This window comes from Flavobacterium jejuense (genome assembly GCF_006491595.2).
In the GTDB taxonomy this organism is placed as follows: Bacteria; Bacteroidota; Bacteroidia; order Flavobacteriales; family Flavobacteriaceae; genus Flavobacterium; species Flavobacterium jejuense.
The window spans coordinates 229059-286729 of the sequence record NZ_VEVQ02000005.1 but is presented as its reverse complement, the minus strand read 5'-3'; the positions used below and the strand labels follow the sequence as shown (position 1 = coordinate 286729).

Annotated in this window: 21 protein-coding genes and 1 pseudogene (2 of these 22 cut by a window edge); 10 read left to right on the top strand and 12 right to left on the bottom strand. The window is 29.3% G+C overall.

Annotation, left to right across the window (positions count from 1 at the left end):
• From FIA58_RS21730 to FIA58_RS09620, 10 genes and pseudogenes are all read right to left on the bottom strand, one after another.
• Window positions 1-962 carry the 5' portion of a helix-turn-helix domain-containing protein gene (locus FIA58_RS21730; RefSeq protein WP_140962277.1) on the bottom strand. It extends 199 nt beyond the left edge of the window, so only the first 962 of its 1161 coding nucleotides appear in the window; it begins with the start codon at window positions 960-962; its stop codon lies off the left edge, out of view.
• Window positions 963-1241: 279 nt separating this feature from the next.
• Entirely contained in the window at window positions 1242-1748 is a 507-nt protein-coding gene (locus FIA58_RS09665; protein ID WP_394352421.1) for a choice-of-anchor tandem repeat GloVer-containing protein, read from the bottom strand.
• A gap of 332 nt (window positions 1749-2080) precedes the next feature.
• Window positions 2081-3118 carry a serine hydrolase domain-containing protein gene (locus tag FIA58_RS09660; protein WP_140962275.1) on the bottom strand — a complete coding sequence of 346 codons (1038 nt, stop codon included), beginning with the start codon at window positions 3116-3118 and terminating at the stop codon, window positions 2081-2083.
• Window positions 3119-3224: 106 nt separating this feature from the next.
• Window positions 3225-3863 carry a hypothetical protein gene (locus FIA58_RS09655; RefSeq protein WP_140962274.1) on the bottom strand — a complete coding sequence of 213 codons (639 nt, stop codon included), beginning with the start codon at window positions 3861-3863 and terminating at the stop codon, window positions 3225-3227.
• Window position 3864: 1 nt separating this feature from the next.
• Window positions 3865-4374, bottom strand: coding sequence for an RNA polymerase sigma factor (locus tag FIA58_RS09650; protein WP_140962273.1), 510 nt, complete (start codon window positions 4372-4374; stop codon window positions 3865-3867).
• Between the two features lie 604 nt (window positions 4375-4978).
• Window positions 4979-5284, bottom strand: a pseudogene (locus FIA58_RS09640) (DUF1398 family protein).
• A gap of 174 nt (window positions 5285-5458) precedes the next feature.
• Complete coding sequence (locus tag FIA58_RS09635; RefSeq protein ID WP_140962271.1) at window positions 5459-5806, bottom strand: VOC family protein; 348 nt, start codon at window positions 5804-5806, stop codon at window positions 5459-5461.
• A gap of 121 nt (window positions 5807-5927) precedes the next feature.
• A complete protein-coding gene (locus FIA58_RS09630; protein ID WP_140962270.1) occupies window positions 5928-8213 on the bottom strand; it encodes a GH92 family glycosyl hydrolase in 2286 nt (761 codons plus the stop codon).
• Window position 8214: 1 nt separating this feature from the next.
• Window positions 8215-10497: a GH92 family glycosyl hydrolase gene (locus tag FIA58_RS09625; RefSeq protein WP_140962269.1), complete on the bottom strand. Its 2283-nt coding sequence runs from the start codon at window positions 10495-10497 to the stop codon at window positions 8215-8217.
• A 220-nt stretch (window positions 10498-10717) separates the two neighbouring features.
• On the bottom strand, window positions 10718-11317 hold the full coding sequence (locus FIA58_RS09620; protein ID WP_140962268.1) for a nitroreductase family protein: 600 nt from the start codon (window positions 11315-11317) through the stop codon (window positions 10718-10720).
• Window positions 11318-11437: 120 nt separating this feature from the next.
• On the opposite strand from FIA58_RS09620, the gene FIA58_RS09615 reads away from it, so the two are divergent.
• On the top strand, window positions 11438-11782 hold the full coding sequence (locus FIA58_RS09615; protein WP_140962267.1) for a winged helix-turn-helix transcriptional regulator: 345 nt from the start codon (window positions 11438-11440) through the stop codon (window positions 11780-11782).
• Between the two features lie 2 nt (window positions 11783-11784).
• Here FIA58_RS09615 and FIA58_RS09610 read toward each other — a convergent pair whose 3' ends face one another.
• Both FIA58_RS09610 and FIA58_RS09605 read right to left on the bottom strand, forming a co-directional pair.
• Window positions 11785-12012 (bottom strand): c-type cytochrome, encoded by a 228-nt coding sequence (locus tag FIA58_RS09610; protein ID WP_140962352.1) that lies wholly within the window; start codon window positions 12010-12012, stop codon window positions 11785-11787.
• A 355-nt stretch (window positions 12013-12367) separates the two neighbouring features.
• A complete protein-coding gene (locus FIA58_RS09605) occupies window positions 12368-13042 on the bottom strand; it encodes a response regulator (RefSeq protein WP_140962266.1) in 675 nt (224 codons plus the stop codon).
• A 130-nt stretch (window positions 13043-13172) separates the two neighbouring features.
• Between FIA58_RS09605 and FIA58_RS09600 the strand changes: the two genes are divergently transcribed.
• The 9 genes from FIA58_RS09600 to FIA58_RS09560 all read left to right on the top strand — a co-directional run.
• On the top strand, window positions 13173-13481 hold the full coding sequence (locus FIA58_RS09600; protein ID WP_140962265.1) for a hypothetical protein: 309 nt from the start codon (window positions 13173-13175) through the stop codon (window positions 13479-13481).
• Window positions 13482-13582: 101 nt separating this feature from the next.
• Window positions 13583-15616 (top strand): tetratricopeptide repeat-containing sensor histidine kinase, encoded by a 2034-nt coding sequence (locus FIA58_RS09595; protein WP_208022789.1) that lies wholly within the window; start codon window positions 13583-13585, stop codon window positions 15614-15616.
• Between the two features lie 572 nt (window positions 15617-16188).
• On the top strand, window positions 16189-16698 hold the full coding sequence (locus tag FIA58_RS09590; RefSeq protein ID WP_140962263.1) for a UpxY family transcription antiterminator: 510 nt from the start codon (window positions 16189-16191) through the stop codon (window positions 16696-16698).
• A 253-nt stretch (window positions 16699-16951) separates the two neighbouring features.
• A complete protein-coding gene (locus FIA58_RS09585; RefSeq protein ID WP_140962262.1) occupies window positions 16952-23416 on the top strand; it encodes a non-ribosomal peptide synthetase in 6465 nt (2154 codons plus the stop codon).
• 76 nt (window positions 23417-23492) lie between these two features.
• Window positions 23493-24446 carry a TauD/TfdA family dioxygenase gene (locus FIA58_RS09580; RefSeq protein WP_140962261.1) on the top strand — a complete coding sequence of 318 codons (954 nt, stop codon included), beginning with the start codon at window positions 23493-23495 and terminating at the stop codon, window positions 24444-24446.
• A 187-nt stretch (window positions 24447-24633) separates the two neighbouring features.
• Entirely contained in the window at window positions 24634-32379 is a 7746-nt protein-coding gene (locus tag FIA58_RS09575) for a non-ribosomal peptide synthetase (RefSeq protein ID WP_140962260.1), read from the top strand.
• 7 nt (window positions 32380-32386) lie between these two features.
• On the top strand, window positions 32387-42766 hold the full coding sequence (locus tag FIA58_RS09570; RefSeq protein WP_140962259.1) for a non-ribosomal peptide synthetase/type I polyketide synthase: 10380 nt from the start codon (window positions 32387-32389) through the stop codon (window positions 42764-42766).
• Window positions 42767-42858: 92 nt separating this feature from the next.
• Window positions 42859-48987 (top strand): non-ribosomal peptide synthetase, encoded by a 6129-nt coding sequence (locus FIA58_RS09565; protein ID WP_140962258.1) that lies wholly within the window; start codon window positions 42859-42861, stop codon window positions 48985-48987.
• Between the two features lie 12 nt (window positions 48988-48999).
• Window positions 49000-57671, top strand: the 5' portion of a protein-coding gene (locus FIA58_RS09560) for a hybrid non-ribosomal peptide synthetase/type I polyketide synthase (protein WP_140962257.1). It continues 223 nt past the right edge of the window; the window shows 8672 of its 8895 coding nt (coding positions 1-8672); the start codon lies at window positions 49000-49002; its stop codon lies beyond the right edge, outside the window.

Sequence of the window (57671 nt, the reverse complement as noted above, 5' to 3'; positions counted from 1 at the left end):
CCTTTTTTATAATTTATTAAAACTGACAGTTCTTTAGGTTTTATATTAAAAGAGAATGCTAATTTTTCTAAAGTAAGATTAGAATCTAAAAAAGGTTCATTTTTTTCCATATATACTTCTAATTGCGAAAATATATTTGCATTCTTTTCTATGATTCTTATTGCTTCTAGAGGTTTTGTTTTTTGTAAAGAAGAGGGTATGCCAATAAATATTTCTGGATATTTTAAGGCTTTAATAACATACCATGAAGTAATTAGAAGTACAATTAATCCCATTAAAATCAATAGAATTTCATAAGATTTGTTCATGTTTAAAAAATCACTTATGTTTTTTAAAAGTGCAGCAAGTTGTTCAATGCTTAAGACAATAGTTAATTGAAAAAGCCATTTATAGATACTGATTTCATTATTCGAATAATTTTCAAAATAACTCTTTCTAAAATTAGATAACAATTTAAATATGACTACCAAATAGCAAATAATAGTTAGGTGTAATAAAATATAATTGAGTTTTATTTCCAGTAAAATTTTATAGTTTCCTATTAGATATATAAGTTCTGAAGGATCAGCCAAATAAAAATTAGGTAATAGAATAATGTTTCCTGTGATAAATGGTATTGCATGAAAAAGGTGTTTTGATTTTAAATAGAAATCACTATAACATATTGACTGTACATATAAGTAAAAAACAGGAAATTGCAAGTAGAATAATGAATTGCTAAAAACAATTAATTTATTATTACTTCCTAGAAAAATAGGAGTGAAATTTCCACTAATTTCAATGGTATTTAAAATTAGAAAAAAAGCAAATAGTTTATTGCTTATTCTGTTTTTTGAAGGAGAAGTTAATAGAAAATAGGTAAGTAATGAAAGTATAAAAAACGGTAAAATTCCTGTAATATAAATTTTAAAGGTGTCTAAATCCATAATTTCTAATATGTCATTTAAAATTTGATCGGTCACTATATCTTATGATTGTGATAATTACGCACAACGTCAGTTTGTCTAATAACCTCTTTTAAAATTTTATATATTCGGACACCTATCTTCAAAAAATATCAAATATTTAATTATCAGAGACTTGTTTTAGTTTTTTAGACAGTTTGACGTTGTGTGGCTTCACGAAGTGGTGAACTTCTTAACCGATTATTTTCTGTTAAAGATAAATATCTTACGGAAAATAAACGTGAATTAATCATAAATTTCGACATTTTGTGAAACCGTTGTTGTAGGTTCAGCTTTTTATTTTATCAGTATTTTTTCGTGCATTACATTTTTAGTATTATCATTATCGTAAACTTTTATAATATAAACCCTAGCTGAATAATTTGTCAAATCTATTACAGTTTGTTGATTTATAACTGATTGCTCCTTAATTATTTCTCCTAAGATGTTATACACTTGGATTTGCAATTGAGTTAGTAATGATGTTTCTAATTTAATTAAGCCATTGGAAGGGTTTGGATAAATAGTAATATTTTGACGAATGTTAACTTCTGTATTTCCTAAGTTTTCTAAAGAAAGTTTAAAAATTACACCTTGATTATTTTCCCCTCCACTAGATGTCATTCCATACAAAAGTGCCCCATCTGAAATCAAAGATCTACGTGGATAACTTCCGTGAGTATTTCCATCAAAATCAATTAGTTTTGAAAAGCTAGTTCCATCAGGTTTAACTTTAAAAATACTTCCAATATCGTTAATGCCACCTGTTCCTGTGGTTCCATACAAAAACGTTCCGTCCGTAATAAGTTAACCATAGGGATAATTCCCATTTGGAGAGTTTGAAAAATCTACAAGTTTGGAATATCCTGTCCCGTCTGGTAGTGCTTGTTGCACAACTAATAATTTCTATTTAAATGCCAATTTTATGATTTTAATAAAGATATAAATAACTGAATATTAATTACTTTTGATTTTTTAAAATTATTAAAAACTATGAATTACATACTTTTATTGGTTGTGCAACAGCTACCATTGTTGGTAGTAGTTTTTTATTTGTTTCTTACATTTTAACTGGGGAATAATCTTTTTTCATCTCTCCATTTACTAAAATGTTTTCAAAGTAGTGTATAATACCTCTATTTCTCTTGACCATTTTTAATTATCTTAATTATACGACTATATTCAACATCTGCTAAATTCCAATAATACAATTTAGGGTCAGTCGTATTTGTAAACTGAACAACTACAGCGTCTATGTCTTTGTGGTATTTTGCGATGCTTTGATATCCAGGAACCCATCCCTTATGCTCATACTCATATATAGAAGAATAAATTCTTTTTTCATCTCCATCAAATATGCTTCCATCATTTAATGCCCTTAAAAATATACCCACATCTTCTACTGTAGCCAGCATTCCAAAATCGTCAGTCTTTAAATCAAAAGGATGTCCAATGTGATAGCCACTCATAACATCATCTATATTAACATCATTAATTGATTGAAATGTATTTTTTAGATTTAGTCGGTTTAAAATTTCTTCCTGAATGAATTGGAAATTTGGATACTCCAAAACTTTATCCATTATTTCAGAAAGCAACAAATAATTGGTATTGCAATATTCATAACCCTTATCAGGCTCAAAATTAGCTGGTAAATCAAGAATCAATTCGAGATTTTCTTTATTACTTCCTTTTGGACTTGCCCAATAATCCTTTGTATCTGTGAAATTAGGAATACCACTCCTATGCTGAACCATCATTTTTATAGTGATTTTATCTGCATATTCAATTCGTCCTGAAAGTTCAGGGAGATAGTCGGCTAATGTTTTATCTAATGATAGTCGACCATCATTAGCCAGTTTTGCTATCGAAACTGCAGTATAGAGTTTATTAATACTTCCAATTTTAAACAATGCATGTGGATTGGCTGGTATTTTATTGTTTTTATCATGCCAACCTGCAGCATAAAATTCAGGTGGTTTGTCCGCTTTATCTACATAGATAATTATACCATCAAATCCATTTTCAACAGCTTCGTTTGCTTGCTCTTGTATTGTCTCTGGCAATGGTAATATCCACGCTTTGACAACAATCCACGGAACAAAAAACAATGAAATAAACGTTCCAGTTAGTAATACTATTCTAATTATTCGTTTAATTTTTTTCTTTGTCATGATATTTCAAATTGATAGTCTCTTTTAATTAGCCACAACGTTTAGTAGATGAATCGGAGCTTCCCTCAGGGTGCTATGATTTCATATACATTGTTGGCAATAGTTTTTACTCATTTTCTATTTGTTGTTGCATTTTTTCAATGCTTTCTATAGTTGGTTTTACATCTTTATTCAAAGCTCTTTTATTTATCCAAAAAGTAAATGCATAAAATAAAGCAAGACCTATTAATGTTATTATTTTAAAATTGGAGGTAAATGGTAATAAGCTTTCAGCAACATTATTATTCCAATTATAATCGATTGGATTTTCTAACCCTAGAATAAATATAAAATTCATAATAAACGGTGGAATAGCATACCAATACAAAGTAGAATCTAATAAACTTGATTGTTGTAACATCATTGTTTTCTGATTATTAAGTTGTTCAGATACTGTTAATGAAAAATCAGTTTTAGTATTCTGTAATTTTGATTTTCTAAATTTTACAATAACAAATACAAACCAAGCAATTGCCAAACCACAAGCTACTTTAGTAATAGGAAATGGGATTTCGAATAATAAATATCCAAAAAGAAGTATTCCAATTATTGAGGCAGAAATCTCTCTAATATCTCTACTTCTTATTTTTTTCTGGATACTATTTATTTTAGTATTCAATTCTTCAGTCAACTGTTTTGTTTCAATTGATATTTGTCCTGACTGAGAAGAATTATTCCAAATATCTTTTAATTCTTGTTCTAACATTTTAGTTGATTTTTGGAGTAATACATTCAAATAATTTTTTTCTAATACGCTTCATTTTAACTGCGATATGGTTTTCTGATAACCCTGTGATACCTGCAATTTCTTTATAGGACAAATCATCTAAATAAAGTACAATAAGAGAGGTGTCAGTTTCATTTAAAGCTGAAATACATTCTTTTAAATATTTGAATTTTTCTTGCTCAGAAATGTCAACTTCTTTTTCTATTGGTGTAAAATGAATAGATTCAAGCCTATCTGTCTTGCTATAATTTTTATCAAGTTTCATTTTTGAACGCAAACAAACATTAATAGAAATTTTATAAACCCAAGTATCAATAGAAGAATTACCTTTAAAGGAGTCGAGAGATTTCCAAATTTGATAAACTACTTCTTGAAACAGGTCTTGAGGTTCTATTGGAGGAATAGCATAAATATTACAAATCCTGAATATTTTATGCTTGTTCCTTTCAAGAATTTCCTCAAAATATTTATCCTTTTTCCGTTTGTGCATTCTGTTTTTTTAATTTGTTTTTAGATGAACTTATAAGCAAAAACTCAATAAAAAAACCACAGATTAGTATTAGGCTGATTTCTTTGTAAGACTCACCCAATACTTGGTAGCATATTATCAGAAGAGTAGCCCAAACAATACTACTTATGATTTGAATCCGTGTTAAAATTTGAATTAATTTCTTTGTGTTTTCCATTTTCTTAAAATTTAAATTATTGTTTTATTAGTGTCTCTATTATAGTTAGTGACAGGTTTTAAGAAAATATGACAGAAAAATTGTTTTTTGTTCTGGAGAGTTTTTTTTCAAATTACTGCCAACTTGTGTATAGGCCTACCTTTGTTAGACCTATACACCCAAAAATAGTTGGATGGGTCTGATAAAAATCATTTTTATCCTTACAAATGTAAACTATCCCATTCACTTCTACAATACGTATAAAAAGTGTTTTTAGAGGGAAAAGGTTGTTTTTACTTTTATGTTGTTGGTAAAATAAACAGAAAATAATTGTGTTTTTTATGGTTTTCCTTATTGTGTTGTTTTTTTATATAGTAGGTACTTTTTCAACTATTATTTCATTTTCAGAAATGTCATAATAGGTACAAGTCATTTTGTAAGATCTACAATCCATTTTTCAATATCTGTTTTGGCACAATGGTTGCAAAATTTAAAATAGTCCGTTTCTCCATTTTGATGGATGTTCAAATAGTGTTTAAAATTATCTTTGTCACTTGAGTTAGCTATCGTAATATCTTCATATTTCTATTGGGAACTTATTTGGAATCCATTTTTGCCAAAATAATTTGTATGACTGTCAGACACCCAAGTTTCAAATAATGTTACTCCAATTTCTGTAATTTCCTTAACGTATTTTGGAAATTCTACTCCTGATTTTACTTTCCTGTGAGCCAATTCGATTTGTTCTATTGTAAATATTGTTTATGCTGTTTTAATACCAATATAGTACCTCTTCTAGATTATTGCAAATGCTAAATAAATGCTACTCGTTACTGAAAGATTTTTGCGTTTGTAATTTATAATTTTACTTCTTTTTATAGTTGAATGTGCAATTTACATTTGTTAATCTTATTTGTCTGACCAAACAGCTAGTTCATTTCCTGCAGGGTCAACAAAATGAAATCTACGTCCGCCAGGGAAAGAAAAAATGTCCTTTGAAATTTTTCCTTTTGAGTTAATGATTTTATTTTTTATCAACTCAAGGTTTTTATGGTATAAAATAACTAAGGCACCATTTATAATTTCATCTTCCGATTTTTCAAATCCACCCTCAAGTCCACTTTCCGAAAAAGCTATATAATTAGATCCATAATCTATAAAAGTCCAGCTGAAAGTTGTGGTGTAAAATTCTTTTACTTCCTCTAGGTCTTTTGCTTTGAATTCAACGTAATTAATGTGATTGTCTTTTATTTTCATTTTTTCTGATTTAATTTAAAGTGCTATAATTAGTAACCATTTTTTGCTTCTTTCGGAAGTTGTGTAAATTTATAATAAAAGAGTATACTATAGTAAAAGTGCATTTACTACAAAACGGTTTCTATTTCTTATCACTCATTACAAAAACAATCTTCCCACCATTCATTATCTCATCATGCGTTATGAAATATCGTTTTAAAGGTTTGTTGTTTAGTACAATACGCTTTACATAGACATTTTTATCGCTTTGGTTTTGGGTTTCAATGGTAAAGGTTTTTCCATTTTCTAAATTGATTATCGCACTATTAACTAATGGACTCCCAATAGCATATTCCTCTGAAGCAGGAGCAACAGGGTAGAAGCCCATTGCACTAAAAAGGTACCACGCACTCATTTGTCCGCAATCGTCGTTACCACCTAAGCCATCAGGTGTGGGTTTATATTGCATCTTTAAAATCTGACGTACTTTTTCTTGGGTTTTCCAAGGTTGGTCTGCCCAATTGTACAAATACGCTACGTGATGTGCAGGTTCGTTGCCATGTACATAACCACCAATGATACCATCTCTGGTAATGTCTTCCGTTTCTGCAAAAAAAGCATCCGATAAATGCATATTGAACAAAGTATCTAATTTTTTAGCAAATTGTTTTTTGCCACCCATAATTTCCACTAATGCTGTTGGATTGTGCGGTACAAAGAAGCTGTAGTTCCAACTATTTCCTTCAATAAAACCTTGTCCGTGGGTGCTGTAGGCATCAAAATTAGGTTTGAATTCTCCATTGGCTAATTTGGGTTCCATAAAACCCGATGCTTTGTTGTAATTGTTTTTCCAATTTTCAGAGCGTTGTAGGAATTCGGTGTAAATGGCTTGTTGGTTGAGTTTCTTTGCCAATTGCGCTATTGCCCAATCATCATAAGCATATTCTAAGGTATTGGAAACTGAAATTCCACTATTCTCAGCAGGAATAAAGCCTTTGTCTATGTATTCCCCAATGCCTTCGTAGTTGCGTTTTCGAGCTGTAGTGACACAAGCTTCGAGTGCTTTTAAAGCATCTCCTTTATAAGTACCTTTGATAATAGCATCTGCAATAACGGAAACACTGTGATAGCCACTCATACACCAATTATCATTGGCATAATGACTCCAAATGGGTAACATGTGCAGACTGCTTTCGTTGTAATGTTCAACCATAGATTGTACCATGTCGGCATTTCTTTGGGTTTGCACCAAATTGAATAACGGATGTAAGGTTCTATAAGTATCCCAAAGTGAGAAAGTAGTGTAATTGGTAAACCCATTGGCTCGATGAATGTCTTGGTCCAAACCTTTGTAGTCTCCATTGCTATCTTGATACACAGTAGGCGTGATGAAGGCATGATACATTGCTGTATAGAAATTGATTTTATCATCTGGTGCCGCTTCGATTTGAATTTTGTTCAATTCTTTGTTCCAAGCTTCTTGGGTTTGTTTTTTTACCTTTTCAAAATCCCAATGCGGTATTTCTGTTACTAAATTTTGAATCGCATTTTTTTGGCTCACTGGTGACAAAGCAAACTTGATTTTTATTTTTTCGTTTTCTTCCGTTTTAAAATCGAAAAACATTCTTATTTTTTTACCTGCTATTTCAGGAAAGTTATCTTCTTGATTGAATTTTCTCCAAAAACCACGATAGACTTGTTTGTCGTCAAAGCTTTTCTGTCCGTAGTTTTTAAAAGGTTTGGAGAAACTCATGGCAAAGTACACCGTTCTGGTTCTTGCCCAACCATTGGTTTGTTTGTAACCTGTTATTAATGTATCATTTACCACACGAACATACGTCCATACATTTTTCTCGTCGTAGTTGTAAATCCCAGCCATTAAATCTAAAATAAGGTGTGCTTTGTCTGTTTTTGGAAACGTATATTGATGCATACCCACTCTTGTTGAAGCTGTTAGTTCGGCAGTAATGTTATAATCGTCTAGTTTTACTTTGTAATAGCCAGCTTGTGCTGTTTCGTTATCATGTGAAAAAGCAGATCGAAAGCCTTTTTTAGTGTTATCAGCAGTTCCTGGATTGAGTTGCAAGGTTCCTGTGGTGGGCATGATTAAAAAATCACCCAAATCAGAATGTCCCGTTCCACTAAAATGCGTGTGACTGAAGCCTACAATGGATTTGTCATCGTATTGATAGCCTGCACAATATTTATACACATCAGGATTGTATTTTCCTTTAACAGCATAAGGAATCGTATCCGTATCTGGACTCAACTGCACCATTCCAAATGGAGCTGTAGCACCAGGATAGACATGTCCCATGCGTTGTGTACCAATAATTGGTTTTACAAAAGGGACTAAGTTTTTAGAAGTTTGTTGGGCAAAAGAAGTAAGCGATAAAAAACTGATGATTGCTGCGACTACTAGTTTCATTTTATTGTTTTGTTGTTGATAGAGAGAAAGGAAAAGCTTCAGGAGTTGTTCCTCTAGTTGTATTTGGTGTCTTGTTCATTATAAAGTGAAAAGAACCTCCATTTAAGATATCTTCATGACTGATCCAATTGGTTTTGAATTCCTTTCCATTTCGTTTTATTTTTTGCACGTATTTGTTTTCTGTGCTGTTATTTGGTGCTTCAATGGTAAATGTTTTGCCATTTTCTAATTGAAGAGTAACTTTTTTGAATAGAGGTGTACCCAAAACATATTCATTAGTAGCAGGACAAACAGGGTAGAAGCCCAATGCAGAAAATACATACCAAGCTGAAGTTTGTCCGTTGTCTTCATCTCCACAATAGCCATCTGGAGTGGGTTTGTACATGCGTTCCATCACTTCTCTTATCCAATATTGTGTTTTCCAAGGTTGACCCGCATAATTATATAAGTAAATCATGTGTTGGATGGGTTGATTGCCGTGAGCGTATTGGCCCATATTAGCAATTTGCATTTCGCGAATTTCATGAATAGTGCTACCATAATAACTTGCATCAAATTTTGGAGCCATTGTAAAAACTGAATCTAACATGGTAACGAATTCTTTGTGTCCGCCCATTAACTGGGATAAGCCTTCAATATCGTGAAAAACGCTCCACGTGTAATGCCAACTGTTCCCTTCTGTAAAAGCATCTCCCCATTTTAAAGGATTGAAAGGTTTTTGAAAGCTACCATCTTTATTTTTGCCTCTCATTAATTTGGTTTCCGAATCAAAAAGATGTTTGTAGTTTAGACTTCTTTTTTCATACAAATCAATTTCTTCTTGAGGTCGGTTTAACAGTTTTGCTAAACGACTGATGGCAAAATCATCGTAAGCATATTCTAAGGTACGTGCTGCACTTTCGTTGATATCTACATCATAAGGTACATAGCCTAATTTGTTATAAAATGCTACTCCTTTTCTTCCTGTCGCTTGAGGACCTTCATTGTTGGCACCGTGAAGTAATGCATCATATAATGTATTGATATCATATCCTTTAATTCCTTTTACATACGCATCAGCAACCACAGAAGCAGAGTTGTTTCCAATCATGATGTCGCTATAGGAAGGACTACTCCATTCGGGCAACCAGCCACCTTCTTTGTAATCATTTAGTAAGCCTTCTTGCATTTCTTTGTTGATGGAAGGGTACATTAAATTTAAGAAAGGATATAAAGCTCGAAAAGTATCCCAAAAACCCGTTCCAGCAAAACGATAACCGGGCATGGTTTTTCCGCTGTACGGACTATAATGTACAATGTTACCAGAGGCATCAATTTCGTACATTTTCATTGGAAAAAATAACGTGCGATAAAGTGTAGAATAGAAAGTACGTATTTGATCAATGGAACCACCTTCTACTTGAATTTTTTCTAAAGTAGTATTCCAAGTTTTCTTTGCTTTTTGTTTTACTGTTTCAAAATCATCGGAACCAATTTCTTTTAAATTGATTTCTGCTTGTTCGAAACTGATGAAAGAAGAAGCTATTTTAGCGTTTACAACAGTATTTTTGTTCTTTATTTTAAAATTAACAAGACTACTGATGTGACCACCTGAAAGTTCAAAAGTAGCTACTTTTGTTTTGTCGTTCCAAAGGGAAGAAGTTACAAATGGTGTATCAAAGACAATGACAAAATAGTTTTTAAAATTATTCAATTTACCTCGACTGTATCGCGAACTATAGCCGATTATTTTATTTTCAGAAGGAATGATTTTAATGTAGGAACCTCTGTCAAAAGCATCAATGGCAACAAAAGCGCTATCGGTTTTTGGGAATGTAAATTTGAAGGCAGCAGCTCTTTCAGTAGGTGTTATTTCAGTAGTTACATCATAATCTGCTAGATAAACACTGTAGTAATAAGGTTTTACTGTTTCCGATTTGTGACTGAACCAACTGGCTCTTTCTTCTTCATCAACCGTTTCTTTTCCTACCATTGGCATTACGGAGAAAGGACCGTAATCATTCATCCATGGAGAAGGTTGATGGGTTTGTTTGAAACCTCTTATTTTTTTAGCAGCATAAGTATATTGCCAACCATTACCATTATTGCCAGTTTGTGGTGTCCATGCATTCATTCCCCAAGGTAGTGCAATTGAAGGGTAGGTGTTTCCATTACTTAACTCGTAACTGCTATCTGTACCCATTAAAGGGTTAATCCATTCTACTAAATCAGTAGTTTTTGTTACTTGTTGAGCATTACTTATAAAAGTAAATAATAGGATTACTTTTGTTATGTTTTTTAACATTAAAGAAAATTTATATCGATATGAATAACCCAAAGATACTTAATTCTCTTTTTTTGAAATGTTAAATAGAAGTGAAGTTGTGTTTTTGTATAGTTTGGATTTTTTTTTTATCTAATTACATGTTTCTATTCAGAATATCAGCATCTTTATTCTAATTAAAAAAAGCATCAATTTAAAAAATTAATGCTTTTGACTTTAAAACAAAATTATATTTTTTTAATTAAAAAGTTTGGATGACTTCACTTAATAATCTTCTCGATTTAGGTTTGTTTTTAATTTGGTTTGCATCATCAGAATCTCTGTAACCAATAGCTACTGCAACTAAAGCATGATGTTTATTTGATTCTAATATTTCATTGTACTTTTCTGCTTCAATTCCTTCCATAGGAGTAGAGTCGACCCCCATTTCTGCACAAGCACTTAGAAAAACGCCTAATGCTAAATATACTTGTCTATCAAACCAACCTTTTATTTCGATTTCAGGTAAGGGTTTTATAAATTGCTTGTAATATCCAACTGCACCTTCTGGAAGTGTTTCTTCTATTTGTTTTTCAAACGCATCTAAATTATCTATTCTACTAAATACGACTAAAGTATCACAGTGAAGCACTTTGTTATCATTAAAAAGTGAGGCTTTTGCCAATTTCTTTTTTGTTTCCTCGTTACTAATAAAAGAAAATTTCCAAGGTTGGCTATTAATGGAAGAAGGGCTAAGTCTAACAATTTCTTTTAGTTGGTCAATTTTTTCGGATTCAATTTTTTTTGTTGCGTCATATTTTTTAGTTGTATAACGTTCTTGCATTGCTGAAATAAAACTCATATTTTTGTTTTTTGATTTAAACTATATTTTTTATAGTTACAAAAGTAATTATAGTTTTTTAGTTACACAATAACGGTCAAAAAGGATAGTAAGAGTTTTTATATTAAATAAAGGATTAAGATGTATACTATAAAAGGAAAACAATATCCATGTTGTACTAGTGTTACAATGGGAATAATAGGAGGAAAGTGGAAAACAGTTATTTTATTTTATCTAATTGAAAAACCTTTGCGATATAATGAGTTACATAAAAAGATGAATGTTGTTACCGAGCGGACTTTGAGTTTGCAATTAAAAGATTTAGAAGAAGATGGTGTGATTCAGAGACAAGTATTTACAAAAAAGCCACCATTAAAAGTAGAGTATTCCTTAACTGATTTTGGAAAAACATTAATTCCTCTTTTAGAAGCGATTGCGAAATGGGGTGATTTTGTAGTAAAAAATGAAGTAGAAAAAGTTTTGTGATTTTAGTTTTTACAGTACTGAAACAGTTGTTTTATCTCTCTTTTGGGAAGTTTATTTCCCCAAGTTATTTTATGGTAGTTTATCTTAAATTCATTTAACGATGTGCTATCAATTTTTACATTAGAATTAGTTAGCCAATGAAATAGTTGTAATGAATCAGTATTTCTTAAGGCAGGACCAGTTAGTTTTTTATCTAATGAGTGACAAGAGGCACAATTACTATTGAATATTTCTTTTCCTTTACGGGTATTTTCTGATAAATTTGTACCACAAATTAGAATTGGATCATGAGTAGCGCAATTTAATTGTTTTCATTGATTATTTTTAAGTAGAAATTCTGTTATTCCAAGACTTATTACTATAAATATACTAACGTATAGAAAAATAACTTTAATTTTATTCATTTCTTATAAAGTGAAATTCTGAATTTGGAAGAGTTTGCAGTTATTTTAAATTTAGCAAATAAATAAAACTAAACATTGCAAAAAATAATTTTTACAAGAATAAAAAATAGTAGGTAAAATTTTATATTTTATTTACTATAAGTGTATAGTAAAAATCATAAAATATTGGTTTGTTTAAGACTTAAATTAATCCTAATTTTCTTGCTTTTTCAACTAAATCTCTATCACTGCCTTTGGTTTTTAAGAGTTGGTCTTTAATACTAGCCTTTCTTTTTTCAATAGCGCTCATAGATAAAGGGATATAGTTAGGTAGATTTGTGGTTTTAATACCTTGGGAAATTAAGATTAAAATTTGATTGTCATGACTGTCCCAGTTAATGTTTTGTTTAAATAATTCTCTTTGGGATTCAATTATTGTTTTGCTTCTATGTATATCACCTCTAATAATTCTTTTACAAATTACAGGAAACAATTCAAAGTTGATATCATTTTTTGAAATAAAACCTTCTGGTTTTATTTCCTTTAAGATATTGTCTACAGTTAAGGGTTCACTATGCATAGTAAGTAATACAATTTTACAATTTGGATTTTTTTTCCTTATTAATGAGGCTAAATCTATACCACTATTAATATTTTGCTCTTCATATGGAGGCAGACTAATATCTAGTAATGCAAAATCAATATTAATTTCTTGCTTTATATAAAAAAATATTTTGCTGTAGGCATCTTTACAATTATAACTCTTAATAAAATTGGGTTTATTTTCTTCAAAATCTATATCGGATAAAAGGTTAATATAGCTATCTACAGTCATAGGATGATCATCTACAATCAAAATATTTAGATGTTTTTTCATGTTTTAATTTGTTTAATTTGTTTATTATACGTAGCTAAAATAATTAAATATTACGGATTTTCCGTATAATTTATAAAAATGATGGCTGTTTTTTTGTCATAAATAATATTAATCTAAAATTAATTTTTTTATGAAAAACAAACTATTTATCTCAGGGCTATTTTTTATTTTGTATTTGACTTCTTCTTGTTCAACTGACGCATATTATGAATTTCCAGAAGAAAAAAATGTTGAATTTACAACTCCATCTGATAATACAATTCCATTTGACATTAAAGTTCCGTCTGATGTTAAGACTTCTTCTAGTGCTACAATGAAAGAAGAAGTATATGAAGTAAACGTAATAATGAGCGATTCAACATTTGTACCTCCTACCAATAATGGAGAAACACCTTCTGATGGTGAGCCAAGTAACCCAAAACCACCAAGAAACGGATAGTATTTCATTATTTTTCGAAAAAAGCATGTAATTATATTTACAAATCACATAGTTTTCTATGATTCAAAATATTACATTTGAAGTCATAAAAAATATAGATTTTGATTACTTTTAATAAAATAACTGTTGTATTAGTATTCCTGGTTTTATTTTCTTGTCAAGATAAAGATTCTATTCTTTCTGATATAAATGAAAAAGATTTATTTGATAAAGGATCATTTAATAGTTTATCAGAAGGCAATAAAGAGAAATATTTAGATTCTGTAATAGTTTTATTGAAATCTAAAAAAAATGATTCTATAACAAGAAACTTATATTTAAGAGTTGCTTCAGAATATTATTACATTAATAATATCAATAAATCTCTAAAAATTAGTTTCAAATCTTTGGATTTATCAAATCAAGCAGAGGATAGTATAAGAAAAGCAAAGGCGTTATATTTTGTAGGGGATTGTTATGAGAGTTCAAAGAATGATAGTGCCTATTATTATTATTTACAAGCTCAAAAGTTATATACCAAGATTTCTGATTATGACAATATCGCTAGAATGTTGTTTAATAAGGCTTATATCTTATTTTATCATGGAAATTATGTAGAATGTGAGATTGAGATTTCTAAGGCTTTAAATTATCTTAAAAAATCTGAGAATCACAGGTTAATTTATTCCTGTAATACCTTAATGGGTAACTGCTTGGAAAAATTAACTAATTACAATGAGGCAATGAAATATCATAAATTAGCCTTGTTGGAACTCAAAAAAATGAAGACTAACAATAATGATAAAGATGAAATTAATAATTATAATGTAACTTCTACTATCAATATTTGTAATCTATATGATCTAAAAGGAGAGTATTCAGAGTCAGTGAAAGAATTACAAGGCTTGCTTTCCGATAATTTGAAAAAAAAATGGATAGGTTTATATGCTAAAGTACTTAGTAATTTGGCTTATTCAAAAATGAAAAATAAGGATTATGAAAATGTAGAATCTATGCTTTTAGAGTCCTTAAAAATAGTTGATAGTATTGGAATTGAATCAGATATTTTATATAAAAATATTTATTTAGGAAAATATTATTTATTACAAAAAGATACTGCTAAATCTATTCAAAATTTAAAAGAAGCTAATCGTGTAGCTTTTAAAATTAAAAGTAGTAACGAAATTTTAACTTCTCTAAAAATGCTTTCTGAAGCAGACAAGAATAATAGCTTGTTTTATTTGAACAAATATATAGAAATCAGTGATAGTATTAATACAGTTCAAAAAAATGCTAGAAATAAATATGCTAGAATCGAATATGAGACTTCTAAAATTGAAGATGAAAATAAAGTTTTGACTAAGAGTAATTTTTATATTTTAATCATTTCATTTGTTTTAATTTTATTATTACTTGTGATTATTGTTACTCGTTATTTAAAATATAAAAATAAAGAGTTACAGTTCTTAAAGAATAAGAAAACAGCTAATGAAGAGATTTATCATTTGATTACTAAACAACATGAAAAAATAAGTGTTGCGAAAGATAATGAAAAAGCCAGAATTGCTAAGGAGCTTCATGACGGTATCATGAATAAAATTTATGGTGTTCGAATGAATTTAGGCTTTTTTAACTCTAAATCAGATATTGAATCAGTTGAAAAAAGAAAATTTTATATTGCTGCATTACAAGATATTGAATCAGAAATTAGAGCAATATCACATGACTTATCTAGAACTTCTTTTTTTGATGATAATGATTTTAATATATTATTAAAAAGTTTAGTTGAAAACCAAAAAGGAATTAGTTCTACCGAATTCATATATGTTTGTTCAGAAAAAATTGATTGGAAATCTTTTCAAAATATATTTAAGATTAACTTATATCGTATAATTCAAGAAGCTATTTTAAATGTAAATAAATATGCTTTTGCAAAAACATGCGAAATAAAAGTTATTTTGGAACATGAAAATATTTTAAAACTAACTATCGTTGATGATGGAAATGGGTTTGATGTTAAATCTACAAGAAATGGTATTGGTTTGCGTAATATAAATGATAGAGTTAATTCCTTAAATGGTAAAATTATAATTGAATCAAAAATAGGAAATGGAACTCAAATTTTTATAACTTTTGATTTGAATAAAATACCTTAATTATTGTAATAGTTAAGGTAATTTGTTATTGTTTAGTTATTCTTCAAATAATAAATTCTTTAATTTTCAATTTATTGATTATTCATTTTTTGGAATATTTATCAATTTCTATTCTACTTCTTTATTTCCATAAAGATTTTTTATTTTAAAAATTTTTTCTAATTAGAATTGCTTAATACTTTATTAAGTGATTCGTTTTTTTATTTAATGACATTATTGTATTTATATTAATAAAATAAATACAGTTCGTTTTAAGATATTTTAACCTTCTTTTGAAGAAATTTTAGTTGTTTTCATTCTCTTAAAAAACACATAATACTAATTATTTTAATAATAATGAATTTTTTTTTAAATAATTAAAAATACAAATAACTGATTTTCAATTGATTAGATATGTTTTTTTATAACCCGTAATTTTTATGCAAAAAGTCCGTAATCTCATTAATGACCTTCCTGCTATTTTTGTTCAAAATCTTTTAGGTCTGAGTTATCAGAAACAATTTATTAGATAATGAATCTCGTAACCGAGGATAGCGAAGCTATGTTTTTTACTAACATTTTACTTTTTATTTATGAAAACTACATCTATTGGCTGGCATGTACTTTATGTTAAATCTCGTCATGAGAGAAAAGTACACGATGCACTTAAAGAATTATCTATTGATGCTTTTTTACCAACAGTAACTGAGCAAAGTAAAAGAGTAGACAGAAAGACAATTATTCAAAAGCCACTTTTTCCATCTTACGTTTTTGTAAATATAAGTTCATCAATGGACTTTTACAAAACACTCTCTGTTAATGGTGCTTGTGCATACATTCGTTTTGGAACGGAGTATGCTACCGTAAGAGATGTTGAGATAAAAAAAATAAAATTGTTAATAGGAGCTAATGATTTAACAGAATTTGAAACAGATGCTGACCATCTTAAAGTTGGTGATATAAAAAAAATATCTTACGGTTCATTAAGTGGATTAGAATGTGAGATATTAAATGTAAATAACACTAATAAAGTAATTATTAGAATCAATTCTTTACAACAGAATATTAAAGCTACAATTCCTTCCTATTATTTTGAAAATTAAATAAGGAGAAAAGTAATAAGGTTTATTATAAGCTTACTTATTCATATTAAGTATTTTCAATGTTACTTAAGTTAAGCAAAAAAATATTTTGACTAAACATTTTTCAAGACAATACTATTATTTAAGTGCTATAAATAACATTCTTTGAAGAATTGTTTTATAGGTTTTTGCTCTCTTTTTTTTTAGAACATCAATCAAGCGATATTTCTAATCGTTTAGATTTAAAATAATTTCATTAATACCATCAAACCAAATGACAGATAAAATTAAACTTCTTACCGAATTATTGGAGATAAGAAAAGAATCAGATAAATTAGGAATAACTTTTATAGAAGGAGGAAATCATGAAGAGTTCTTGTCTTATAAAGGATTATATGAAGAAGCATTAAAATGTCTTTTTTATCTACAGAACAGAGGCATTAAACCTAAAGATGAACTAATTTTTCAAATTGACAATAATAAATCTTTTATTATTATTTTTTGGGCTTGTATTTTAGGTGGAATTTATCCTGTTCCTTTGACAGTAGGGATGAATGATGACCATAAGAAAAAACTATTCAATATTTGGCCTATCTTAAACAATCCTTATTTGGTTATTTCAAGTAATAATCTTAAAAGATTGAATATAGATACCAATGAAAATGGGTTTGAAAATTTCATATCTCGAATTATAGATCAAGACGAAATAAACTCTTCCACAGAAAAAGGAGAAATTTTTGCTGCCAATGAAGATGATATAGCCTTTATTCAGTTTTCTTCAGGTTCTACTGGAAGTCCTAAAGGAGTTATGCTTACTCATAAAAACCTTTTAACCAATATTCGTGCAATTGGAGCAGCAGCTAATTACTCTATTGAGGATTCAATGCTTAGTTGGATGCCACTTACACATGATATGGGATTAATAGGATTTCATTTAAATCCATTATTATATGGAATGACACATTATTTAATTCCAACTAATGTTTTCGTAAGAAGACCTTCTTTATGGCTTGAAAAGGCAAGTGAATATAAAGTGACAATTTTATCTTCACCAAATTTTGGTTATAAGTACATAATGAAACATTTTAGTCATGTAGAAAATAAAGCTATTGATCTTTCTTCTATTCGATTAATTTATAATGGTGCTGAACCCATATCGGTTAGTTTAAGTCGCTTATTTTTAGATACTTTTTCCAAGTATGGCTTAAAAAGTATTGCTATGTGTCCTGTATATGGACTAGCAGAGGCAAGTCTTGCAGTTGCGATATCTAATCTTGAAGATGAGGTAATAGATTATGATTTTTGTAGAGATCATTTGAATATAGGTGATAAAGTTTTAATAACGAATCGAGATGAAAATACACTTTCATTTGTTAATGTTGGTTTTCCAATAAATGATTGTCTTTTAAGAATTACAGATGATGAAGATATTGTTGTTGAAGATGAAATAATAGGACATATTCAAATTAAAGGGAATAATGTTACTTCAGGATATTATAATAATGATGAAGCTACTCAGAAAGCTATAACTGCAGATAAATGGTTAAGAACAGGAGATTTAGGCTTTATTAAAGATGAAGCTTTGTATGTAACAGGGAGATTAAAAGATATAATTTTCGTTAATGGACAAAATTTTTATCCTCATGATATTGAAAGAGTTGCTGAAAATGTAGAAGGTATAGAATTAAATAAAATCGTAGCCGTAGGCTCTTATAATAATGAAAGACAAAAAGAGGAAATAATTGCTTTTGTATTCCATAGAGGTGGTTTAAAAGAATTTATACCCATCATTAAATCTTTAAAGGCCAAAGTAAATTCAGAAATGGGAATTCTAATTGATAGAGTTATACCAGTTAAGGATATACCAAGAACTACAAGTGGAAAATTGCAAAGATTTAAATTATTGAGTGATTTTAAAAACGGTAATTTTAACGATAGGGAGTTTCAACTTGAAAAAATTTACAAAGAATTTGATTTAGGTGAATTTGTTGCTCCTGAAAATGATAAAGAGGAAAAGTTGTTATCAATATGGAAGAAAATTTTGAATTTAGATGCTATAAGTGTTACTCAAGATTTTTTTGAATTGGGAGGAAATTCGTTAAAAGCTGCAGAAATGGCAATGATATTAATGAAAGAATTGGATATTGATTTACCTATTACCAAATTATATGAAAATCAGACTATAAGAAAGTTATCAAATATATTGGATGATTTAGAAACAAAAAATTATATAAATATATCAAAAGTTACAGATTGCAATTTTTATCCGTTAACGAGTTCTCAAAAAAGGCTTTATTACGCTTGGGAAATGGATAAAACTTCTGTAGCGTATAATACACCCATAGCATTAAAAATAAAAGGTTCCGTTGTCATTGAAAAACTTGAAAATAATCTAAAAGAGCTTATTAATAGACATGACTCATTGAGAATAGTATTTGAAACCAAAAATAATCCTGGTTTTAGAATAGAAAACACAGTTGACTTTTCCATTAATTCTATTCAATACAATGAAACTGATTTAAATCAAAAACTAAAAAGCCGCGTGCAAGCTTTTGATTTGACAAAGGGACCTTTATTTAGAATTGAACTGTTACATAATGCAACAGGTGAATCTATATTATTTATGGATTTTCACCATATTATAAGTGATGGATTATCTATTCATAATTTTATAAATGAGTTGATTAAATTATATAATCATGAGCCAGTTAATTTCCCATTAGTGGGTTATGGTGATTTCTCAATTTGGGAAAATAATATTTTAGAAGTTACTCCATTAGACAAGCAAAAAGACTTTTGGTTAAATCATTTAGGAGAAGATTTTCCAATATTAGATATGCCTCTAGATTATTCACGACCTCCTTTATTTAGCCATGTTGGTGAAAAATTAGAGTTTGAGATTGATGTAGATAGTTCAGATGAATTAAGAAAATTAGCAAATGAAAATCAATGTACATCACATGTATTATTGTTTACTCTTTACAATATATTGCTTTCAAAATACACAGGACAACTTGATTTAGTTGTTGGAATACCAGTTTCTGGTCGTAATCATCCAGATTTAATTGACACTCAAGGTATGTTTGTGAATAATTTAGCAGTGAGAAACTCTTTCAATAAAAATGATTCTTTTGATAAGTTATTAAAAAACGTAAATGAAACTATAATGAAAGTTTTATTGAATCAAGATTATCCTTTCTCAATGTTAGTTGATCAAATAGTTTCGAAAAGAGACAGTAGTAGAAATCCAGTTTTTGATACGATGTTTGTATATCAAAACATGGGATTCCCAGAAGCAACTACTAAGGATTTTTCACTTACTAGACATTTCTTTGATCCTGGTTTCTCTAAATTCGATATTTCGATGGAAGTTTTTGATTATGAGAAATCTTTTAAATTCAGTATCGAATATTCAACTCAGTTATTCAAAAAGGAAACTATATTAAGAATAAAAAAATACTTTGATACTTTAATAAAAGCCGTTCTCAATGCACCAAAATCTAATTTTTCAGAGCTGTCATTGTTAGATAGTCAAGAGCAAAAAGAATATATAGAAACTTTTAATCAAACAAAAGAGAGTTATCCACAGGATAAAAAGATTCAAGAATTGTTTGAAAGCCAAGTTGTTTTAACACCGAATGCCATTGCAATAGAGTACGGAGAGTTGAAATTAACTTATGATCAATTAAATAAAAAGGCAAATCAATTGGCTCAATTCCTTTTGGATGAAGGAATGACATCAAAAGATATTATTGGAGTTCTACTTACAAGGTCTTCTGAGTTTATTTTGACAGTCTTGGCGGTTTTAAAAGCAGGAGGAAGTTTCCTTCCTTTAGATACTGATTTACCTGAAGAAAGGATAAACTATATTCTAGAGCATAGTAAATGCAACTTAGTGATAACAGATAATTTTCATTTTGATATTGTTTCTGAGACTAAATTTAACTTGAACGCTTCAAAATCTATGATCTTAAATCTTGATGTTGTTTCTTATGACTCTAAAAGTATTGATAATGTTCAAAATAACAATTCATCAAATGAGTTGGCTTATATTATTTACACATCTGGAACAACTGGTAATCCTAAAGGAGTAATGATTTCTCATAGTTCTTTAGTTAACTATGTTTATTGGGCTGCTAATGAATATGTAAAAGATGAGATTGAAAGCTTTCCATTATTTACATCAATTTCTTTCGACTTAACAATTACATCAATTTTCACACCCTTAATAACAGGTAGTAAAGTTATTGTCTATACAAGTAGTCAGCAGGAAATTTTAATCGAAAGAGTTGTTTTAGAAAATAAAGCTAGTGTCATCAAATTAACACCTTCTCATCTTAAGATTATCAATCAACTTGATTTACAATCATTAGATAAAAGTATTATAAAGAGATTCATTGTTGGCGGTGAAGAATTAGAACAATCTTTGGCTCATGATATTTATAAAAAATTGGGAGAAAATATTGAAATTTTTAACGAGTATGGTCCAACAGAAGCTACTATCGGATGTATGATTTATAAGTTTAATCCAAACGATACTTCCATAACAGTTCCAATTGGTGTACCAATTGATAATACTAAGATTTATCTATTAGACGAATTTTTTAAACCTGTTCCAATTGGTATAAATGGAGATTTATATATTGCAGGAGATGGATTAGCAAAAGGTTATTTACATAATGAAGAATTGACAGATGAAAAATTTATAGATAATCCTTTTGTTACAAGTACTAAAATGTATAAATCAGGAGATGTAGCAAAAAGACTTCCAAACAACTTAATTGAATATGTTAATCGATCTGATCAACAAGTTAAAATTAATGGATATCGAATAGAACTTTTAGAAATTGAAAATAGTATTTTAAAATTACCTAATGTAAATCAAGCAGCTGTAGTATGTAGAGTGAATGAAAAAGGATCAAAAAAATTAGAAGCTTATTATGTTTGTGAAATTGGGTTAACTATTGAATCTTTAGCAATTAGAGATTTTCTTACAGGTTGCTTACCTCATTATATGATTCCAACTTCTTTTACAGCTTTAGAAAAAATTCCTCTAACTAAGAATGGAAAAGTGAATTATAAGGAGCTAAAACCAACTGAATCTATTAAAGATAAAGAAATAGTATTACCAAAAAGTCATATCGAAGAAATTGCACTAGAAGTTTGGTCTGATATATTTAATGAAGAATATTTATCCGTTGATGATAATTTTTTCGAATTGGGTGGAGATTCTATTAAAGCAGTACAAATTTCATCTAGAATGCTTGAAAAGGGGATAAGCTTAAAAGCTAAAGATATTTTAAGATATCATACAATTGAATCAAGTTCAGCATATGCTACTTTCTCTAGTTCAGAAAAAAAATATCAGCAAGGATTGGTTTCTGGAGAAAAAGATCTAACACCTATAGAGTCTTGGTTTATTAATCAACGTTTTGTAAACCCTGATTATTACAACCAAACGATTGCACTTAGACTGAACCAAACAATTAGTATTGATTTAATTGAGGAAGTATTTAATAAGTTAATTGAACACCATGATGGTTTAAGATTAAATTTTGACAGAGAAAAGAATGTATTGATATTCAATCAAAATCATTTAGAAAAACCATTCCTTACTAATGAGTATGTAATTGAGTGTATTGATGAACTTGAAGAAGTTGGTCAAAAAATAAAAGGAAGTTTTGATCTGAAAAAAGACCTCCTTATAAAGACTGCAATAGTTAGACAACATGAACAAAATGATATTGTTTTGATTACAGCACATCATTTGGTTATGGATGGAGTTTCTTGGAGAATATTACTTGAAGATTTTTATAACATTTATTGGGCTTTAGTAAATAATGAAAAATTTATACTTCCCCAAAAAACTATTTCCTTGTTGGAATGGCAAAAGGAATTGAAAGCGTATGAAAATGTTAATGAAATAATTAAAACTGAAACTGATTACTGGAATGAGATTCAATCATTAGACTTTAAATTGCCTAATGATTTACAAACAGATGATTGGAGAGTTGAAAATGTAATAAAATTATCTAAAAGCTTTAGCAAAGAACAAACTAGTTTTCTATTGAAAGAAGCTCATGGTACATACAAAACTAATGTTGTATCACTTTTAAATACAGCATTAGCATTAACTTTAAAAGAATGGACAGGATTAAACGAGTTTGTTGTTGAATTAGAAAATCACGGTAGACACATTGATTATGTTGATGCTTCTAGAACAATAGGTTGGTTTACAGCTATATATCCAGTTAAATTAAAACTTATTAATGATAACTTAAGTGATCAGATTAAAGCTATTAAAGAGCAAATCATAAAAATTCCAAATTCTGGTTTAGGTTATGGAATATGCAAATATTCCGAACAATCAATGCAATCAAGTGTTATTCAATTATCTGAGATTAGATTTAATTATTTGGGACAGTTTAATAATGAATTGAATAACGAACTTTTTTCATTTTGTGATGCTTCACATGGTAAAGAAACTGACGCAAATAATCTAATGACAACTAAATTAGAAATCAATTTGATGGTTATTGATGAAAAACTAAATATGGAAATAAACTATAATAAAACTTTCCATAGAGAAGAAACTATTAATTGGTTTATGAAAGTGTTTTTTGAAAATCTTATTACAATTTTGAGTCATATTAAAAATCAAGATACAATATATTTTACTCCATCCGATTTTGAATCAGTAGAATTAGATCAAGAAGAATTAGACTCCTTATTTTCATAAATTGATTAAAATAGCTTAATAAAAGCCCTTTTTAGTATAAAATCCATTATTGTCTAAATAATTAAAATAAAATAATATGAAATTTCATGATTTACAATTAGTTTCAAATAAAGAAATGTTACTTGAATTAGATAAAAGCAACCTTAACAGTCAAAATTGGCTACAAGAAAATAAAGAAAATATAGAAAACTTTATAGCTACAGAAGGAGCTTTATTAATTAGAGGATTATCCATTTCTGATGGAGAAGAATTCGGTCAGACGTTAAAATTACTTTTTGGAGAAGATTTAGTAAATTATACTTATAGATCTACTCCTAGAAGAAAATTAAGTGAGAGTAATGTGTACTCTGCAACTGAATATCATGCTTCTGAAACAATTCCACAGCATAATGAAAATGCTTACTCTAATTCATGGCCTATGAGAATTGGTTTTCTATGTATGACTCCAGCTACTAAGATGGGAAATACTCCAATTTCTGATAGTCGAGTTGCTTATCAAGAAATACCTAGTGAAATAAGAGAAGAATTTGAAAGAAAAAAAATCATGTATGTAAGAAATTATTCAGAAATAGACTTACCATGGGAAGAAGTTTTTCAAACAGATGACAAAAGAATGGTAGAACAATTTTGCAAAGAGAATAGTTTAGAATTCGAATGGACTTCTAACGGATTGAGAACAAAACAGACGAATCAGGCAACATTGTTGCATCCAACTACAAATGAAAAATTATGGTTTAATCAGGCTCATCTGTTTCATTCTAGCAGTTTGGGTAAAGAAGTTGAAGAAAGTTTAATTGATTTAGTTGGAGAAGACTTTCTTCCTCGAAATACATTTTTTGGAGATGGAACTCCAATAGATAGAGAATCTCTTGATATCATTCGTACAGTTTTTGAAAATACTAAGTTTTCTTTCAATTGGGAAAAAGGAGATCTGCTTCTTCTTGATAATATGTTATACACACATGGTAGACAACCATATGAAGGTGACAGAAAGATTTTAGTAGGTATGGCTAGAAAATACAACAAATAATTAAAAATGTATTATTTGTTTTTCTTACTAAAATAGGATTTAAGTTGTAACTAAACAGCTAAATAAATAATTAATAGCCCTTACAATTTTGATTAGATTTTGTCCAATTTACATTGGATGCGGATCTCTATTGTTAATAATCTCATTAAATAATTCACTACTGTATTGTAGTTAAAAATGTAAAAAAGTGAACGATAAGATAGACAAAAAAAACGTACAAGATATTTTTGAACTTAGTATGATTCAAAAAGGGATGTTGTTTCATTATTTAAATGATGAAAATAGTAACATATATAATGCCCAACTTAGATTTAATGTTGAAGGAATATTAGATATTGACATTTTAAAAGAAGCTCTTGGAATTGTACAGTCAAATAATGAAGTGTTGAGATCTGTTTTTAAATGGAAAGAAGTTAGTAAACCATTACAAATAATACTTCATGAATGTACAATTGATATCGTATATCATGATATTTCACAAGAAAATAGTGCTTATGTCTTAAACTTTGTTGAAGAATATTCTTTGAAGGATATGAATGATAAATTTACTTTGACAACAGTTCCGTTTCGTCTTAGTATAATTAAAATTGCTGAGAAATCATATGAACTTTATATTACCAATCACCATATTCTGTATGATGGATGGAGTACTGGTATTATCTTAAAAGAACTTTTTTATGCGTACAATCAGTTAGTTAATAACGAAAATCCTGTCTTTTTAAATAAGTCAACTTATAAAGAGTATCAATTGACTACATCAAAAATGAAAAAAAGAGATGAAGAAAAAGAATATTGGAAAAATTATTTAAATAAGTTTGAGATTAGTTCATTATCTACAAAAGTTCATGTAAGTAATGGAGAAAAACATCAAACGAAAAAAATAAGCTTTAAAAGTGCTATAGATAAATTAGAAGCTTTTTCGATTGAAGAGAAAGTAACTAAAGCTGCAATTATATACTCGACTATTGGAATTTTACTTCAAAGACTTAAAGGAGAATCTGATGTTGTCTTTGGTACTACAGTATCTAATAGAGATTCATCTATTAAAGGAATTGAATCAATTGTTGGAAATTTTATAAATTCTATTCCTTTTAGACTTAAAGATACTGAGAAAAAATCATTTTTAGATGTGATTAAAGAAACACATCAAGACTTAATAATTCGGAATCAGTTTAATAATACATCTTACTATGAGATAAAGCAATTAACAGATTTAAAATCTTCGGAAAATTTATTCGACACTTTAGTTGTAATAGAAAATTATCCTCTTGATGAGAAAACAATAAATAGTAATAAAGATTTTAATATTGCATTGAAATCAGTTACTGAAAATACAGGTATTCCATTAGTAATATCTATCTTTTTTAAAGAAGAATTAGAAATAGAAGTGATTTATCAAACAGATACAATTGATCAAACTTTTGCAGAAGCTTTTTTAGTTAATTTAAATACTTTTCTTGAAGGAATTCTTGATAACTCTAATCGAATTGTAGATAAATTTTGCTTTTTGACAGATAATGAAGTTTCTGAAACATTGGTGAAATTTAATAATACAGAAGCAAAAAATCCAGTAAATGAAACTGTAGTATCACTTTTTGAAAAACAGGCTATACGACGTCCTAATAATATAGCCATATTATGTGGAAATGAATCTATAACTTATGCTGATCTTGTAGACAAATCAAACCAAATAGCTAGATATCTTAAGGAAGAAAAACACATTAAAAAAGGGGATTTAGTTGGTTTGATGTTAGATAGAGATCTAAATATTATTCCAATTATTCTAGGAGTTTTAAAAGCGGGTGCAGCATTTGTTCCAATAGATCCAATATATCCAACTGATAGAATAAATTCAATAATAAAAGAAAGTCGTATAGATATTTTATTAGTAAAAAATGATCTTGACGTTTCTTCTTTTAACAGCGTTCAAAATGTAGTTTTTGTAAATGAAATTTTAGCTAAAACTTATGACAATCCGACTGTATTAGAGAAATTAAAAATTTCTGATTTAGCGTATGTTATTTTCACATCAGGATCAACAGGAACACCTAAAGGTGTAATGATAGAGCATGGTTCTTTACTAAATTATATCAACTGGGCTTCTGCATTTTATGTTGGAAAGGATAAAACTACTTTTCCATTATACTCTTCAATATCTTTTGATTTAACAATAACTTCTATTTTCACACCCTTAATTACAGGAAATACAGTTATTGTTTATGAGGAAGATGATACAAGCGTATTAATTGAAAAAGTGTTGATTGATAATAAGGTAGATATTATTAAACTAACACCTTCTCATTTGAAAATTATAAGAGATAGTGACTTATTAACAAAAAATAAGAGTACTTTAAAAAAATTAATTGTAGGAGGTGAAGAATTCGAATCTAAATTGTCAAAAGATATTTTTGATAAATTTAATGGAAAAGTTAAAATCTATAATGAGTATGGACCAACTGAAGCTACAGTAGGTTGTATGATTTATGAATTTGACCCTGAACAATCAACTTTGTCAGTTCCCTTAGGAAATCCAATCAATAATACACAAATTTATTTACTTGATACACAAATGAATCCCGTTTCTAAAGGCATAATGGGAGAAATACATATTTCTGGAAAAAGTGTAGCAAAAGGATATTTATGGAGAGATGATTTAACTGAAGTAAGATTCATAGATAATCCTTTTATTCATGGAGAAAGGATGTATAAGACAGGTGATTATGCAATACGATTGACAGACGGTACAATTCTTTTCATGGGAAGGATTGATGAACAAGTAAAAATCTCTGGATTTAGAATTGAATTAAGAGAAATTGAAAATATGCTAAATACACATTCAAATGTTGAGGAGTGTGTTGTGGTTGCAAAAGAAAAAGCTGGACATAACTATTTAGTAGCTTATTATCTATCTGAAAGTGAAATTAATCCACTTTCATTAAGAAGTCATTTAGCCGAAAAACTTCCTATTTACATGCTTCCTGCTCACTATATTCAAATAGATAGCTTTCCATTAACGGCTAATGGGAAATTAAATGTAAAAGCATTACCAGAACCTGAATTAAAAGGAAATGAAGATTATGAAGCCCCAAGTAGTTTAGAAGAAAAATTATTGGTTAATGAATGGTCAAAAGTTCTTGGAATACCTAAATTAGGTATTACTGATAATTATTTTTCTGTTGGAGGAGACTCAATAGTATCTATTCAGATAAGCTCCAAAATGCGAAATGCTGGTTATGAGGTTTCGGTTCAAGATATCTTTAAGAATCCAACAATAAAAGAATTAGCTTTAAAGATAAAACCAGTTATATCTCAATCAGATCAATCCGTAGTTTCTGGCTCAGTAGAATTAAGCCCAATTCAAAGATGGTTTTTCAATAATTCAAGTATAGATCAACATTATTTTAATCAATCATCAATGATTCATTTCAAAAAAAGTATAACATCTGATACTGTTTTTGAAATATTTACTAAAATTTTTGAGCATCATGATGCACTTCGTATAGTATTTAATAGGGATAATGGTAGAATTAATCAAGAAAATATTGGATTAAATTTTCCTATTTCTTTAGAAGAAAAATATTTTGACAATGATGATGAGGTTAATAAATTAATCTTAAAAGAAAGCAATCGAATTCAAGCATCTATAGATTTAGAAAATGGACCATTAATTAAATTAGGACTGTTTCAGACAGTTGAAGGTAGTCAATTATTAATCGTAATACATCATCTAGTTGTAGATGGCGTTTCTTGGCGTATTTTATTTGAAGATATAAAAACTTTATATAATCAAATTTTAAACAAACAGAAACTAACTCTGCCATTAAAAACTGACTCATTCCAAAAATGGTCAAAATCATTAACTGAATATACCAAGACTGATATTTATGAAAAGGCAAAACTTTATTGGCACTCATTGTCTAATAAGAATATTGATCTAATGAAAAGAGATTTTCAAGAAGGAATTAATATGTTTTCTGATCATTGTAGAGAGTCTTTTAAGTTAAAATCAAAGTATACAAGTAAATTATTAGGAGATGTACACAAAACATTTGGCACTCAAATTAATGATATTCTTTTAACCGCACTTTTGTTAAGTATTCACAAACAATTTGGACTTAAATCTTTACTAATTGATTTAGAAGGTCATGGTAGAGAAGATATTATTCAAGGTATCAATACAAGTCGTACAATAGGTTGGTTTACAAGTATATATCCAGTAATCTTAGAAAAAAATGAAAAGGGATTAAATGATCAAATAAAAACAGTAAAGGAACACCTGAAAAAAATACCAAATAATGGAATTGATTATTTATTGAACAAGTATTTTCAAGAAACAGATAATCAGGAATTTAGAAATAAAAATGAGGTTAAATCTCAGATAAGTTTTAACTATTTAGGGCAATTAAGTTCAGATTATGAGTCATTTTTCACAACTCAAGAAGGAAAAGGAAATGAAGTTTCCTTAAATATGAGCCAAAATTATGATTGGAATATTATTGGATTTGTTTCAAACGGAGAATTTGCTCTGAATTTGGTATATAGTAAACAACAATATAAAAAGGAAACTATAAATGCTTTTATGAATACTTATAAAAGTTGTTTAGAAGAAGTTATTGACTACTGTGTTTCTTACAACAAACCAGAACTAAGTCCTTCAGATTTGACTTACAATAACTTATCTATTGAGGAACTAGATGTATTGCAGAACAAATATGATATTGAGGATATCTATACTTTATCCTCAATGCAAGAAGGAATGTTGTTTCATTCAGTATTGGAGTCAAATTCAGAAATGTATTTCGAGCAAAAAGTTTTAACCCTTAAAGGAGATATAAGTGTAGAAACTGTTGAACAAAGTATGAACGACCTTATGAATCGTCATGATATTTTCAGAACCGTTTTCCTTTATAAAAATTATGAAAGACCTATTCAAATAGTATTGAAGGAAAGAAAGATAGATTTCAGCTTCTTTGACATTCGTAAAGATTGTATTCATTCATCTAAGAATGAATTGATAGAATCTTATCAAAAAAATGATGCAAAAAAAGCTTTTGACTTGAGTAAGGATGTTTTAATGCGTATTGTGTTGCTTCAAACTCAAGATGATGAGTTTGTTTTAATTTGGTCACATCATCATATATTAATGGATGGATGGTGTACAAGTATAGTTTGGAATGATTTTAAGTTATTATACTCAAACAAAAGATTAAATAAAAATATTTCATTATTACCAGCTGCTAAATATGCTAACTATATTGAATGGTTAGAAGATAGAAATAAAAAAGATTCAATTACATATTGGGAAAGTTATCTAAGCAATTATGGAAGTTTAGCTACAATACCTAAAAAAACAGTTTCACAGACAATAAATAGAGATTATGATTTGTCTTCTCAGGAGTTTATTATTGATAGCAAAAGAGTAAACTTTCTTAAGAAAGTTTCAAAAGAAAATAGTGTAACATTAAACACGATTCTTCAAACAGCTTGGGGCATTGTATTAAGTAAATACAATAATACCAAAGATGTAGTTTTTGGTTCGGTAATCTCTGGTCGCCCTTCAGAAATTACTGGAATCGAAAATATGGTTGGATTGTTTATAAATACTATACCTGTAAGAGTAAAGTATGAAGAAAAAGATTCTGTAATTGAATTGTTGAAAAATTGTCAAAATAAAGCTTTACAAAATGAACAGCATCAGTATCATCCATTATCAGAAATTCAAAGTTTAAGTGATTTAGGAAATGAATTGTTTGACCATATTCTGGTTTTTGAAAATTATCCAATATCAGAGAAAATAATTAATAAAAAGGATGAAGAAGCTATAGGTTTTACTGTTACAGATATAGAGGTTTTCGAACAAACCAATTATGATTTGGTTCTCATGATTATTCCTGGAGACGAAATTCAAATAAAAATTGATTACAACCAAAACAAATATAGTAATGAAACTATTGAACGATTATTAAATCATTTGAATACTACTATTGTTTCAATCATTGAAAATAATGATTCTATGATTACAGAATTGGATTTTATGTCTGAAAATGAAAGAATACAATTGCTTAATCAGTTTAATTATTTGGATGTAGATTTTCCAAAAGATAAAACAATAATTGATTTATTTATTGAACAAGTTGAACGAACACCTAATAGTATTGCAATAACATTCGAGGATGAACAGATAACTTATTATGAGTTACATAAAAGAAGTTCAGAAATAGCGATTTTATTAAGGGAGAATGGTGTAAAACCAGATTGTATAGTTGGACTATTTATGAATAGGTCTATTGATGTTGTGATTGGAATGTTAGCTATTTTAAAAGCAGGAGGTGCTTACTTACCTATTGATATTGATTATCCGAAAGAAAGAATTGAATATATAATAAAGGATAGTGGAACTACTATTATTTTAACAGATAGAACCCTTGAAAATGAGATCGATTTTAATGTTTTAACGCTTTTTATAGAAGACTCGGAAGAAATAAGCGATATGGCTTTAAATATTCAACATTTCAATAAACCTTCTGATTTATGTTATGTTATTTACACCTCTGGTACTACAGGAAATCCTAAAGGTGTAATGATTGAACATCGAAATGTAGTAAGATTACTTTTTAACGATAAGTTTCAATACGATTTTAATTCTAGTGATGTTTGGACTATGTTTCATAGTCATTGCTTCGATGTAAGTGTATGGGAAATTTATGGAGCACTATTATTTGGAGGGAAATTAATAGTTATTCCTAAAATGCTGGCAAAAGATACTAAAGCCTATTTAGAAATCTTAAAAAATGAGAAGGTAACTATATTGAATCAAACACCAAGTGCCTTGTACAATCTTATTTATGCCGATTTATCTGAGCCAGAAAAAACATTGAGTCTGCGTTATGTCATCCTAGCTGGTGAAGAACTAAGTCCAAGAAAATTAAAAGCTTGGAAAGTAAAATATCCAGATGTACTTATTATTAACAAATATGGTATTACTGAAACAACTGTTCATAACACTTATAAGGAAATAAAAGAGTTTGAAATTGAAAATAACATTAGCAATATTGGAATTCCAATTCCAACTTTATCAATGTTAATATTAAATGAGTATCAAAAATTAGTTCCTAACGGAGTTATTGGAGAGCTTTATGTAGGAGGTGATGGTTTAGCTAGAGGATATTTAAACAATGAAGAACTAACGAACAAAAGATTCATTCCTAACCCTTACAAACCAGAAGAAAGATTATATCGATCAGGTGACCTTGCAAAAGTTATGGAATCGGGTGAATTAGAATACAAAGGTCGAATAGATCACCAAGTTCAATTAAGAGGATTCAGAGTAGAATTAGGAGAAATTGAAAATCAACTTATTAGACACAATCAAATAAATGAAATTTTAGTTCAAGCAAAAGAAATTGGAGGTGAAAAACATCTATTAGCTTATTATATAGCTAATAAAGAGTTGGATATTACTGAATTAAGACACTTTCTTTTAAATAAACTACCAGATTATATGGTACCTAGTTATTTCCTTAAAATGGAAAGATTCCCTTTAACACCTAATGGAAAGTTAGATAAAAAAGCCTTGCCAGATCCAGAGTTGAAGACCATAGAAGCTTCAGCCAAACCAAATAATCAAGTCCAAAAAGAATTGGTTAGTATTTGGGCAGATTTACTCAATATTAAGGAAGATAAGATTGGTATAAACACCAATTTCTTTGATATTGGAGGTAATTCATTGAAATTAATGAAAATGGTTGATAAGATTAACACACACTTTGAAACCGAAATAACCGTAGCAAAGGTATTTACATATCCAGTAATCTCATCGCTTGCGGAGTTTTTAAACAAAAATAATGAATCAGATATCTACAGATCAGATGCGCTAATTGATACCGATATGGAGCAAATGAATGATGCTATGGATATTTTAAATCAGATTTAAGTTAGTTATGGAAAAATATACAGGACTAGAAATAGCTATAATCGGCATGTCTGGAAGATTCCCAGAAGCTGATAATATTAATCAATATTGGGAAAATTTAAAGAATGGTAAAGATTGTATTAGCGATTTTAGCAAAGAAGAGATTATTAATGAAGGTGAATTAGAATCTTTGGTAAATGACCCTTTATATGTAAGATCTAATGCTTATTTAAAGAACAAAAAATATTTTGATTCCGATTTCTTTGGTTACACACCACATGAAGCAGAATTAATGGATCCACAAGTTCGAATATATCATGAATGTTGTTGGGAAGCTTTGGAAGATAGTGGTTATAGTGTTATGAACAATGATGCAAGAGTAGGCGTTTTTGCATCTGGTTCACCTAGTACAGCTTGGCAGTTATTTTCTCTTAGAAATAATCAAGAACGTTTTGTAGATGATTTTACAGCATCTCATTTAAGAGATGCAACTTTTTTAAGTTCAAGAATATCATATAAGTTTAATTTGAAAGGACCAGCTGTTTTTATTCAAACTGCTTGTTCATCATCTTTGGTAGCTATACATGAAGCCTGTAATAGTTTATTGTTAGGAGAATGTACTATGGCATTAGCTGGAGGAGTAAATATCCTAAACTATTCAAAAAAAGGTTATTTATACCAAGAAGGAATGATTCATTCTAAAGATGGAAGATGTAGGCCATTTGATGTAAATTCTAGTGGTACAGTAGGAGGTGAAGGTGCTGGAGTAGTAGTTTTGAAAAGATTAAAGGACGCCATTCGTGATAGGGATAACATTTATTCAATTATTAAAGGAACAGCAATTAATAATGATGGAAACAGCAAAGTAGGTTATACTGCACCAAGTGTTAAAGGTCAAGTTGAGGTAATAAAAAGAGCTCATAAAATGGCCAAAGTTGAGCAGGAAACAATCAGTTATATAGAAGCACATGGAACAGCAACTTCTTTAGGTGATTCTATAGAAATTGAAGCTTTAAATGAAGTATTCGGTAATAATAAAATGAATACTTGTGCCATAGGCTCAGTAAAGTCTAGTATTGGACATTTAGATACTGCCGCAAGCGTTGCAGGTTTCATAAAAACAGTACTAGCTATCAAAAACAAACAGATACCAGCGAGTTTACATTTTACGGAGCCTAATCCAAGGATTGATTTTAATAATGGTCCTTTTTATGTAAATAATGAACTCAAAAATTGGGACAATAATAAAGGCCCATTAAGAGCAGGAGTTAGTGCATTTGGTATTGGAGGAACTAATGCACATGTTGTTTTACAGGAAGCACCAACGGTACAACACTCGTCAGAAACTCGTAAAGATCAACTTATTGTACTATCTGCTAAAACTAAGAAAAGTCTAGATGAAAATACATCTCAGCTTTCAGAATTTCTGAAAATGAATAAAGAAGCCTCACTTGCAGATATAGCTTTTACACTTCAAAGTGGTAGAGATAGATTCAATTACAGAAAAATGTTTGTTTGTGATACTATAGACAATGCAATTAACTTATTGGAAAGAGATGAGACAACAGATGTTTTAAACACAAATACTCAGGAAGATTTACAGAATGTTATATTCATGTTTCCAGGTCAAGGATCTCAATACATTAACATGTGTAAGGACTTATATTTAAAGGAAAAAGATTTTAAGAATAAGATAGATGAATGCTTTAGTATTGTCAAAAATTATTCATCTGAGGACTTTAAATCTATTTTATTTCCTAACGATAACCAAGAAATTGTAAACCCAAAAAGTATTAATGATACTGAATATGCTCAACCTTTATTATTCATAATTGAATATTCAATTGCATGGCTCTTTAATCTATGGGGAATAAAACCCAATTATATGATTGGTCACAGTATTGGTGAATATGTGGCAGCATGTGTAAGTGGTGTTTTCAGTCTTGAAGATGCAATACGACTTGTTATTAAAAGAGGAGAAGTAATGGGCAAAGCAGAAAAGGGTAGTATGCTTAGTGTCACTGCTAGAAAACAAGAAATAGAACCTTTATTGAATTCAAATAAAGGAATTGATTTAGCAGTAATAAACAGCGAGTCTTCACTTGTAGTTTCTGGTACCGATCAAGAAATTGAAAACTTTCAAAGGCAGATGATAAACTTGGGGTATCAATCTAAAAGAATACATACTTCTCATGCTTTTCATTCTTATATGATGGATAGTATATTGAGTGAATTTGAAAATGAGTTCTTTGAAATCTCAATTAATGAACCTAAAATTCCATATATTTCTAATGTAACTGGGTCATTGGTTACATATGACCAAATAAGTAAACCTTCATATTGGTCAAAACATTTGAGAGGTACTGTAGACTTTTTTAAAGGAAGTGAAACTTTATTAAAGATGGGTAACGCATCTTTCATGGAAATTGGACCAGGTAGAACCTTGAGTAATTATTTAGCAGAAAGTAAATTACTAGTTTCTGACCATCATATTATTAATACAATAAGACATTCAAAACAAGAAGTTGATGATCAAAAGTATATTATCGAAAAACTTGGGAGCCTTTGGTTGAAAGGAATTAAAATAAGTTGGGATGGTTTTTACTCTAACGAAGAGAGAAACAAGGTTTCTTTACCAACTTATTCATTTGAAAAACTACCTTATACAACGAATTTTAATTTAAGCAAATTATTAGATAGTCAACTAAAAACTGACAATTCAAATGAAAATGAAATAATAAGTACTACTGAAAATCATATTAACATAACTAACTGGAAGCGTTCTTTATTACCTAATGCAGCTATTGAGCTTATCGAAAATAATTCTGATTTTTTAGTTTTTTATGGAGATGAGACTTTTAGTCCATATTTGATTCAAAAGTTAGTTGCGTATGGACAAAATGTGGTACAAGTAAAAACTGGAAGCAAATTTGAGGTACTAGAAGATGGTACTTTTCAAGTAAATATGAATATTTCTGATGAAATAACGAAATTATGGGATCATTTGATGCAAAACAAAGTTATCGTTAAAAACATTATTTATTGTGCAACATTAGAGGAAGAATTACAAGGAATAAATTACGATTCCATTCAGGAAAAATTGAATAAAGGTTACTTGGGATTATCTAATATTGCTAAATCTCTAGCTTCAACTGTACAAACAGTAAATATAAACATTACAGTTATTAGTAATCATTTGGCAAATGTTTCTGAGGAAGATAAAGTAGATCCGCTTAAATCGGTTATACATGCTCCAGCAAGGATAATACCTTCAGAAATAACTAATGTGAAATGCAAGGTGATTGATATACCATATCCATTTCAAACAGAGAAGGAATTAAAAGATTATACGACCAAAATTGAAAATGAAATTTTCTATAATATTGATGATCCATATATTGCTTATCGATATAATGAGAGATGGGTTGAAAGTGTTGAAAATTTTGAGAGCAATGAGAAAATAAATTCAAATGTTCAAATTATTAAGGATGGAGTTTATGTAATTGTTGGGGGATTGGGTGGTATTGGGTTATCGATTGCTAATGAATTGGCTCTTCAATATGGCGCAAATATTGTTATTGTTCATCGTTCTGATTTTCCAAAAAGAGAAGATTGGAACAATTGGTTAAAATCAAAAGGAGACCAAGACACTATAAGTAAAAAAATTCAGCAAATAGTAAACATAGAAAGTATAGGTAGTAATGTATACTTGTATCAAGTTGACGTTTCTAATGAGGAAAAGGTTCAAAAATTTATAGAGCAGATAAATAGTAATCATTCAAAATTGAATGGTATGATTTGGGCTGCAGGAGAAGTAGATTACGGAGGAATTATCTTAAACAGATCAGAAGAAGATTTTATAAATTATAGTTCATCAAAAATTCATGGTTTGCTTCTTTTCGAGAAATATATGGATTTTAGTAAATTAGATTTTCTGGCATTATTTTCTTCAATTGGAAATGTAATCTATCAGGTGAAGTTTGGTCAAGTAGGATACAATGCAGGTAATGAATTCTTAGAAAATTATGCACATTATGCTAGAAAATTAGGCATCAATGCTTTTACAATTAATTGGTGTGATTGGTTAAATGTTGGATTAACAGTTGAGTCCGTTAGAAAAGCTGAAAAAATTAATGATATACAATTAATCAATTCCAAAATTTCTAGTGCTATATATCCTAAAGAGGGAGTGGAGATATTCTTTAAATGTCTTCAGAATAAAGCAGCTGTCTATACCATATATCCGGAGAACCTTCAAAAATCTATGTCACTTCAAAAAAATCGATTGAATGAAGTTAAAAATGGGCTTTCACAAACTATAAATAAGGAAAATATTACTTTAGAACCAACCAACAATCTGAAGCAAACATTAGTGGAATTATATACTACTTTTTTTGGGAAAAATGTTGGTGTAAAAGATGATTTTTTTGAATTAGGTGGCGACTCATTAAAGGCAATGAGTCTTGTAGCTAGAATTAACCAAAAAATTGGATCAAGTTTGTCTATTGGGGACATTTATAAGCATCCCGCAATTAATGATTTGTTAATTATGTTAGCAAATATTGATTCGAAACATAAGAATAATATTATACTTAAAGCACAAGAACAAGAATATTACTTAGCATCTTCTGAGCAGAAAAGAATGTATTTTTTGCAGACAATAGATAAGGAAAGTGTATTATACAACGAGACAGAGGTTTTATGGACTCTTGGTAATTTTGATAAGAACAAAGTAGAGAAAATTTTCAGACAATTAATAGAAAGACATGAAAGTCTCAGAACATCTTTGGTAATAGTGAATGATGAATTAAAACAATATATCATAGATGAATTTTCATTTGAATTAGAATATTTAAAATATGATGAAAACAAATATCATGAGACAATTCAATCATTTGTAAGACCATTTGATTTAACAAAAGCTCCATTGCTTCGCGTTGGAATTATGGAGAAGAATTCAAATGAACACTTAATGATTATAGATTCTCATCACATAGTTTTAGATGGAATTTCCAGATTTGTTCTGCGTGAAGAATTTAACAGCTTATATAATGGTGAGGAATTACCAGAGTTAAAGTTACAATATAAAGATTATGCTGAATGGCAACATAGTACTGAACAACAGGAAGTTATAGACCATCAAAAAGAATTTTGGATTAATGAATTTTCAGGAGAAATAACACCATTAGAACTACCAACGGATTATCCAAGATCTTTTGAAAAAAAGAACGAGGGTGATTTTGTAAAATTTAAAATAGCAAAGAAAGAATCACTGAAATTAAAGAAAGTGGCTTCAGATGTTGGAGCAACTATGTTTACTGTATTACTGTCTACATTAAATATATTATTAAGCAGATTAGGAAGCAAAGAAGATATTGCAATAGGAACTCCAGTTTCTGGAAGACAAAATGCAGATTTAGAAGGGCTTATAGGAATGTTTGTTAACACAATTTGTTTAAGAAATTATCCAAAAGGAAATATTCGATTCAATGATTTTTTATCAGATGTAAAATCCAAAACGTTAGCTTGTTTGGAAAATCAGTCATATCCGTTTGAAGAATTGGTAAACGATTTAAAATTGGAAAGAGATGATAGAAGAAATCCACTTTTTGATGTAATGTTTGTTTACCAAAATTATGAAGATTCAAAACAGGTGACAGATGGTTTAATAATGAAACCTGAAAATTTTAAAATTACTTCATCAAGATTTGATCTTACACTATTGGTAATTGAAGAAAAGGACGAATTGTACTTGAGGTTCATTTATTCTACTGAATTATTTAAGAGAGAAACAGCAGAAAGATTTGCAGATTATTTTAAGAAAATAATTACAACAATTACAGAAAATGCTTCTGTTAAATTATCTGATATAGATATTATTTCGTCAAGCGAAAGAAAGAAGTTATTAATCGATTTCAATAATACAAAAGTAGAGCTTTGTAATGATAGTAACATTCTTGATTTGTTTATGGATCAGGTTGCAAAAACTCCAAATAATATTGCCTTACAACATGGAAATCAAAGTGTAAGTTATAAAGAATTAAATGATAAAGCTGATGTAATTGCACATATGATAGACTCTCGATTAGAGGGTGCAAACCACAAAATAGGATTGCATTTCAATCACTCTGTAGAAATGGTAGCTTCCTTGTTGGGAGTGATTAAATCAGGTGGAGCCTATATTCCGTTATCAGCTGAGGATCCTATTGAAAGAAAACAATACATACTTTCAAATTGTGAAGCAGATTTACTACTTATTCAAGAGGAATTGTATGATCAAAACAATTTAGATTCACATTTAATCGAAAAAGAAAAAATACTTGTTGTCAGTGAAATTAATGTAACAAAAAAAAGTCTCTCATATCCACGAAAAAAAATTTCTCCAGATGATTTGATTTATATAATATATACTTCGGGTACCACAGGTAACCCAAAAGGAGTTGAAGTCAAACATAGAAATTTGGTTAATTATACGTTATGGAATATAGATTACCATAAATTATCACAAGAAGATGTTGGGTTGCAATTGTTATCTTATCATTTTGACGGATTTGGTTCTAATTTTTACCCAGCATTGTTATCAGGTGGAACTTTAGTAACAGTACCTAATGAATACAAATTAGATGCAAAGTATATTACCGATACGATTATCTCAAACAAGGTTTCTTTCTTTGCTATACTACCTGGTTTGTTTGATGCAATTGTAGATGAAATTACCGTAAGAAATGCTTCAACAGATTTACGTTTTGTTGTATTAGCTGGAGAGAAGTCAACTGTGAATTTGATTAACAAAAGTAATAAAATATTACCTGGGTTAAGTCTTGAAAATCACTATGGTCCAACGGAAACAACTATTGGTTCTACACATCATTTAGAGTTAAATCAAAATACTATTTCTATTATTGGCCAGCCAATTTGGAATACCTCAATATATATATTGGATACAAATTCAAATTTATTGCCGATTGGGGTTGTTGGAGAAATATGTATTGCAGGATCAGGAGTTGCAAAAGGATATATAAATAATCCGTTACTCACCGCAGAAAAATTTATTGACAATCCTTTTGCATCTAAAGAAAAAATGTATAGAACTGGGGATGCAGGAAGGTGGCTTTCTAATGGAACAATTGAAATTGTTGGTAGGATTGATGATCAAGTAAAAATAAGGGGTTACAGAATAGAGTTAGGGGAGATAGGTAATCAGATATCTGCTTTTGATGAGATAGATAAAGCCGTAGTGGTCGTTAATGAAAAAAATGATAATAAATATTTGTCTGCATATTATATTTCTCCAATTGAGATCAATTTAAGCATGCTAAAGGAATTTTTGTCTAGCAGAATTCCAGAATACATGATTCCTACATTTTTTACACGTTTAGAAGAATTACCATACACTTTGAACGGGAAGTTAGATAAAAAAGCTTTACCTGAACCAGAGATGTATATATCGGAATGTGTTGCTTCAAGCACATTTGAAGAAGAGTTGTTAGTTGAGGTTTGGACTCAAGTATTAGTTGCAGATAAAATTGGAGTTACTGATAATTTCTTTTCTGTAGGAGGAGACTCTATAAAGTCAATTCAAATCAGCTCAAGACTCCGTTCATTAGGTTATGAAGTATCTGTAAAAGACATTCTTACTAGTCAGAATATCAGAGTATTGGCTACTAAATTACGAGTATTGGAATCTAAATCAGATCAGTCAATGGTTACGGGAGAAATCATCTTAAGTCCCATTCAAAAATGGTTTTTTTCAAAAAACACTTCAGACCAGCATCATTTTAACCAATCTGTTATGTTGAATTTTACAGATGGAATTCAGGAAGAAACAGTAAAAGCTATATTTTATAAGTTACAAACTCATCATGATGCATTGAGAATGGTATATAAACAAGACAATGGAAAAGTAATGCAGGAAAATAAATCAATTACTGATTCTTCAGTTTCCATAAGAGTTTTTAATCTAGAAGGAGAAGAAAACTCTGAAGAATTACTTTTTACAGAAGCGGAGAAAATGCAATCTAGTATAGATATATATAATGGATCATTAATGAAGTTAGGTTTATTTCATATGAATACTGGAAGCCGTCTACTCGTAATAATTCATCATTTAGTTGTGGATGGAGTTTCGTGGAGAATATTGTTAGAGGATATTGATACTCTATACCAACAAATTATAAAAAAGGAGACTCTTTTATTGCCTTTAAAAACGGATTCATTTAAAAGTTGGACGAAGAATTTACAACATTATTTAAAAAGTAAAACATTTGAAAATTCAAAGATATATTGGGACAATGTTATACAAAATAATGTAAAACCTTTAAAAAAGGACAATCCAGATGGAGAAAACACTTTCAAAATGAATAAAGTGGAATCATTTAAACTTAGTAAGGAAACAACAGCCAGTTTACTGTCTGAAGTGCATGTTCCTTTTAAAACACAGATAAATGATATTTTATTATCGGCTTTACTACTTTCTCTTAATAGGTTGTACAATCACAATGAATTTCTTATAGATCTCGAAGGACACGGGAGACAACAGTTAGGTCTAGGTGAAAACATAGATAGAACTGTAGGTTGGTTTACAAGTTTTTATCCTATTTTATTAGAAAAAAAATCGAATATAATTTCAAATATAATTAAACATGTAAAAGAAACACTTCGACAAGTTCCAAATAACGGAATGGACTACATAATAAGGAAATATTTTGCAGAAACAAGTTCTGAATACCAATCTAAAGATGAAGTAACAGCACAAATAAGTTTTAACTATTTAGGTCAATTTGATAATGAAATAGAAGGTAACTCATTTTGTTTAGCTTATGAAGCTAAAGGAGACGAAGTTTCAAAAAACAAAGTGAGAGATTATGATTGGGATGTTTCTGGTATTGTTTCTAACGGAGAATTATCTATGGGAATTATGTATAGTAGTCAACAATATAGTAAAGAAACAATCGAAAAATTAATGGCTTTTTATAATGAAAGTATTTTAGAAATTGTTGAGTATTGTTGTAATTATAATAATATAGAACTAACTCCCTCTGATTTAACATTCAAAGATATAACTTCTGAACAATTAATTGAATTACAAGAAAAATATGAAATTCAAGATATATATCCTTTGTCTCCAATGCAAGAAGGAATGCTATTTCATTCAATGTTTGATTCAAAATCAGATGGTTATTTTGGACAAATGAGCTTTGAAATTGATGAAAAATTGGATATGGAAGTATTCGAAAGAAGTATGAATGATCTTGTGGCAAGACACGATATTTTCCGGACAGTTTTTTTATACGAGGGATACGAAAGATCAATACAACTTGTACTTAAAGAAAAGAAAATAAATATCGAGTTTAATGATATAAGAGATGAGTTGATTAACAATGACCTTCAAGAAGTAATACAAAAATACAAGTCAATCGAAAAATTAAATCCATTTAACTTACAAAATGATATGTTGATGCGATTGAGAGTACTTCAAATCTCTGAAAAACATTATGCGATAATTTGGAACTACCACCACATATTAATGGACGGATGGTGTACGGCAACCATATTAAATGAATTTAGGGAAATATATTCAAAAAATAAAAGAGGACAAGATGTTACTTTACAATTGGTCAATCCTTATCTGAATTATATTGAATGGTTAGAGAACAAGGACAAAGAAAGTTCTCAAAAATATTGGAAAAAAGTACTTGATGGTTTTGATCGTTTGACATCATTTCCAAAAAAAGAAATAATAAAATCAAAAAAAGCTGAACATAAACCTGATTTTCAGTATTTGACTATAAATGAAGAACATACTAGTATGTTAAACCAAATGGCTTCTGATTATGGAGTTACCATTAACACTATAATCCAGTTTGTTTGGGGAATGCTTTTAGCAAAATACAATAATGTTGATGATGTTGTTTTTGGAACAGTAGTTTCAGGTAGACCTGCGGAAATTGAAGGGATTGAAAATATGATTGGATTGTTTATCAATGCTATACCTGTACGAATTAAATATGGATCAGAGGATAGCCTTGACGAAATTTTACATAAAATTCAAAACAATGCCATAGAAAACGATGAACATCAATATCATCCATTATCGGAAATCCAATCATTAAGTACATTAGGAAGAAATCTTTTAGATCATATAATTGTAGTCGAAAATTATCCAGTTATTGACGAATCAGATGAAACACAATCTGCAAAAAATCGTAGAGAAGACTTCCCCGTGAAAAATGTACAAATGTATGTTGAATCAAATTACGATCTAGTACTAGTAGTCATACCCGAAAATGAGATTCAAATTAAAATTGAATATAATACTAACGTTTACGAAAATGAAACAATTAGCAATATTTTAAATCACTTCAATCAGGTAATTCATCAAGTGATGTTAACAAGCGAAATTGTTTAATATAGAATCAATAGAACTTTAAAAACTATAAAGTCTAAAATTTATAATGCTTGTAATAAGCATTATAAATTTTTTAAAAACTTTAATCTAAAATGAAAGAATTGAAACAGTCTAAATTAAACCCAATGAAAGCACAATTTTTTAATATTGACTTACTGTCAGAATCAGAAAAAAACCAATTTCTTTATGAGTATAACAACACTTTCTTAGATTACCCTAAGGAGGAGACAATAAATACTCTTTTTGAAAATCAAGTAGAAAAAACGCCTTTTAATGTTGCTTTCCAATTAGGAGCAATGAAGGTAAGCTACAAAAAGCTAAAAGAAAAATCAGATAGATTTGCGAACTATCTGATTGAAAAATACGATATCAAATCGGGTGATTTAGTTGGATTAATGTTGGACAGGGAAGAGTATCTTATACCAGCCTTATTAGGCATTATGAAAATAGGTGCTGCATATGTACCAATTGACCCACTTTATCCTACTGATAGAAAAAAAGAAATAATAAAAGACTCTAAGATTAAGTTGCTGATTACGCGTGGGGATTTGGATAATTTTGAGGAAGTACAAATTTCTTTTTTAGATCTTAACATTGAGGAGGTAGCCATAGATAGTCAGGAAATTAAAAAAATAGAGAAAATTGAAAGTAGCAATTTGGCTTACATCATATATACCTCAGGTTCAACAGGAAAACCTAAAGGAGTGATGATTCAACATAAAACTTTATTAAATTATATTTTTTGGGCTAAAAATTATTATTTTAAGGATGAAGAAGCTACAATGCCTCTATATTCTTCTATCTCATTTGATTTAACAATTACATCTATTTTCGCACCATTACTTTCAGGTAATAAGATTGTGTTGTATGAAGATGATAAAAAAAATGTATTAATAGAGAAAGTTATTGCTGAAAATTTATGTGATACCATAAAACTAACTCCATCTCATTTGAAAATAATTAAAGATAGTGAAGTAATTAAGGATTTAATTATTGAAGGAGCTTCTGTAAAAAGATTTATTGTTGGTGGAGAAGACTTGACTGTTTCTCTTGCAAAATCAATTCACGAATTATTTAAAGGAGAAGTAGAAATTTATAATGAATATGGTCCAACTGAAACAACTGTTGGATGTATGATTCATAAATTTGATGCTGAAAGTTCAACTTCTTCTGTGCCAATTGGTGTTCCAATCAATAACACTCAAATCTATTTATTAGATAGTTTTTTAAAGCCTGTACCTAAAGGAATATTAGGAGAGTTATATATATCTGGTGATGGTGTTGGACAAGGTTACTTGCATAATGAGAAATTAACTAATCAGAGTTTTATTGATAATCCATTTATTGAAGGTACTAAAATGTACAAAACTGGAGACTTTGCAAAAAGACTTAATGATGGTACTCTTATGTTTTCTGGGAGAAAAGATGATCAGGTAAAGATAAATGCATTCCGTATAGAATTGGGAGAAATAGAGAACCAATTATCAAAACATGAATTAATTAATCAAACCGTAGTTGTTGTAAAGGAAAAGGAAGGAGATAAGTCGATTGTTGCTTATTATACAGCAAATGAAGAAATTGATTCATCAAATCTAAAGTCTTTCATTGCTAAAAGTTTGCCAGATTATATGTTACCATCTTTTTTTATTCGTTTGGAGAAAATGCCTTTAACTTCAAATGGTAAAACGGATAAAAAAGCTTTACCAGATCCAGAAATTAAAGAAAGCGAGAATTATGTTGCAGCTTCAACAGTAACTGAAAAAAAATTACTTAAAATTTGGTCTGAAATATTAAAAGTAGATCAAGATGAGATAAGTATTACCAAAAATTTTATGGAAATGGGAGGTCATTCCATAAAAATAATACTGATGCTAAATAAAGTGTCTAAAGAACTAAACGCAAAAGTTTCTATGAATGATGCTTTTGATAATTTAGATATAAGAAGTCTTGCTGCTCATATAGAGAATTTACAATCAGTTGATCAATTTAATCCAATTAAAAAGTCTGAGCATAAAGAATTTTATCCATTATCATCAGCTCAAAAAAGGCTATATATTTTGCATGAATTTAATCCATCCTTTTTAACTTACAATTTACCAAAAATTGTTAAAATAAAGGGAAAGGTGAATTTAGATCAAATGCAAACTGCATTTACTAAGTTGATTATGAGACATGAAGCATTACGTACATCATTTCAATTGGTAGATAACAATCCTGTTCAAAAGATAGAAGATTGGATAGAGTTAGATTTAGAATATTTTAAATCAACTCCGTCTAGAGCAGATATAATAATAAAAGAATTTATAAGACCTTTTGATTTAAATAATGCTCCGCTAATTCGAATTGGACTTATTGAAATTGAAGCCGAAGAACATATTCTTATGGTGGATCAACATCACATTATCACCGATGGAGTGTCTGAAAGTATCTTAATAAAAGATTTTATGTCGCTTTATGCAGAAGAGAATTTGCCAGAACTACCATTACAATATACAGATTATGTAGAATGGCTACAAGAAGATGAGCAACAAAAAGCTCTTAACAAACAAAAAGATTTTTGGCTATCAGAATTCAAAAATGAAGTTACAACTTTAAACTTACCAACTGATTTTGTAAGACCACTGGTTAACAATCAACGAGGTGCTTCGATTAATTTTGATTTAAATTCAGTTTTAACGAATGGTCTTAAATTACTAGCTCAAAAAGAAGGTGTTACATTATATATGTTAATGTTATCGGTGTTCAATGTTTTACTAGGAAAATTAGGAAGCGATGAAGATATAATAGTTGGTAGTCCAGTTTCAGGAAGGCAACATGCTGATTTAGAAAAAATGATAGGTGTATTTGTAAATATCCTACCGATTAGAAATTTTCCTAAGGAACTTTTAAGCTTTAAAGAGTTTTTAAATTCAGTAAAAACAAAAACAATAGAAGCATTTAATAATCAGGATTATCCATATGAACAATTGATAGACGATCTTGAATTAAAAAGAGATACTAGCCACAACGCATTATTTGATGTAATGTTTGCTTATCAGAATTTTGAAAGCGTGGAATTAGATATCGCTGGATTAAATGTTACTCCATATCCAATTGAATCAAAAGTATCAAGATTAGATTTAAGTTTACAAATATTCGAAGGTAATGATAACATGCATTTACAATTTGAATATTCAACAAGTTTATTTAAGGAAGAAACTATAGAAAGGTTTATTTCTTATTTTAAAGAAATAATAATTGCAGTAATTAAGGATTCTAATATAAGATTAGGTGATATTGAATTAATATCGGAAGAAGAAAAAAATAAGCTTTTAGTTGATTTTAATGACACTCAATCTGATTACCCTAAAGAAGAGACAATTGTTTCCTTGTTTGAGTTACAAGTCCAAAAAACACCTAATAAAGTAGCTGTTGTTTATGAAGGAATGAATTTGACCTATTCTGAACTTAATCAAAAAGCAAATCAGGTTGCTCATCATCTGAATGGAAAATATAAAATTAAGGCTAACGATGTTATTGCTGTTATTGCTGACCGTTCTGAACGAACTCTTATAGCTTTACTTGGAATATTGAAAGCAGGAGGTGCTTATTTACCGATTGATCCAATGTATCCTAAGGAAAGAATAGATTATATTTTAGATGATAGTGGAGCAGAATTAATAGTATTGGACACCGAAAACGAATATAGTACTGATGAAAAAAGAGTAGTAATATATTTGGACCAAATTGATGAACAAAATGACTCAAACCTTATACCTATTGCAAATTCTCAAGATTCATGTTATTTAATTTACACTTCAGGATCAACTGGAAAACCAAAAGGAGTAAGAATAGTCCATCAAAATGTGGTGAATTTCATGTTTGGAATAAGCCAAAACTTAACAGTTAACCCTGATGATTGTATGTTGGCTGTAACAAGTACTTCTTTTGATATCTCAGTTTTAGAGTTATTTTGGACATTATGTAATGGTATTGAAATTGTATTGCATCCTTCTTCTATATCATTAACTGGTTTAGATCGCTATATGGCAGAGGAAGATTTGTCGGTAGATTTTAGTCTTTTCTTTTTCTCCAGTTACAACAATAAAGAGAAAGATAAATACAGTTTGTTAATGGAATCCGTAAAATATGCAGATCAAGCAGGATTCAATGCAGTGTGGACACCAGAGAGACATTTCCATGAGTTTGGAGGCTTGTATCCTAATCCTTCAGTTATTAGTTCAGCACTCTCTATGGTTACAGAGCAAATTGAACTGAGAAGTGGAAGTATTGTGGCTCCATTACATGATCCAATAAGGATTGTAGAAGAATGGTCTGTAGTTGATAATTTATCAAATGGACGAGTGGGACTTTCGTTTGCAGCAGGATGGAATCCAAATGATTTTGCCTTAGCAAAAGATTCTTATAAAAATCGTAATAAAATCTTGCACGATCAAATCGAAGTAATGAAAAAATTATGGAGAGGAGAAACTATTAAAAGAGAGAATGGATTAGGACAAGAAATAGATTTAAGTGTATATCCAACTCCAATCCAAAAGGAAATGCCAGTTTGGATTACTTCAAGTGGTAACGAAGAGACTTTTAGAAGTGCAGGAGCTAGTGGAGCAAATTTGTTGACTCATCTTTTGGGACAGAGTATAGAACAACTTGGAGAAAAAATAAAGATATATAAGGAGGCAAGAGAAAAAAATGGATTTGGAAAAGATTCAGGTAAAATTGCCGTAATGCTACATTCTTTTATTGGAGAAGATATAGACGAGGTTGAGAAAATAGTTGAACAACCATTTACTGATTATTTAAAAACTTCTATCGGAATCAATAAATTATTAATGGATGAAGCTGGACTAGATGCAGAAGCTATTGATGGTGAAGGAATGAAATTAGTGTTAAAAAATGCCTTTAAAAGATATTACCAAACTAGTTCACTTATTGGAAATAAAAGTAAATGTAGTGAGATGGTATTAAAATTAAAAGAAATTGGTGTTGATGAAATAGCATGTCTTGTTGACTTTGGTGTTGAGAAAAGCAAAGTATTAGAAAGTCTTAAACATATCAAGGAACTGAAAGAACTTTTTAATACAAAAATTCGTAAGAATCATAAACCAATAACAATGTTACAATCAACTCCTTCATTTATAAAGATGTCACAAGAAGGAGTAAGTTCAAAAAAATTATTAAAGTCCTTACGCACTTTATTGCTTGGTGGTGAGTCTGTTCCATATTCATTGGTTAAGGAATTAGGTAAAGATATAACTGCAGATATCTACAATATGTATGGTCCAACAGAAACAACTGTATGGTCGAGTATGCATAAATTAGATTTGGATGACAAAAAAGTGAGTGTTGGAAAACCAATTTTGAATACACAAATCTATATTTTAAATAAAGCCATGAAAATGGTTCCAATTGGTGTATCAGGAAATTTATTCATTGGTGGTGACGGACTATCTAAAGGGTATTGGAAACAAGAAAAACTAACAGATGAAAGGTTTGTGATTAATCCATTTAATACCAAAACAAAAATTTACAACACAGGAGATATTGCAAGGTTCAATGCAAATGGAACAATTGAACTCATTGGACGTGAGGATAATCAAGTCAAAATTAGAGGACATCGTATTGAATTAGGTGAAATAGAATATCAACTTAATTCACATAAAGATATTCTACAATCTGTGGTTGTGTGTATTGGAGAAAATGATGAAAAGTATTTGGCAGCTTATTATGTATCAGATAAAACATTAAGTTCTGAACAGATAAGAGGTTTACTTTTTGAGAATTTACCAAGCTACATGCAACCATCGTATCTAATTCAATTAGACAAATTACCATTAACTCCAAATGGAAAAATAGATCGAAAAGAATTACCAAATCCAGAATATCTATCTCAAGAGACTTATGTTGCTCCATCTAATGATATGGAAAAAACTTTAGTAGATATATGGTCAGAAGTTTTGGATGTTAGTAAAGAGTACATTAGTGTGGATAAAAGTTTTTTCGAATTGGGAGGTAACTCACTTAAAATCTTAAAACTAAACGCATTAATGAGTGAAAGACTGGAATGGGAAGTTTCTATACCGGAAATGTTCCGTTACCCATCAATTTCTTCTTTGATTAATTATAAAAATAATCCAGAAATTGATAAAGAAATTTATAAAGAAGCTGCTGAAAATGAAGTTTCGGAAATGGAAAACATGTTTACAATTTTAGAAAAAGAATAATAATTTATACGTATGGATAATTATAACGGTGTTGAAATTGCCATCATTGGTATGTCAGGGCAATTCCCTGGAGCAGATGATGTAAATCAATTTTGGGAAAATTTAAAAAACGGAGTTGAATCGATTAGTTTTTTTAGTGAAGAAGAGGTGTTAAACGAAGGAGAAGAGAAAAGTATCGTAAAGAACCCTTCTTATGTTAAAGCAAATGCATATTTAAAGAATAAAGAATATTTTGATGCGGCATTTTTTGGCTACACTCCTTCAGAAGCGAAATTAATGGATCCTCAATTGAGGTTATTTCATGAAAACTGTTGGAAAGCACTTGAAGATGCAGGTTGTGATGTTACTACTAACAATCAAAAAATAGGTCTTTTTGCAGGAGCTGCATCTAATGTAAATTGGCTTACCTATTCTTTGTTAACTAACATGGACAATGAGGTAAATAATTTTAATGCTTTTCAATTACGTGATGCTACATTTCTATGTTCAAGAGTTTCTTATTTATTAAACTTGCAAGGACCCTCAGTTTATATAAATACAGCTTGTTCCACTTCATTGGTAGCCATCCAGAGAGCATGTATGAGCTTGTTATTAAGAGAATGTAAGATAGCTCTTGCTGGCGGAATAACAATTAAAAATTATTCAAAGAAAGGGTATATACATGAAGAAGGTATGATTGACTCTAAAGACGGTCACTGTCGTACTTTTGATGCTGAAGCAACTGGAACTATTGGAAGTGAAGGTGTTGGTGTTGTTGTTCTAAAAAGGTTAGCAGATGCTATTTCGGATGGTGATCACATATACGCTATTATTAAAGGAAGTGGAGTTAATAATGATGGTTCTAATAAAATTGCTTATACAGCACCTAGTATTGATGGACAATCTCAAGCCATAATGAAAGCATTGAGTATGTCTAAAATTAAAGCAGAAAGTATCAGTTATGTTGAAGCTCATGGAACAGCAACTAAACTTGGAGACCCTATTGAAGTTGAGGCTCTAATTAATTCTTTTGGAAAGAGTAATGAGAAATATTGTGCCTTAGGATCTGTAAAAACAAATGTAGGACATTTAGATATTGCTTCAGGAGTGACGGGATTTATTAAGACTGTTTTGTCTTTAAAGAATCGACTGATTCCTGCTAATTTGCATTACAAAACACCAAATCCAAAAATAAATTTTTCAGAAAGCCCATTTTATGTTAATGCAGAGTTAAAAGAATGGAAAAATGATAAATACCCATTAAGAGCAGGTGTAAGCTCTTTTGGAATAGGAGGAACTAATGCACATATTATTTTAGAAGAAGCTCCAAAGCCAAAAGTCTCTTCACAAAGTCGTAAACATCAACTTTTAGTTTTTTCAGCTAAAACCAAGACTTCATTAGAGAGAAGTATAGTTGATTTTAAAACTTATTTTAATTCAAACCCTGATGCTAAATTGGCAGATATTGCACATACATTGCAAGTAGGTAGAACAGCAATGAACTACAGGGCAACTTTAGCTTGTTGTGATCATGAAGATGCACTAACGATGCTAGATTCTATTAAAGTGAAAGATAAAAGTATTTCAGAGAATAATAAACCAGTTCTTGCTTTCATGTTCCCAGGTTATGGATCTCAATATGTAGGAATGTGTAAAGATCTATATACTTCGGAACCCATATTTAAAGAGACCGTAGATCAATGTGTGACTATTATTAAGAATAATTTCAATAAAGATTTAAGACCACTTTTACTAGCAGATGAAGGTTCTGAATGGGCAGAAAAAATCAATGAAATTGAATTTTCTCAACCTTTATTGTTTATTGTTGAGTATGCACTAGCACAAACTCTTACAAAATGGGGTATTAAACCTGATATGGTTGGAGGACACAGTACTGGTAAGTATGTTGCTGCATGTGTAAGTGGTATATTTTCTTTAGAAGATGCATTAATGCTAATTGTAAAGAGAGCAGAATTAATGCAGAAAGTATCAAAAGGAACAATGCTTAGTGTTTCTATTAGTGAAAAAGAACTACTACCTTTATTAAAGGAATTTGATGATATTTCTTTAGCAGCTGTTAATAGTTCTGAATTATGTGTGGTTTCAGGAAAAGATGAGTCTATAGAAAGGTTTATTGTCTTTATAGAGCAAAAAGGATATGTAAGTAAATTTTTGCAAGCATCACATGCTTATCACTCGTACATGATGGATGAGATATTAGATGATTTTGAGGCTATTATCGATAAAATACAGATAAATCCTCAACAGATTCCATTCTTATCAAATCTATCAGGCGTTTTAGCAACTGATTTAGAAATAGCTCAACCGAAATATTGGGTAAATCATATAAGAGAGACTGTTAGATTTTCAGATAATGTAGAAGAGATTTTAAAAAATAAAAAGGCTATCATTTTAGAAGTAGGTCCTGGTAAAGTATTGACATCACTTGTAAATAGTAATAAATTCAAAAGTGAAGGACATACAGTAATTAATTTAGTACGTCATCCTAATGAAGAAATCAATGATCAAAAAAATTTAATTTCAGCATTAGGACACATGTGGGAAAATGGTTTAGATGTAGATTGGAAAAATTTATATAAAGCTGATGAAGTTAGATTAAAAGTTTCTCTTCCTACCTATTCATTTGATAAAGTGGAATATCCTGCAAACATAGATGCCTTTAAAATGATTTTGAATGATTCTAATTCTATGCTTAAGATTGGAGATTCATCTTCATGGTATTATTCATCTTCATGGAAGAAAGCGTCACTTTTTAAAAAGGAGGTTATCTATGATGAGCATATTCTTTTATTTTCTGATAAATTAGGAGTGGGAGAATCTTTGTTTCAAAAATTGAATCAAGAATCTGAGAATGTTACTATTGTTACTAAAGGGAATGAATTTAGTAAACGAGATTCTCAAACATATCAAATTGATCCAGAGAACGAAGATCATTATGCAAAACTTTTTCAGAGTCTCTCAACAGAAGGTAAAAAAACAAATAAAGTAATATACGCATGGAATATCTCGAAAAATGAATATGAAAGCCAAGAGAAAGCCAATAAAGATTTTTTTCATCTTTTAAGTGTTGCAAAATCAATTAAAAAGATTACAAATTCAGAAAATAAAAAATTGATTCTTATTACGAATGATTTTCATAATATTACAGGAAATGAAATTCTTGAAGTAAAAAAATCAGCTCAGTTAGGATTACTTAAAGTAATTTCACAAGAAAGTATTGGATTAACAACAGGGCATATTGATATTTCATTAAGTCAAATGCCAGACTTACAATGTTTATATGAAGAGGTTAAATATATACAGTCTGGAAGAACGGTTTCAATAAGAAATGCGAATCGCTGGGAGCAGTTTTTTGATCGTTTAAAGATTGAACAAGCTCCAGATAAGTCAGGTTTTAAAGAAGGAGGAGTTTATTTAATTACAGGAGGATTAGGTAATCTTGGATTCAATTTATCTCAATATATCTTAAAAAATTATAAAGCAAAAGTCATTCTTCTTGGACGTTCATTAATGCCTTCAAGAGAAGAATGGAATAATGAAAAAAATAATATCAAGGTTGATAGAATGCTTAAGTTAGAACAACTTGGAGAAGCTTACTATTTTAATTGTAATATTTCTGATGAAAATTCCTTAAAAAATGTTGTTCAAAAAGCGGAAGAAAAATTTGGAGCGATAAATGGAATTATCCATGCAGCAGGAATTATAAGTGGAAACTCTATTAATATGTTTGATGTGCTTAGCAGAAATGATTATCAAGAACATTTTGATGCAAAAATTCAAGGTATCGTTAACCTTGATACTACTTTTCAGGATAAACAACTAGATTTTTGTTTTGTAGTATCTTCATTATCTTCTATTCTTGGAGGCCTTGGTTTTGGAGGCTACGCTTCATCTAATAGTTTTATAGATTATTTCGTAAGTTCAAAAAGGAACATGAAAGATTCCCGAAACTGGATTTGTGTTAATTTTGATGGATTAGATTTCAGTGAAGTTCCCGAAGATACTAGTATTTTAAACATTGATGAAATATTTGAAGTTGTAGAGCAGTCTCTTTTCATGAATGAATTTTCTCCAATTGTAATTTCTAAAAAAGATTTACAAATAAGAATTGATGAATGGATCAATAGGAATAATAACCAAAACTCTTCAGTAGATGATAAAGCAGATCATAATGCTTTATATGAAAGATTATCTGTATCTGGAGGAGATATGTCTAATGCAGTGGAAATCACAATGAAAACTTTATGGGAGGATTTCTTTGGAAAAACAATAGATATGGAAGATGACTTCTTTGAAATAGGAGGAGATTCTTTAAAAGCATTAACTATTATAAGAAAAATTCTATCTGCTTTTAATATTGAAATCTCTATAAAGGAGTTTTTTGATAACAGTACGCTAGAAAAAATCAGTAAACTAATTCTGAATAAAAAAGAACAAGGTACAGAAGAAATAAAATATTTGTCTATTCCCAAAACAGAGAAGAAAGAATATTATCCATTAAGTTCTGTTCAAAAAAGATCGTATTTTATACATGAATTTTCGAAAACATCTTTGGCTTATAATTTACCTCGAATTGTAAAACTAAAAGGGAAAATAGATATTGATCGTATTTCGGATATATTTAGACAGCTGTTTGAACGACACGAAAGTTTACGTACTTGTTTTGTTCAAGTTAATGGAGTTCCTATGCAGAAAATAGAAGATCATGTATCTTTTAATATTTCGATTTATAATGTTGAAGAAGATAATGTATCTGGAATTATTAAAAAATTTATAGCACCATTTAAACTAGATTCATGTCCATTAATGAGGGTAGGAATTATAGAATTAGGCCCAGAGGAACACATGCTTATGGTTGACAACCATCATATTATATCGGATGCTATCTCTCAAGGAATTCTTATTTATGATTTCATGAGGCTTTATAATAATGAAGTATTACCAGAACTTAAAGTACAGTATAAAGACTACGCTGAATGGCAGTTGAGTGAAGAACGTATGCAGAAAATAAGTGCACAAAAATCTTTTTGGAATGATGAATTTTCTGAAGGGTTTTCATATTTAGAATTACCAGCAGATTTTGCAAGGCCTTTAGTATCCAATAATACTGGAGAAGCAATCAATATAATACTTACACTCCAAGAAACTATTGGTTTGAAAAAACTTGCAGAAACAGAAAAAGCAACAAATTACATGGTGCTTCTTTCAATTTTTAATATTTTTCTTGGTAAGCTTTGTAACCAAGATGATATTATAGTTGGCTCACCTGTAGCAGGAAGGCAACATTCTGATCTTGATAGTGTTATTGGCGATTTTGTTAATGTTTTACCAATTAGAAACTTTCCAAAGGCTGACTTAACATTTAGTGAATTTGTCTCAGAAGTAAAAATGAATGCAATTGCTTGTTTCGATAATCAGGAATATCCTTTTGAGGAATTGGTTGATGATCTTAATGTGAAAAGAGTATCTAACAGAAACCCTTTATTTGATGTGTTGTTTGAATATCAGACAAGTTCAGAAGATATGGAACTAAAAATTCCTGGATTAGAACTAATCAACTTCGATAACTTCGAAGAAAAGGCACTTAATGTTTCTAAGTTTGACTTAATGTTTTCGGCAGTAGAAAGTAGCGATGGTAATGAATTATTTTTAAGACTTGAATATTCATTTGGTTTATTTAAAAGAGAAACAGTAGAAAGATTTATAAAGTATTATAAAAAAATTATCAACTCAGTTATCAATAATCCTGAAATCAAAATTTCAGATATTCTATTGGATGATGAAGAGCAATTGATTTCCAATATCAATCAAACAAAAACAGTTCAAAGAAGTCAAGAAACAATCATTGAATTATTTGAAAATCAAGTTGTTAATTTTCCTAATAAAATTGCAATAAAAGATAAAAATCAAACTTTGAGTTTTCAGGAATTGAAAAATGAATCAGATCGTATTGCAGCTTACCTGAAAGAGATAAAAGGAATTAATGCTGGAGATTTAATTGGAATAATGCTGGATAGAGATATCAATCTTATTCCTATCATATTGGGCGTTTTGAAAGTAGGAGCAGCATTCATACCAATTGATGTGAAATCTCCAATAGATAGAGTAAATGTTATTGCTGAAGATTCTGGCTTGAAATTATTAGTAACAATGGATAAATATGTGAATTCATCATTATCTATTAATATTCTTAAGCTTGATGAAGAATTGAATGACATAAAAAATCATCAGAAAATACCTTACCAATCTGGTTCAATAGATCCTAAAACATTAGCATACATTATATTTACTTCTGGGTCTACTGGAAATCCTAAAGGTGTAATGATAGAACATCAATCCTTAGTAAATTATATTATGTTTGCTTCCGCACAGTACGTTAACGGAATGAAATCAACATTTCCACTGTTTACTTCAATTTCTTTTGATTTAACAATTACATCTATTTTTACTCCTCTTATTACTGGAAATACAGTTATAATGTTTCCAGATGATGGAAATGAATCACTAGTAGAGAAAGTATTTGAAAACAAGGATATTGACGTAATCAAACTTACTCCTTCGCATTTGAAAATTATTAAAGAAATAGATTTCGAGTATTCTAATAACTCTAAAAGAATCATTGTTGGAGGTGAAGATTTTGAAACAAAATTAGCTCTTGATATATTAAATAAGTTTGAAGAAAATATAGAAATCTATAATGAATATGGACCAACTGAAGCTACAGTTGGATGTATGATTTATAAATTTAACAAAGAAGATGATTTTCATAGTGTACCTATAGGAATTCCTATTGATAATACTCAAATATATCTACTCGACAAATCTTTAAAACCTGTTCCAGTAGGTGTAAAAGGAGAATTATATGTTTCAGGTAATGGTATAGCAAGAGGATATTTAGGTAATGAAGAACTTACTAATGAAAAGTTTATTAAGAATCCTTTTATTAAGTCTGAAAAAATGTATAAAACGGGTGACCTAGCTGTCCGAATGGCTGATGGTAATATCATATTCAAAGGTAGAATTGATGACCAAATAAAAATCAGTGGTTATAGAATAGAACTGGGAGAAATTGAAAGTAAAATGTATTCTTATTCAGATATCAAAGAGGCAATAGTCATAGTTAAAGAATCTGGTCTCGATAAATTTTTAGTTGCATATTTTGTTTCTGATATTTTTATAGATACAGGTGTCTTTAGAGATTATCTTTTAACAGTTTTGCCAGATTATATGGTTCCCGTAAATTATATTGCACTTGATAAAATGCCTCTTACAAAAAATGGTAAACTAGATAAAAAATCATTACCAGATATTGAAGTAGAATTGGGCTATAAAGCACCTTCAAATAAACTAGAAAAGGAACTTGTTGAAATTTATGCTAATGTCTTAAAAATAGATAAAGAGATTGTAAGCGTCAACAAAAGCTTTTTTGAATTAGGAGGAAATTCAATTCGTGTGATCTTGTTGATTAGTAATATTAGAAAGATCAGTGATGTCAAGTTAAGTTTAAAAGATGTGTTTGATAATCCTTCCATAGAAAAACTTTCACAAGTAATTGAAAATGCGAGTAAAGAAAAAGAGCTAACAATAGCAAGAGTTGAAAAAATGGAGCATTATCCAGCATCATCTGCACAAGAAAGAATGTATTATCAACAGTCATTGGATGTCAACAATATGGGGTGGAATATTTTCACTTCATTAGAAATCAATAAAGAAATTAATATTGATAAATTAACACAGGCATTTCAAAAACTAATTGATAGACATGAATGTTTGCGTACAAGTTTCAATCTTTTAGAAAATGGAGTGGTTCAAAAAATAAATGAAAAAGTAACATTTAAATTAGATGTAATAAACGAAAATGATTATGAAGATTTACCAGAAGCTTTCAATCATTTTGTTCGTCCATTTAATCTATCAGATGAATCTCTTTTCAGAGCAGCATTGTTTGTTCGTAAAAATAAATGCAATATTTTGTTTATTGATGTTCACCATATTGTATGTGACGGTATATCTTTAGATATTTTGATAAAAGATTTCAAAGCGTTATATGAAGGACAGGATTTAAAACCTCTAAAATTGAGATATGTTGATTTTACAGTTTGGCAAATGAGTCTTAATAGTAAAATGCAAAATCAAAAGAATTATTGGGAAAAAAGATTATCGGGTCAGTTGCCTAGATTAGAGTTACCTACACTTCAGGATAGAAAAAATATAAGTACATATACAGTTTCTACAAGCGTATTGGAAATCAATGGAGAATTATTTGAAAACATCAAGAAATTTACCACCGATGCTAAAGTTTCAAATTTCATGTTCTTACTCTCAGTATATTATTTACTATTATCAAAAACTTCTGAGAATAATGATGTAATCATTGGCACAGATGCTATAGGAAGGACACATCCAGAGTTAAACGGTTTAGTAGGAACATTTGTGAATATTTTGCCTTTAAGAGTTAAAGTTAATCCAGATATTACCTATCTCGATTTCTTATCTGAAGTTAAAGACTGTGTTTTGACAGCATTTGATAATCAGGATTTTCAATTTGATCAAATGGTTTCATTGATAAATAAAGAAGACAGAAAAGAACGTAATCCAATTGTTGATGTACATTTTGCTGTTTCGGATACAGTAGATGGTGAAGAGGAATTAAAATCCTTAAGTTTTACACCTATTTTGATTAA

Bases quoted from the DNA above. Each gene is read 5' to 3' on its own strand.
- FIA58_RS09660 (WP_140962275.1), bottom strand. From the start codon at position 3,118: ATGACAAAGAAAAAAATTAAACGAATAATTAGAATAGTATTACTAACT.
- FIA58_RS09655 (WP_140962274.1), bottom strand. From the start codon at position 3,863: ATGTTAGAACAAGAATTAAAAGATATTTGGAATAATTCTTCTCAGTCA.
- FIA58_RS09650 (WP_140962273.1), bottom strand. From the start codon at position 4,374: ATGCACAAACGGAAAAAGGATAAATATTTTGAGGAAATTCTTGAAAGG.
- FIA58_RS09635 (WP_140962271.1), bottom strand. From the start codon at position 5,806: ATGAAAATAAAAGACAATCACATTAATTACGTTGAATTCAAAGCAAAA.
- FIA58_RS09630 (WP_140962270.1), bottom strand. From the start codon at position 8,213: ATGAAACTAGTAGTCGCAGCAATCATCAGTTTTTTATCGCTTACTTCT.
- FIA58_RS09625 (WP_140962269.1), bottom strand. From the start codon at position 10,497: ATGTTAAAAAACATAACAAAAGTAATCCTATTATTTACTTTTATAAGT.
- FIA58_RS09620 (WP_140962268.1), bottom strand. From the start codon at position 11,317: ATGAGTTTTATTTCAGCAATGCAAGAACGTTATACAACTAAAAAATAT.
- FIA58_RS09615 (WP_140962267.1), top strand. From the start codon at position 11,438: ATGTATACTATAAAAGGAAAACAATATCCATGTTGTACTAGTGTTACA.
- FIA58_RS09605 (WP_140962266.1), bottom strand. From the start codon at position 13,042: ATGAAAAAACATCTAAATATTTTGATTGTAGATGATCATCCTATGACT.
- FIA58_RS09600 (WP_140962265.1), top strand. From the start codon at position 13,173: ATGAAAAACAAACTATTTATCTCAGGGCTATTTTTTATTTTGTATTTG.
- FIA58_RS09590 (WP_140962263.1), top strand. From the start codon at position 16,189: ATGAAAACTACATCTATTGGCTGGCATGTACTTTATGTTAAATCTCGT.
- FIA58_RS09585 (WP_140962262.1), top strand. From the start codon at position 16,952: ATGACAGATAAAATTAAACTTCTTACCGAATTATTGGAGATAAGAAAA.
- FIA58_RS09580 (WP_140962261.1), top strand. From the start codon at position 23,493: ATGAAATTTCATGATTTACAATTAGTTTCAAATAAAGAAATGTTACTT.
- FIA58_RS09570 (WP_140962259.1), top strand. From the start codon at position 32,387: ATGGAAAAATATACAGGACTAGAAATAGCTATAATCGGCATGTCTGGA.
- FIA58_RS09565 (WP_140962258.1), top strand. From the start codon at position 42,859: ATGAAAGAATTGAAACAGTCTAAATTAAACCCAATGAAAGCACAATTT.